This is a genomic window from Thermogemmatispora sp. (assembly GCF_042408735.1).
In the GTDB taxonomy this organism is placed as follows: Bacteria; Chloroflexota; Ktedonobacteria; order Ktedonobacterales; family Ktedonobacteraceae; genus Thermogemmatispora.
Window position 1 is genome coordinate 1 of record NZ_JBHOQV010000136.1, and the last position, 57671, is coordinate 57671.

At 60.9% G+C, this 57671-nt stretch carries 43 protein-coding genes and 2 tRNA genes (1 of these 45 running past the window's edge); 14 read left to right on the top strand and 31 right to left on the bottom strand.

The genetic code is table 11. The features are described from left to right. The first annotated feature begins 424 nt into the window (after window positions 1-424). Entirely contained in the window at window positions 425-1003 is a 579-nt protein-coding gene (locus tag ACFMO7_RS14090; RefSeq protein ID WP_376796125.1) for a nitroreductase, read from the top strand. Window positions 1004-1185: 182 nt separating this feature from the next. Here the strand turns inward: ACFMO7_RS14090 and ACFMO7_RS14095 are convergent, their stop codons facing one another. After that, complete coding sequence (locus tag ACFMO7_RS14095) at window positions 1186-2019, bottom strand: hypothetical protein (protein WP_376796126.1); 834 nt, start codon at window positions 2017-2019, stop codon at window positions 1186-1188. A gap of 209 nt (window positions 2020-2228) precedes the next feature. Further along, a complete protein-coding gene (locus ACFMO7_RS14100; RefSeq protein WP_376796127.1) occupies window positions 2229-2933 on the bottom strand; it encodes a hypothetical protein in 705 nt (234 codons plus the stop codon). A 1108-nt stretch (window positions 2934-4041) separates the two neighbouring features. Between ACFMO7_RS14100 and ACFMO7_RS14105 the strand changes: the two genes are divergently transcribed. Next, the gene (locus ACFMO7_RS14105) at window positions 4042-4761 is read left to right on the top strand and encodes a universal stress protein (protein WP_376796128.1); all 720 of its coding nucleotides are present in this window, start codon (window positions 4042-4044) and stop codon (window positions 4759-4761) included. A gap of 253 nt (window positions 4762-5014) precedes the next feature. On the opposite strand, the gene ACFMO7_RS14110 is transcribed toward ACFMO7_RS14105, so the two are convergent. After that, the gene (locus tag ACFMO7_RS14110) at window positions 5015-7174 is read right to left on the bottom strand and encodes a thioredoxin domain-containing protein (protein WP_376796129.1); all 2160 of its coding nucleotides are present in this window, start codon (window positions 7172-7174) and stop codon (window positions 5015-5017) included. A 656-nt stretch (window positions 7175-7830) separates the two neighbouring features. Here ACFMO7_RS14110 and ACFMO7_RS14115 point away from each other — a divergent pair. The 9 genes from ACFMO7_RS14115 to ACFMO7_RS14155 all read left to right on the top strand — a co-directional run bounded on the left by ACFMO7_RS14115 (window position 7831) and on the right by ACFMO7_RS14155 (window position 17489). Next, complete coding sequence (locus ACFMO7_RS14115) at window positions 7831-8682, top strand: TetR/AcrR family transcriptional regulator (protein ID WP_376796130.1); 852 nt, start codon at window positions 7831-7833, stop codon at window positions 8680-8682. After that, window positions 8606-9520: an ATP-binding cassette domain-containing protein gene (locus ACFMO7_RS14120; protein ID WP_376796131.1), complete on the top strand. Its 915-nt coding sequence runs from the start codon at window positions 8606-8608 to the stop codon at window positions 9518-9520. Before ACFMO7_RS14115 ends, ACFMO7_RS14120 begins: the two co-directional genes overlap by 77 nt. 54 nt (window positions 9521-9574) lie before the next feature. Further along, on the top strand, window positions 9575-11221 hold the full coding sequence (locus tag ACFMO7_RS14125; RefSeq protein WP_376796132.1) for an ABC transporter permease subunit: 1647 nt from the start codon (window positions 9575-9577) through the stop codon (window positions 11219-11221). Window positions 11222-11502: 281 nt separating this feature from the next. Beyond that, on the top strand, window positions 11503-12177 hold the full coding sequence (locus tag ACFMO7_RS14130; protein ID WP_376796133.1) for a DNA-3-methyladenine glycosylase family protein: 675 nt from the start codon (window positions 11503-11505) through the stop codon (window positions 12175-12177). A 38-nt stretch (window positions 12178-12215) separates the two neighbouring features. Further along, window positions 12216-13649 (top strand): DnaJ domain-containing protein, encoded by a 1434-nt coding sequence (locus tag ACFMO7_RS14135; RefSeq protein ID WP_376796134.1) that lies wholly within the window; start codon window positions 12216-12218, stop codon window positions 13647-13649. Between the two features lie 151 nt (window positions 13650-13800). Next, window positions 13801-14565: a glycosyltransferase family 2 protein gene (locus ACFMO7_RS14140; protein ID WP_376796135.1), complete on the top strand. Its 765-nt coding sequence runs from the start codon at window positions 13801-13803 to the stop codon at window positions 14563-14565. Between the two features lie 164 nt (window positions 14566-14729). Then, the gene (locus ACFMO7_RS14145; protein WP_376796136.1) at window positions 14730-15725 is read left to right on the top strand and encodes a 2-hydroxyacid dehydrogenase; all 996 of its coding nucleotides are present in this window, start codon (window positions 14730-14732) and stop codon (window positions 15723-15725) included. A gap of 227 nt (window positions 15726-15952) precedes the next feature. Beyond that, the gene (locus ACFMO7_RS14150; protein ID WP_376796137.1) at window positions 15953-16201 is read left to right on the top strand and encodes a hypothetical protein; all 249 of its coding nucleotides are present in this window, start codon (window positions 15953-15955) and stop codon (window positions 16199-16201) included. A gap of 352 nt (window positions 16202-16553) precedes the next feature. Beyond that, window positions 16554-17489, top strand: a complete 936-nt coding sequence (locus ACFMO7_RS14155; RefSeq protein WP_376796138.1) for a hypothetical protein — start codon at window positions 16554-16556, stop codon at window positions 17487-17489. A gap of 173 nt (window positions 17490-17662) precedes the next feature. Here ACFMO7_RS14155 and groL read toward each other — a convergent pair whose 3' ends face one another. From groL to ACFMO7_RS14170, 3 genes are all read right to left on the bottom strand, one after another. Then, window positions 17663-19288, bottom strand: coding sequence for a chaperonin GroEL (gene groL / locus ACFMO7_RS14160; protein ID WP_376796139.1), 1626 nt, complete (start codon window positions 19286-19288; stop codon window positions 17663-17665). A gap of 114 nt (window positions 19289-19402) precedes the next feature. After that, window positions 19403-19693, bottom strand: coding sequence for a co-chaperone GroES (groES, locus tag ACFMO7_RS14165; RefSeq protein WP_376796140.1), 291 nt, complete (start codon window positions 19691-19693; stop codon window positions 19403-19405). 350 nt (window positions 19694-20043) lie between these two features. Then, entirely contained in the window at window positions 20044-20325 is a 282-nt protein-coding gene (locus tag ACFMO7_RS14170) for a hypothetical protein (protein ID WP_376796141.1), read from the bottom strand. Window positions 20326-21178: 853 nt separating this feature from the next. Between ACFMO7_RS14170 and murI the strand changes: the two genes are divergently transcribed. Continuing rightward, window positions 21179-22132, top strand: a complete 954-nt coding sequence (gene murI / locus ACFMO7_RS14175) for a glutamate racemase (RefSeq protein ID WP_376796142.1) — start codon at window positions 21179-21181, stop codon at window positions 22130-22132. 5 nt (window positions 22133-22137) lie between these two features. Then, window positions 22138-22806 (top strand): hypothetical protein, encoded by a 669-nt coding sequence (locus ACFMO7_RS14180; protein ID WP_376796143.1) that lies wholly within the window; start codon window positions 22138-22140, stop codon window positions 22804-22806. Between the two features lie 383 nt (window positions 22807-23189). Here ACFMO7_RS14180 and ACFMO7_RS14185 read toward each other — a convergent pair whose 3' ends face one another. The 14 genes from ACFMO7_RS14185 to ACFMO7_RS14250 form a co-directional block, all read right to left on the bottom strand. After that, the gene (locus ACFMO7_RS14185; RefSeq protein ID WP_376796144.1) at window positions 23190-24587 is read right to left on the bottom strand and encodes an NADH-quinone oxidoreductase subunit H; all 1398 of its coding nucleotides are present in this window, start codon (window positions 24585-24587) and stop codon (window positions 23190-23192) included. Between the two features lie 235 nt (window positions 24588-24822). Beyond that, window positions 24823-25974, bottom strand: coding sequence for an NADH-quinone oxidoreductase subunit D (locus tag ACFMO7_RS14190; protein WP_376796145.1), 1152 nt, complete (start codon window positions 25972-25974; stop codon window positions 24823-24825). Between the two features lie 572 nt (window positions 25975-26546). Continuing rightward, window positions 26547-27269 carry an NADH-quinone oxidoreductase subunit C gene (locus tag ACFMO7_RS14195; protein WP_376796146.1) on the bottom strand — a complete coding sequence of 241 codons (723 nt, stop codon included), beginning with the start codon at window positions 27267-27269 and terminating at the stop codon, window positions 26547-26549. Further along, a complete protein-coding gene (locus ACFMO7_RS14200) occupies window positions 27260-27628 on the bottom strand; it encodes an NADH-quinone oxidoreductase subunit A (RefSeq protein WP_376796147.1) in 369 nt (122 codons plus the stop codon). Before ACFMO7_RS14200 ends, ACFMO7_RS14195 begins: the two co-directional genes overlap by 10 nt. 207 nt (window positions 27629-27835) lie before the next feature. Next, complete coding sequence (locus ACFMO7_RS14205) at window positions 27836-30538, bottom strand: PP2C family protein-serine/threonine phosphatase (protein ID WP_376796148.1); 2703 nt, start codon at window positions 30536-30538, stop codon at window positions 27836-27838. A gap of 59 nt (window positions 30539-30597) precedes the next feature. Continuing rightward, window positions 30598-32265, bottom strand: coding sequence for a protein kinase (locus tag ACFMO7_RS14210; protein ID WP_376796149.1), 1668 nt, complete (start codon window positions 32263-32265; stop codon window positions 30598-30600). A 499-nt stretch (window positions 32266-32764) separates the two neighbouring features. Then, on the bottom strand, window positions 32765-34096 hold the full coding sequence (gene hisD, locus ACFMO7_RS14215; protein ID WP_376796150.1) for a histidinol dehydrogenase: 1332 nt from the start codon (window positions 34094-34096) through the stop codon (window positions 32765-32767). A gap of 80 nt (window positions 34097-34176) precedes the next feature. After that, window positions 34177-35937 (bottom strand): MFS transporter, encoded by a 1761-nt coding sequence (locus ACFMO7_RS14220; RefSeq protein WP_376796151.1) that lies wholly within the window; start codon window positions 35935-35937, stop codon window positions 34177-34179. 75 nt (window positions 35938-36012) lie between these two features. Continuing rightward, window positions 36013-36861, bottom strand: a complete 849-nt coding sequence (recO, locus tag ACFMO7_RS14225) for a DNA repair protein RecO (protein ID WP_376796152.1) — start codon at window positions 36859-36861, stop codon at window positions 36013-36015. Window positions 36862-36932: 71 nt separating this feature from the next. Beyond that, window positions 36933-37003: transfer RNA gene (locus ACFMO7_RS14230), tRNA-Cys, on the bottom strand. A 6-nt stretch (window positions 37004-37009) separates the two neighbouring features. Further along, window positions 37010-37084, bottom strand: a tRNA-Gly gene (locus tag ACFMO7_RS14235). A gap of 222 nt (window positions 37085-37306) precedes the next feature. Continuing rightward, complete coding sequence (locus ACFMO7_RS14240) at window positions 37307-38131, bottom strand: 16S rRNA (uracil(1498)-N(3))-methyltransferase (RefSeq protein ID WP_376796153.1); 825 nt, start codon at window positions 38129-38131, stop codon at window positions 37307-37309. 9 nt (window positions 38132-38140) lie between these two features. Further along, window positions 38141-39061 carry a 50S ribosomal protein L11 methyltransferase gene (gene prmA / locus ACFMO7_RS14245; protein WP_376796154.1) on the bottom strand — a complete coding sequence of 307 codons (921 nt, stop codon included), beginning with the start codon at window positions 39059-39061 and terminating at the stop codon, window positions 38141-38143. A 299-nt stretch (window positions 39062-39360) separates the two neighbouring features. Then, window positions 39361-41094 carry a methylmalonyl-CoA mutase gene (locus ACFMO7_RS14250; RefSeq protein WP_376796155.1) on the bottom strand — a complete coding sequence of 578 codons (1734 nt, stop codon included), beginning with the start codon at window positions 41092-41094 and terminating at the stop codon, window positions 39361-39363. A 219-nt stretch (window positions 41095-41313) separates the two neighbouring features. Between ACFMO7_RS14250 and ACFMO7_RS14255 the strand changes: the two genes are divergently transcribed. Continuing rightward, a complete protein-coding gene (locus ACFMO7_RS14255; RefSeq protein ID WP_376796156.1) occupies window positions 41314-42672 on the top strand; it encodes an MFS transporter in 1359 nt (452 codons plus the stop codon). Between the two features lie 47 nt (window positions 42673-42719). On the opposite strand, the gene ACFMO7_RS14260 is transcribed toward ACFMO7_RS14255, so the two are convergent. The 11 genes from ACFMO7_RS14260 to ACFMO7_RS14310 all read right to left on the bottom strand — a co-directional run. After that, window positions 42720-44078 carry a hypothetical protein gene (locus ACFMO7_RS14260; RefSeq protein ID WP_376796157.1) on the bottom strand — a complete coding sequence of 453 codons (1359 nt, stop codon included), beginning with the start codon at window positions 44076-44078 and terminating at the stop codon, window positions 42720-42722. 22 nt (window positions 44079-44100) lie between these two features. After that, window positions 44101-47280, bottom strand: coding sequence for a glycosyltransferase family 39 protein (locus tag ACFMO7_RS14265; RefSeq protein ID WP_376796158.1), 3180 nt, complete (start codon window positions 47278-47280; stop codon window positions 44101-44103). Window positions 47281-47467: 187 nt separating this feature from the next. Next, window positions 47468-48886 carry a tol-pal system YbgF family protein gene (locus tag ACFMO7_RS14270; RefSeq protein WP_376796159.1) on the bottom strand — a complete coding sequence of 473 codons (1419 nt, stop codon included), beginning with the start codon at window positions 48884-48886 and terminating at the stop codon, window positions 47468-47470. Window positions 48887-48960: 74 nt separating this feature from the next. Next, on the bottom strand, window positions 48961-50298 hold the full coding sequence (locus tag ACFMO7_RS14275) for an efflux RND transporter periplasmic adaptor subunit (protein ID WP_376796160.1): 1338 nt from the start codon (window positions 50296-50298) through the stop codon (window positions 48961-48963). A 3-nt stretch (window positions 50299-50301) separates the two neighbouring features. Continuing rightward, on the bottom strand, window positions 50302-51411 hold the full coding sequence (locus ACFMO7_RS14280; RefSeq protein WP_376796161.1) for a lysylphosphatidylglycerol synthase transmembrane domain-containing protein: 1110 nt from the start codon (window positions 51409-51411) through the stop codon (window positions 50302-50304). Window positions 51412-51551: 140 nt separating this feature from the next. Beyond that, window positions 51552-52574 carry an NAD-dependent epimerase/dehydratase family protein gene (locus tag ACFMO7_RS14285; RefSeq protein WP_376796162.1) on the bottom strand — a complete coding sequence of 341 codons (1023 nt, stop codon included), beginning with the start codon at window positions 52572-52574 and terminating at the stop codon, window positions 51552-51554. 158 nt (window positions 52575-52732) lie between these two features. Continuing rightward, window positions 52733-53527 carry a class I SAM-dependent methyltransferase gene (locus ACFMO7_RS14290; RefSeq protein WP_376796163.1) on the bottom strand — a complete coding sequence of 265 codons (795 nt, stop codon included), beginning with the start codon at window positions 53525-53527 and terminating at the stop codon, window positions 52733-52735. Continuing rightward, window positions 53524-54831 carry a glycosyltransferase gene (locus tag ACFMO7_RS14295; RefSeq protein WP_376796164.1) on the bottom strand — a complete coding sequence of 436 codons (1308 nt, stop codon included), beginning with the start codon at window positions 54829-54831 and terminating at the stop codon, window positions 53524-53526. Before ACFMO7_RS14295 ends, ACFMO7_RS14290 begins: the two co-directional genes overlap by 4 nt. Before the next feature lie 81 nt (window positions 54832-54912). After that, window positions 54913-55899, bottom strand: coding sequence for a glycosyltransferase family 2 protein (locus tag ACFMO7_RS14300; protein WP_376796165.1), 987 nt, complete (start codon window positions 55897-55899; stop codon window positions 54913-54915). Between the two features lie 397 nt (window positions 55900-56296). After that, entirely contained in the window at window positions 56297-57484 is a 1188-nt protein-coding gene (locus ACFMO7_RS14305; RefSeq protein ID WP_376796166.1) for an acetyl-CoA C-acetyltransferase, read from the bottom strand. A gap of 151 nt (window positions 57485-57635) precedes the next feature. Continuing rightward, on the bottom strand, window positions 57636-57671 hold the final stretch of the coding sequence (locus ACFMO7_RS14310) for a hypothetical protein (protein WP_376796167.1). It continues 1008 nt past the right edge of the window; the window shows 36 of its 1044 coding nt (coding positions 1009-1044); the start codon falls outside the window, past its right edge; its stop codon occupies window positions 57636-57638.

Below are 57671 nucleotides of genomic sequence, written 5' to 3' on the forward strand. Positions count from 1 at the left end.
CAGGCCAACCGCCCGTCCTGGCAGTGGCCCTTTGCAAGCTCCAGGCCGCCTCAGGGCAGGGACCAGGTGGCGCTGGCGGGGTCGCTGGCCATCGAGGTGGCTCCCAATGCTCCTGCGAAGCGGTGCCCCTGCGCGGCTCCCTGGCGGATGCCAGCCGCTCACGCAGGGGGTGGCTCTTGGCCTGCCAGCACCCGAGCTGTGGACACCTGCTGTCTGCGGAGCGACCTGGCGCCAGAAAGCGTCCCCAGGAGCACGCTCCTGCTGCGAAGGGATGGGAGCACGACGGCGTCCCTGTCATCTGTCTCTGATGCAGCCGACAGCGCCGCCCAGGCGGCAGGTCTGCAGTGGTGTGCCGAGGTGCGGTGGAGTCCAGCGCAAGCCCCCGGTCGGAGACCGGAACTCATTGACAAGGGTGAAGATCGACATGCAGGTGTTTGAAACTATCCGCCGACGGCGCAGCATCAGCAAGATGAGCGAGCGCCGTCCGACGCGCGCCCAGATTGAGCGTCTTCTGGAAGCGGCCACCCACGCCCCCAATCACCATAGAGTGGAGCCTTGGAAATTCATCGTCTTTAGCGGAGCTGCGCGCCAGGAGCTGGGAGAAGTCATGGCTCAGGCCCTGGCTCTCCGCCTGGACCAGGAGCGAGATGAGAAGACGCGAACCCTGATCGAGAAAGAGCGCCAGAAGCCCTTACGCGCCCCCGTGGTCATCGTAGTGGCCGCCGAGGCTCCCCAGCGCCCCGAGGTGCGCGCCATAGAAAACGTCGAAGCAGTGGCCGCCGCCGTCCAAAATATGCTGCTGACCGCCCAGGAGCAGGGCCTGGCTACCATGTGGCGCACTGGGGAAGCAGCGTATGACCCGCAGATCAAAGCCTGGCTGGGCCTGGCCCCCGAGGATGAGATTGTGGCCTTTCTCTACGTCGGCTACCCAGCGCTCTCGCCACCGGAGCGTATTCCAACTGACTACCGGAACAAGACACGTTGGCTGGGCGATCTGGAGTAGGATCAGGAACATGCACGACACCAGCCGCCCAGCATCGATAAGGCAGAGGCCAGACAGGATAAGGCCAGGCAAGCTGGCACAGCCTCCCTTCGCTCTTGCGTGAGAAGGGACAGCACGGGCACGAAGGCGCCACTCTGGACATGGCGACAAGAGCGAGACCGCCCACAGCCAGCGATCTCCGGCTAGTCCGGGTCCGGCGCCTTTGTCTCTGGTCCCCTTCTGTCAACCTCTCCTTCCTCTACCTTCTCAGGCCACCGGGCAGATCCCATGTCGATCTGCAGCTCCTCAACGACCAGATCGCGCCCGGGCAAATGAACGAGCAAGGTATAGCGTCCAGAAGCCACCGCGGGGAAGGTCAGCTTCCCCTGCCTGTCAACTTCAGAGGTCAGCCGCAGGAGAGCCACCCCGGCAGCGGCACATCCCCCCGTCGACCTTCCCAAGGGCAGCAGCTCGGCCTGTACACCGCCCAGGATCAGGGCCTCCCTGGCGGAATGGCCACCGCTAAGCAGGCCATCCAGCATGTAGTATCCAGGCTCGGAGCGCGAGAGGTGCAGCGCAAGCTCAAACTCTTCATGCTGGTACTGGCGAGGCCAGGTCGCTGGCATGTGCCCATTATGCAGCGCGAGCCGCACCTTGCGCCTGGCCTGAGCCGCTGCCAGGTGGAGGGGGGGGGCTGAGTTGGTGGGCAGCAAAGGATCAGCCATGAAGCGCTTGGTGAGAGCCACTTCTTCGGCACAGAGGGGACACTCTCGCACGTGGGCGGCGATTCGCCGTTGCTCCTCTCGTTCAAGCAGACCAGCGCAGTAGAAGCTAAGGCATAGACCGTCAGGGCACTGACTCCGGTAAAGCCGCGCCAGTAAGTGGCGATAGAGCTTCTGAAACTGCCTCAGGCGCCGTTGACAAATCATGCATGCGCGTAAGTGCTGCACCACCTCGGGCGCCAGGCCCTCTTCGCCGAAGGCCAGCATGGCCAGCTCCTCAGTTCCAGGGGCAAATTGGTTTTGGCAATCCATCATCTGTTTCCTTCACCTGGCAGCATGGCATGCAACGATGCCTAAAACGCAGGCAGGTTCTTCCTCCTTTGAGGATACTCCTTTCGCTAAAGAAACGTTTCAGGCGCGGCTTTTTATACACAGCGTTCTTGTACCTTGTTTCGGCTCTTCCCCGTTACCCAGCCCCCGGAGCTGCGAGTCATGCCCAGTCGGGCGCTCTCAGAGAAAAAGACCTAATATACTCTCAGTCTCCAACGAAGCTGATCAGCATTACGCGCCAGGCGTTCAACGATATTGCGTCTTAAGCGATAGACTTCCTGGACATTGCGAAATTCCTGCGAGCAATAGCGGACGACCTCGCGTGGCTTGAGGCCGCAATGGAAGAGCAGGTAGGCCAGATACTGCTCTCGCCGCTGAGGCAGCAGGCTCTTGAGAATCTCCCAAAGCTCGCCCCCGTCGTCCCTGTCCTCGCTGACTGGCGCGCCTTCGTAGCCCGGCGTCGAGAGGTAAGCCTCGCGCGGACGGGCGTACATACGCAAGGTGTCCATGATGGCCCCGTTGAGGCTCGCCCGCAGGTAGCTCAAGGCCGCCGCCAGCGAGGTAAACTGCAGGTCCGACTTGAAGGCCGTCGCCTGCCAAAACCGCTCAAAAGCCTGAGCGATGTAGTTCTCCTCGCTGTCAAGGCGCAGAGCAATCTCACGCTTCGGGTGGCGGCGCATCCAGGCACGCACAAGATCGGAGAACTGGTTTTGCAGCAACGCCCAGGCCTGTTGGTCCCCCTCCAGTGTCGCGCGTCGAAAGATTTCCAGACCATAGCACTCTTCCTCACTCCTCTGCCCGGTTTCTCCCTCGTTCTTCGCTTCGGCTCCCCTGGCGTCAACCTCACTCGGCAGGGCCAGCTCCAGGACATTCGAGAGTTGTTCTGTCTGCATGCCCATCGCTCTCAACCTGCTTTCTTCCTTCAATGCCTTCGCTTATACAGAGATGGTCTTGGCCTTCCGCTTACTCGCAGGACCGTAACACATCCATATTCAGATAGACGCTGCTTGCTAATCGATCTCCAATTTTTTATTCGTATGAGACAGGATTATATGTTTATAACGACAGATCTCCCCCACCCACCTGGCTCGGTGGGTGCAGGGGACAGAGAACAGTGGAATTGGATCCTGGCCGACCAGGCTTCCCCCTTGCCCAGTCTCTTGCTCTTGCTCATGGCAGAGATCGCTCCCCGACGGGACTCAGGTGCCGGAAGGACCTGAACTCTGCTGTAGAAGCGGCTTGAAGCTCTTGTGACTCCTTTAAAAAACAGCTATACTATCGTATAGAGAGTGTACGGCCCTTTCTCGGGACAGGCTATGTCATAGCTAACCAGCTCGATGTGAACTACTCCACACTTTCAATGGCGGGGTGAGAGCAGAGGCAAACGGATAGGGCCGAGGCGGAAGGAACCGCAGGTGCGCTGTTCGCTTGTCTGGCCGTGCGCCCATTCTCCCTATTATCTGTTCATCCATCCGGGACAGGCGTGGCGCCCTGAGCGTCCAGGCGCCACTGTGCGCGGTTAGACAGGCAGGTAAGGTTGGCGCAATGGCCGCTGAGCCTCTCCTGCTTCGGTCGCCCGTTATCCATAGGAACCTGTATAGGGAAGGGAGCAAGGTAAGAAAGGACTGCCATTCGAACCCAGCCAGGGAGCTGGTCGTTAGAAGGAGCCAGGGACGGAAAGTCAGCCCCAGCGTGAGGAAGAGGTCTGAGGCAGACGCCAGGCCAGCCAGGGCGCAGCCGAAAGCAGGCAGGCAGGCAGACAGGCAGGCAGACAGACAGACAGAAAGGCAATGGACAGAGCGGCCGGGCCTCATCGCTGGTGAGCAGCGAGCACGGGAGAAGAAGCTCTCCACCCCATGTCCCCGGCTACCGAATTTCTCTGGTCGGACTGGCAAGACCAGCCCTGCCCGGCACTGGGCGTCTGGGTCTTTGATCCCCGCTGAGTGAGAAACCGAACCCAGAAGATGGGGTGGTCATCTTCGGGTGAGCTTCGGGAGTACGGTAGCCATGAACAGGCACATCTTGCTTGGTATCGATCCCGCGATCTCTCCGGCCACCAGGTATGCGATCACGAAGGTCAGCGAGCTGGTTGAGCAGGCCCCCGCTTTCCACGTGATTCTCCTGACGGTCATTCCTATCCCCTATACCGCTTCACCCTCCCTCGGCATGTACGTCGGCCAAATCCAGCCCCTCCCTATCACCTCGGAACAGCGCAGCGAAGCCGAGGAGGTCCTCAAACGCGCCCGCCTTGAATTGCAAAAATACGCCATCTCCTCGGAGCGCATCGAGATGATGATCCGTGTCGGCGAACCGGCTGGGGAGATCGTCAGGGCGGCGCGCGAACTGGGGGTCGACCTGATCGTTGTCGGCAGCCGTGGGGAGAGCCTGCGCCACAAGCTGCGCCGCTTGCTGGTTGGCAGCATCTCCCGTCGCGTGTTGGCGCTCGCTCCCTGTCCGGTGATGATCGTGATGGCTCCGCCGATCGCCCATCCCAGCGACCTGGTCGCCTGGTATCGCAAGGCCCTGACCGCTTATCTGGAGGAACATACCGGGGCCTTGGCGGTCTTCACCCCCCAGGAGGTGGCTACGATGTTCTTGCCGGCCAGCAAAAAGAAGGCTGGCAGAAAGGAGATCGCCGCCGCTACCCTCGCCCTTGAACATCTCGTCAATAGCGGTAGGCTCTGCCGCCATGAGGTACAGGGTCAACTACGCTATGTCAACGATTAACCCCGGCGGCCCGCGCTCCCCTCTCACCTCGCCGTTGCTCCCCTCACCTCGTAGCGGGAGCGGAGAGTCCCTTCCTCTCGTATGGTCGGGCGCGTAGGATCGGGCGAACAGGCGCTCCAGCGGCCCAAAGAGGGGCGCCGCGGATAAGCAAAAGGGGGTGGAGCTGATCCGCGGCGCCGCAGCAGCCAGGCCCTGCCAGTCCTGCCCACGCCAGTCTTCCGCAGTCCGGACGGTGGCAGGCTAAGCGGGCCGACTAGCGCTCCAGATCGCCAAGCTGCTCCTGGAGAGCCTCGGGGGTAGTCACAGGTGCCTGGCAGGAGAAATGCTGACAGACGTAGGCGGTAGCCCGTCCTCCCTGCTGAGGCCGATCTGCCAGCAGCGGGATGAGGGCCGCTGCTCTCTCTTGCTCGGCTCCCGGGGCGACACAGGCCAGAACGCTGTTCGGTCGATAGCGACGATTGACGACCGCCAAGAGCGCCGCTGTCTCCTGCTCTTGTGGATCGCCGATAATGGCGATCTCACGCCCTGGCGAGAGGGCAAAGTCAAGGGCCCCCAGAACATGCCCAAAGGCATGTGGGTGCTGCGTGATGATATCGGCCAGGGCCTGCAGATAGCTCTCGGCCACCTGGCGATAGCGCTCCTCGCCCGTGAAGGCCGCCAGGCGCAGGAGAACCTCGGCAGCAACGCTGTTGCCCGCCGGCGTGGCATTGTCCATGATCTCTTTAGGCCGGCTGACCAGGGCCTCCTGATCGCTTCCGGTATCGAAGAAGCCACCATTGTCGTGGTCGATGAAGAGACGCAGAGTCTCCTCGATCAGATCACGCGCCTCGCTGAACCAGCGCAGATGAAAACTGGCCTCGTAGAGGGCCAGCAGGCCATCGGCCAGAAAGACGTAGTCCTCCAGGTAGCCGGCCAGATGGGCTCGCCCGTCTTTCCAGGTGCGCTGCAGACGCCCGTCTTTGCGCAGCGCGGTCAGCAGGAAAGCGGCGCTGCGCTCGGCGACGCGCAGGTAGTCGTCCCGCCCAAGATAGCGGGCGGCTTCGGCAAAGCTGCGCAGCATCAGCCCGTTCCAGGCCGTCAGGATCTTCTCGTCGCGTCCGGGCTTCACGCGCTGTTCGCGCGCCGCCAGGAGGAGAGCGCGCCCCTTCTGTAGAGCCTGCTCCAGGCGTTCGCGACTGACTCCCAACTGCTCAGCCACTTTCTGGGTATCAGGCTCAGGGACATGGAGAATATTCTTACCTTCAAAGTTGCCGCGCGGGGTCACACCATACCAGGCCATCAAGAGATTTCCATCTTCGCCAGGTAGCAGACGGGCGATCTCATCGGCCTGCCAGAGATAGAACTTGCCTTCCTCGCCCTCGCTATCGGCGTCCTGGGTTGAATAGAAGCCGCCTTCTGGAGAGGTCATCTCGCGCACGACATAGTCGAGAGTTTCCTCGGCGATGCGCCGGTAGAAGGAGTTGCCGGTGACCAGATAGGCATGCAAGTAGAGCCGGCTGAGCAGGGCGTTGTCGTAGAGCATCTTTTCGAAGTGTGGCACCAACCAGCGAGCGTCGACCGAGTAGCGATGGAAGCCGCCACCCAGCTGATCATAGATGCCGCCGCAGGCCATACGTTGGAGCGTCTGCTCAATGATCTCCAACTCCGAGCGCTCCCCCCTCTCGCTCGACGGCAGCTCGCCAGCAAGACGGTGCAGATGGACACGCAGCAGGAACTCCAGCGCCATGCTGTTGGGAAACTTGGGAGCGCCTCCAAAACCGCCGTTGACGGGATCAAATTCTGCGGCTAGTTCGCGAGCGGCGCTGGCCAGTAGCTCAAGTTGGGGCAGGGACTGCCCTTGAGCGCGGCGCAAGAGCGGCGCACTGCTACGCTCGCGTAAGTATTCAGCCAGACGCTCGGCCTGTTCCTCAACTTCCTGGCGCCGATTCTGATAGGCGTCAGCCAGCGTCAAGAGGACCCGAGGAAAGCCCGCCATGACCTGTCCGCCGTAGCGGCGGTCCTCCGGCGGAAAGTAGGTACCGCCAAAGAAGGGCCTGCCGTCGGGTGTCAGAAAGACATTCAGGGGCCAGCCGCCCTGACCGGTCAGGGCCTGGACAGCCTGCATGTAGATGGCGTCCAGATCAGGCCGTTCCTCACGGTCAACTTTGATGGGTACAAAGTGACGGTTGATCAGGGCGGCAATCTCTTCGTTTTCGAAGGACTCGCGCTCCATGACATGACACCAGTGACAGGCGGAGTAGCCGATGCTGAGAAAAATGGGTTTGTCCTCTTGCCGGGCTTTGTTGAGGGCCTCTTCTCCCCAGGGATACCAGTCCACCGGGTTGTGAGCATGCTGGAGCAGGTACGGACTGGTTTCGTGAATGAGCCGATTGGTATGCTGAGCGCCCTGTGGCGCACCACTTGCTTCTGTCATGCTGCCTCCCGAGCCTATGCTCGCTTTTCTTTCTAAGGACAGTCTCTTTTCTCCTTTAGATGTTCATTGTACGACATCAGGGAGATGACCAGAAGTCCACCCGGCTTCCTTGCTTCTCGGCTAGCCTACCTACTCGCTAGACCCTTTCCCCTTTCCCTTCCGGCTATGGATGGCAGCGTTCGCCGGCAAGGAAGCCTCAAGACCCAACCCACTGCCCAGACAGCTAGGAAGACGGTTACGATGGTCTCACAAGAGTATGAATGACACGGAGAAAAACATGCTCGTTTGCTCTCTACCAGTTATTGCGCTATCGTCGTCTGGCTGCAGCCGCGCAGCTCTCTCGCGGCCGCCCAGGGACTGGTGCGCCTCTCAACCTGCCTCTGAGCATCGATCGTCATGAGCTTACTTCGCTAGCAAGCTCGTGCCCTGGTCGGCTAGACCAGCACGCTGCACAGCCTGAGTGAACTAGGGAGGAAGCTTCTGACAGACCTCGCTCCCCGTCTGGCCGGAGGGAGGCTATGGCTCTCTGCGTCTTTCCTCTCTCCCTGCTTCCCCCTTGACTTTCTTGCGTCGGCGGACTATACTCTCATCAGAATTTTTTGACCATTTCTATTTATTCAGTCATTAAGTCAAGAAAAGAAAGGAGATCCGAAGCAGTGGCGAGCCGGACAGAGCAGCCACAGAGGCGGCGCGGCAGGGCACCGCTCTCGTCACAGAAGCGACAGGCACGCGCCGAGCGCATTCTCGACGCTGCTGTCAGGCTGATCGAGCGCTGGGGCTACGACAAGACCACCATCGACGATATTGCGCGTGAAGCCGGCGTGGCTAAGGGGACCATCTATCAGCACTGGAGGACGCGCGAGGATCTCTTCATGAGTGTGATTATGCGCGAGGCCCTGACCGTCATCGAGGCCCTGCAGCAGCACCTCATCAGTACCGCCGATAGTTTCAGTTTTCACACGCTCTTTCCCTACGCCTTTGTCCTCTATCAGCAGCGTCCTCTGGTACGCGCCTTGCTCATGCACGATACCAGCCTGCTCGGGGCAATGGCGCAACACGACTATTTGCAGAGCAATTCGATCTCGCGCCGCAAGGTCCTCTTCTCACACGCCATTCTGGAGCACATGCAGGCGGAGGGCATGCTGCGCGCGGATCTGAGCATTGTCCGGCTGGAATACATGCTTGCTGCCCTCTTCATGGGTTATATGACGCTTGATCCGCTCTTTCCGGAGGACGAGCGCCTCCCCATCGAGCAGCAGGCCCAGGACCTGGGCGAGGCCATCCGCCTGGCGCTGGAAAGCCCCCAGCCGCTGCCCGCGGAGAGGCGACGACGGCTCGCTTACGCCTTAAACGAGCATATTGCCAGCTTTGTGACAGCCATTCGGGCCTATCTGGAACAATACATTCCAGGCATTTCAGGAGGAAATAATCATGACAAGCCTGATTCAAGCCAGCGGCCTGACGAAGTATTACGGTCGCAGCCGCGGCATCCTCGATCTGACCTTTGAGATCGAGGAGGGCGAGATCTTTGGCTTTCTCGGCCCCAACGGGGCCGGTAAAACCACGACCATCCGTACGCTGATGGGTTTTTTGCGCCCCTCGGCAGGTCGCGCCACCATCGCCGGCCTGGACTGCTGGTCCCAAGCTCCTGCAGTCAAGCGCCTGGTTGGCTACCTCCCCTCGGAGTTCGCCTTTGATCCTTCGCTGACGGGTGCCCAGATTCTTACCTACCTCGGCCACCTGCGCGGCGGCGTCGACCGTTCCTATGTGCAGCAGCTCTGCGAGCGGCTGGATTTCGATCCCGGCAGACGCTTCCGCGAGTATTCTCGCGGCAATCGCCAGAAGCTGGGCCTGATCCAGGCTTTCATGCATCGTCCCCGGCTGCTTATTCTGGATGAGCCTAGCAGCGGCCTCGATCCGCTGAATCAGCAGGAGTTTTATCGCATGCTCCGGGAAGTGCAGGCCGAAGGGCGAACGGTCTTCCTCTCCTCCCATATCCTGCCGGAGGTCGAGCAAACCTGCAGCCGCGTCGGCATCATCCGCGAGGGGCGCCTGGTCGAGGTGAATGAAGTGAGCCGTTTGAAGCACATGCGCCAGCAGACGGTGGTGATTAGCTTCGCGGGACCAGCCTCGCCGGAGTGGTTCCAGGGTCTGCCGGGTGTGGCTTCTGTCCAGCTTAATCGCGATGGCCGCGAGCTTCATCTCGATGTCCAGGGCGACCTTCAGGCGGTCATCAAGGCCGCCGCCGCCCACGATGCGGTCAGTCTGACAACCCAGGAGCCAAGCCTGGAGGAAATCTTCCTGCGTTTCTACCAGCTCGACCAGCCGGTCGCTGCCGGTCGCTAGGTATCCTCGGCAGCCGCCCGGCTCCCGGCTGTCAGTTACGGGGAGGAAACTGCTATGTTACGTACAATCTGGCTCAAGGGTCTGCGCGATTATCGCCTCGCCATTCTCTGCTGGGGCTTCGGCCTGGGCCTGCTGATCTACGCTATGTATGCGACGGCGCAGGACGCCCTCAGCGCTGGCGTCACTCAGATCTACCAGTCGTTCAGCTTCTACGGCGATCAAGTGGCCCTCGATACTATTCCCGGCTACGTCACTTTTCGCGTCTTCGGCACGACTCTGCCTGCTTTCCTGGCCATCTGGGCCATGCTGGCCGGCACCCGCCTGGTGCGCGGTGAGGAGGAACGCGGGACGCTCGATGTCTTGCTCTCGCAGCCCCTCGCACGCACGCGGCTCTTGCTGGAAAAACTGCTTGCTCTGGCGCTGGCCATCCTGGTGATGATGCTCATCATCAGCCTCTTCATTGTCCTTGGTCAGCTCAGCGCCCACGAGACAGCCGATTATCCTCGGGCCTTGCTGACAGCACTCAATGTCGGCCTCTTCGAGCTGATCTTCGCCTCTATCGCCCTGCTGATCTCGCAGTTCGTACGCTGGCGCGGGGCCGCCGCCGGCTGGGCAGGCGCCATTCTGGTGCTGATGTTTCTCTTCGATAGCATCGGACGTGTCCAGCACAATTTCGACTGGCTGCGCCATCTCTCGGTCTTTTACTACTACAATGCCAATAAGCCTCTCATTCCTTCGGTTGCCCCCGACTGGGGAGCGCTGACGCTGCTCCTGGCCCTCGCCATAGTTTTGATCGCTCTCAGCACCTTGATCTTTGCCCACCGCGATCTGGGGGATGTGGCCCTCCAGTTGGCCCTCAATGGACGGAGGCCGCCGGCCACCATCGAGCGCGCCCGCGCTCTGGCGCGCGCCGCCGGCGATCCGTTCTTGCGTTCCCTGGGCCTGCGTACCCTGCGCTCGCAATTCACAAGCCTCTTCTGGTGGACCGCGATCTCGCTCTTCTTCGTTGTTTTTATAACCGCCCTTATTCCCAGCCTCCTGGATGTCTTCAGGAAGACGGTCCAGGGCAACGCTGTGATGAGTCAGCTCTTCAGCGGCTACAATGTCGCCACGAACCAGGGTTTCCTGGGGGCCACCGTTTTCGCCTTTGTCCCTGTGGCTCTGACCATCTTTGCCTTGACGCTGGCCCAGACCTGGAGCCGCGATCTCGACAACAAGCGCCTGGAGATCGTCCTGAGCACTCCTCATTCCCGCCTGCGCCTGCTGGGAGAGCATGCCTCGGCTGTAGTGCTGGCCTCGCTGGTTCCTCCGCTGGGGATCTGGCTCAGTCTCCTGTTGACCACCAACGCCATCAACCTGCGCATCGACCCCGGCGACACGGCTGCCGCCTGCTTAGGCATGCTGCCGCTGGAGTGGCTGACCGCCGCCCTGGTCTACTTGCTCGCAACCCGCCTCTCCTCCAGCCTGACCACTGGTCTGGTGAGCTTTTTCCTGGCCCTCTCCTTCTTGATGGAGTTTCTCCAGCCCATGCTGAAGCTGCCCGACTGGCTGGTCAATCTCTCGATTTTCCACCTCTACGGCAGTCCGATTACCGATGGCTTGCGCTGGGGGCCGACGCTAACGCTTCTCGGCCTGGTGGTGGCAGCCACGCTGGCGGCCTTCCTCCACTTCAGAGAGAGCAGCCTCGTGGCCCGAGCCTGAGTCGTCCGGCCTGGCTGGCGGAGGTGGAGCAATCGCCTCTTCTGCCTCCGCCAGCCAGGCCACTGTCTGCGCTCACCGGATCAGGCCGGCCAGCGGTGGCAAGGCGGTATGTGCTACAATATCAGCGGAGAGCTGAGCCGGCGTGCCTCGTTGCGCTCCCCGTCCGGCATCAGGTCCGCAGGCGCCTGATTCCTCGCCCTGGCGCTCTGCCGCCCGGGCAGACAGGCAGAGAGCAATTTCGCGCCGGTTTCCGAGCGTTGAGCAAGCAGAAAGACAGCGGAATGACGACCACCCAGCAACAGCAACCCTGGAAGGATGTTATCGCGGCAGCTACCCTGGCGTTAAAAGCATGCGATCCTGTCCTGGCCCACGCTATCGAGCGCGTAGGACCCTGTACGCTGGTACCGGACCCCAACCTTTTCGAGGCCCTGGTGGACGCCATTATTTCACAGCAGATCTCTGTACGGGCCGCCGACGCCATCATGGCTCGTCTGCGCCTGCTCCTTCCTCCTGGCCCCCTCCAGGCTCAGGCCCTGGCAGCCCTTGATGAGCAACAACTGCAGGCGGCAGGTCTCTCGTCGCAGAAGATCCGCTATCTGCGCGATCTCTCTGCGCGCGTCCTGAGCGGCGAGCTTGATCTGCAGCAGCTTCCCGCCCTCGACGATGAGGCGGTGATCCGCACCCTGACAGCTGTCAAGGGCATTGGACGCTGGACCGCAGAGATGATCCTGATCTTTTCGCTGGGCCGCCCCGATGTCTGGCCCGTCGACGATCTGGGATTGGCCGAGGGAATACGCCTGCTCTACGGGTTGGAGCAGCGTCCAGGCCGAAAGGAGCTGCTGGCCCTCGGCGAGCGCTGGCGCCCCTACCGCAGTATCGCGACCTGGTATATTTGGGGCACACGGCGCTTACTGATGCAAGATCACCGCACACGCACACGCATCGTATCACTCTAGCACGACTCGTCTGCTTGCTGCAGGCAACAGAGCTGGCTATGGAGAGGGACGAACAGGAAAACTACTACGCCATCCTCGGTGTACCGGCGGACGCCGATCAGGAGACGATTAAGCGCGCCTATCGCCAGTTGGCGCGGCGCTACCATCCCGATCTGGCCGGTCCCGAGGGCGCAACCCAGATGAAGCGTATCAACCGAGCCTATGCGGTCTTGGGCGATCCCCAGAAGCGGCAGCAGTACGATGTGGCGCTGAGGGGCGTCCTGGATGTGCGCAGCGGTCTGCTGCGACCACGCCGGCGTCCGCAGCGCGTCGACCCCCAGGAAGAGCTAGAGTTTGCCAGCTTGAGCATCTTCAGTACCCGTGGTCCCCTGCGGGCTGGCGCACGCTTCCAGACCGCCCTGGGAGTCATCTCGGCCCTGGGCAGCGTCCTGAGCGCCAACGGCGATCTGTACATTGCGGCCGGCTCCCTCGATGGCCAGGGAGCCATCTGGAGCCTGGCCAGCCAGGCCCAGCTCTCCCAATTCCGCACCGATCCCGCCCTGACCGTCGAGTCGCTGCGCGAACTGCGCTTCTCCCCCCACGGCGAACTGCTGGCCGGCTGGGGACGCCTCGGCCTGCACGTCTGGGAGACGCAGAGCGGCTCGCTGGTCTGGAGCTACCCCCTGCAGCAGCGCACCGTCTTTGACCACTACACGCTCGACCTGGCCTTTGTTGCCGATGGCGGCTCGCCACAGCTAGCGGCGCCAGAGCCGGCGGTAACTTTCCCAGCTCCGCTGGGCCTGCGCCTCGCCCTCCCCTATCAGGCCGAAGATCCGCGTACGCCCCGTAAGGTGGGAGTGCGTGCCACCGACGTCCTGCTCTACCAGCCGAGCCAGAGCACCACTCCCCAGGAGAACCTCGTCTGCATCGAGGAAGAAATTGAGAAGCGCCAGTTTTGGGCTATTCGTCTGCGGGCCCTCTCCCGCGATACGCGCTCCCTGCTGACGCTCTCCTGTGGACATGCTCCAGGCAGCCAGGAAGAGGTGATCGTTGTCCGGCGCTGGGACCTGACCGCCCGCACGCGCTTCGGGAACCGCCCGCGTCCACGTATTGTCTCCTCCGTGCTCGCCGGCGCCTGTCGCGATTGCGCCCCGCCCTACGCCGTTACTCCCGATCTGCAAATGGTGGCCTTTGCAGCCAGGCAGGAACGCAACCGCGTGCGCGTCCAGGATCTGCGCGCGGCTACCTACTACGACCTGGCCGTCGGCCCCCTGGGAGGCACCTCACGCCTGGCGCTTTCCGACGATGCTTCCTGGCTGGCTGTGGCCCGTGAAGAGAGCGAGATCGACGAGGGCGTCGTCGAACTTTGGTCGCTGACCAGCGGCCAGCTCGTGCAGAAGCTCTACCACCCCTGGCAGATCAGCGCCCTCCATTTTGCCGATCGCCGCCTGCTCGTTGCTCTGACCGATGGCACAGTTCAGTTGTGGGAATGAATAAGCCCCGAGGCGGGCCACCTCCGGCAGCGACTGCCAGCGCTCTTGAGGGCCGAGAGGGTCATGAGTGTTGAGAAGCGTCGTGGGCCAGGCACGATCCGCCTCCCATGCTCCTGGTTCGTCCGCATCGAGAAGTGAGGTTAGTGCAAGCATGCGCGTTTCGGTGGTTGTGCCGGTCTATAACGAGGAAGCCACGGTGGCCCAGCTATTGGAGGCGCTGGCTCGCGTGCCCCTTGATCTGGAGGTAGTTGTCGTCGACGATGCCTCCAGCGACCGCACCTGGGAGATCTTGCAGGCGCTCCGTCAGCGTCCCCCCTTTGATGGCTACTGCTACGTGCGCCATCCTCACAACCAGGGCAAAGGCATGGCCCTGCGCACGGGCTTCAGCTATATCACCGGCGATCTGGTTCTGATTCAGGATGCCGATCTGGAGTACGATCCCCGGGACATCCCGCTGCTCGTCGAGCGCTGGATGACGGCAGGCCAGCCACTGACCGCAGTCTACGGCTGCCGCGATCTTTCCCAACAGCCCCGGCTGACGCGCTGGGGCAATCGCTTGTTGACGCTGATAACCAATCTCCTTTACGGCTGCCACCTTTCCGATATGGAGACCTGCTATAAGCTCATGCCTCGGACGGTGGTGCAGGCCCTGCCTCTCCGGGGACGCCGCTTCGAAATTGAGCCTGAGATCACTATCTACCTGGTCCAGGCCGGCCTTACTATCCTGGAGGTACCCATTCGCTACACCCCCCGGAAGGCGAAAAAGCTCTCGCCGTGGCGTGATGGATGGCCGGCCCTGAGCATGCTCCTGCGCCGCCGCCTGGCTAAACCTTTCTGCCTGCCCGCCACCCTGACCCACCAGCGGAACGGAGAGGAAGACGATCGGGCGCGAGGCTTGCCAGAAGTTATACAATAAAAGGAAAGCTCGCTCTCTCCGGAGAGGCAAGCGGCCTGGCCTCGTCTTAGCAGCAACCAGGGCACCGCTCAGCATAGGTCCCCGCTAAACCCATTCATTGCATTGGACAGGCCGTTACAGTAGTAGCAAGTCGGTAAGGCAAGCAAGATCGGTAGGAGAGTGCTATGGCAGAGCGTCCAAAAATCCTTGTGACCCAGCGCGTACCTGACGTTGCCTATCCGCCTCTGGAGGCCATCGGGGAGGTTGAGGCCAATATGGAGGAAGGCGTGATCTGGCCCTACGAAGAGCTGCTCCGGCGCGGCCCCGGCCACGACTATATTTTTTGTCTGCTTACCGATCAGATCGACGCCCGCTTTTTGGAGGCGTGTGCCTCGGCCACGCCACGCCTGAAGATGGTAGCCAATATGGCCGTGGGCTACAACAATATCGATGTCGAAGCAGCCACACGCCTCGGCATCGCTGTCAGCAACACCCCGGGAGTGCTTTCGGATACAACCGCCGACCTGGCCTTCGGCTTACTGATCGCCGTGGCCCGCCGTATTCCCGAGGCGGAGCGCTTCCTGCGCGCTGGCAAATTCAAAGGCTGGGGCCCCTTGCTCTTCTGCGGTGCTGATGTCCATCACGCTACCCTGGGCCTGATCGGGGCTGGACGCATCGGCAAAATCGTCGCCAGGCGCGCCAGCGGCTTCGAGATGCGCGTCCTCTACTACGACGTCTACCGCCTGCCGCCTGAGGAGGAGGCCACCTATCACTTGACCTACGCGCCACTCGATGAGCTGCTGCGCGAGTCGGACTTCGTCAGCATCCATACGCCGTACCTGCCCTCGACGCACCACCTGATCGGCGAACGGGAGCTGTCACTCATGAAGCCAACCGCCTACCTGATTAACACTTCTCGCGGCCCCGTCGTCGACGAGAAGGCCCTGGTACGCGCCCTGCAGGCGAAGCAGATTGCCGGCGCTGGCCTGGACGTCTATGAGCATGAACCGGCCATCGAGCCAGAGCTGTTGACCATGGAAAACGTAGTCTTGCTGCCACACATCGCCAGCGCCTCCTACGCGACGCGCAATCAGATGGCCCTGATGGCCAGCAACAATATCGTGGCCTATCACGAGGGACGCCGGCCACCTAACCTGGTCAATCCCGAGGTACTCGGTTAAGCTGGGGAGCCGCAGCCTCTGGGTCCGCTTGCCTCGGAGAGTCTGCCCCCGCTCAGGTCAGCCCAACCCAATCCAGGACCAGGTGCGGAATGTCATCCCGTTTGTCGCTGAACAGTTGACTTTTGCTGCAGACTCTTCTACTATGTCTTTAGCAGTCAGCTATCCTGTTCCAATCTGATAGGAGGGAAGGCAGTGAGAGGACTCCCGGAGAGGGGGACCAGCGTACAGTGAAGCGCACAGGAACGTTGCTGGCCAAGGAAGCTGGCTTACGTGCCTTTATCGCCGGTGAAGAACGTCCTTATGTGCGTTGCGTCATCGCCGACCCTGCTGATCCAACACGCCACTTTGAGTGCCGTGTCCTTGATGAGAGCGATCTGCCAGTCGCCGTCGGTGAGCCGATTACGCTGGAGATCATCAGGGCTATCACCGATCGCCGCAGCGGGCAGGTTCGTTTTGACTGCCACTGGGTTCGCTAGCGGTCCGGCTATGGACAGTGGGGATCTCTCGTTCCCGCTCGGCTGGCCAGGAGACGGCCCTGCCCTGATCAAGCCGACTGGACTGAAGCGAGTCGCACGGGGAGAGCAAAGACGCGCTCTACCTCGGGAAGAAGCCTGGTCCCAAGCCAGAAAAGCTCTCTCTTAACCAGCCAACCAGCCAATCAGCAGCCGGTCGAGCGTGAGAAAAGGCACCGCAGAACTGAGAGCCGCACCGCCGCACTCTCTCACGCCTCGCCGCGGTCGCTTGCCTTTATCACCCATCTATCCCTGGCGCTATGTTTAAATCCAGCAACAGGAACGTTGCTGGAACGAATATGAGAGAGGTGCAGCCATGACCTGCACGCAATGCAAGACAGAACTACCAGCCTATGCCGTGGTCTGTCCTCAGTGCGGCACGGCGGTCTCATCAGGAACATCAGCCTACTACTCCTATCTCCCCGCCGATGCCCCTGGCTGGCCACATGATCCAGGAGCAGTCGCCAGCCCCTGGCTTTCCACCAGCGGGGTGGCTCTACATAGCTCAGGCACTGCTGCCGCTTTACCTGCTCAGGCCCATCCTGCCAGGCGCTTCAATCGCTGGCTGACCGTAGTCGTCGTCCTGCTGCTGAGCTGCCTGCTGGGCGCCGGTTTTACCGTGGGCTTGCTGTGGACACATGGCTATTTTGCCCCCAAGGCGCCCGCGCGCAGTGTCCAGCTTCCCAGTCAGGGAGCGTCGGCGACCGCCACGCCCGCCGCACAGAATCCGGCCACAAACGTTTTGCCCACGCCATCCTCCTTTAAGCCACTGAGCAACCCCAACAGTAAGTCGCTGGGCCTGACCATGAACCTGCCCCAGGACTGGGTTGAGGGCCAGGTCAATACCTCCAGCAGCGGAGTCAAGACACTCACTCTGGATCCGCCTCAGAACCTCTCGCTTCCCTTGAGCTTGCTGATCGTTCAATTTCCCACTGAGGCCAATCAGGCTTTCTCTAACGCTCAGGACCTGGACCAGTTTCTGATCCAGAACTTCGCCCAGGCCGCCAGCCTGAGCAATCCGCAAATGCTTTCCAATACCCCGCAGATGCGTACCCTCGGAGGACAGTCCTGGAGCGAGGAGGACGTGAGCTTCCCTTTGAACAACAACCAGAGCCTACACCTCGTCACCTTGAGTGTCATGTATAAGCAGCATTATTACAGTATACAGTTTTACGCCAGCAGCGATATCTTTGAGGAAGCGATGCAGAAGTACTACGATCCGATGCTGGACTCGCTGCACTTTCTCTCGTGAGGTGAGGGCGGCTCGTCTCAGTCAGACTGCCTGCTCCACCTGTTGGCCGGCAAAGAGCCAGCGAGGCCCTCTCTTCCCCGCACTCCTCAGGTAGGAAGGGAGAGAAGAGGGCCTCGCTGCAGAACATCCCCGTTCCCGTCCCAGAGAACTGGGGTGAAGCGGTTCGCAGAGTGCTAGTACTCAGGCATAGAAGGAGCAGCAGCTTTTTCTTTCTCGGGCACGTCGGTAACGAGGGCCTCGGTCGTCAGGATCATGGCGGCGATGCTGGCTGCATTCTGCAGGGCCGAGCGGGTCACCTTGGCCGGATCCGTGATGCCGGCGGCAATCATATCCTCGTAGCGATCGAGCAAGACATTGTAGCCGTAGTTACGGTTGTTATGCTCGCGCTGGGCGCGCAGAATACCCTCGACCACCACTGAGCCATCCTTGCCGCCGTTGATAGCAAGCTGACGTACTGGCTCCTCCAGGGCGCGGCGCAGGATCTTCACCCCGGTGGCCGCATCACCGGTCAGCTCCAGCTTGTCCAGGGCCTCGATGGCGTTGAGCAGGGCCACGCCGCCGCCGGGAACGATCCCTTCCTCGACCGCCGCTCGGGCCGCCGACAGGGCATCCTCGACGCGCGTCTGGCGATACTTCTGTTCGACCTCGGAGCCGGCCCCTACCTTGATCAGGGCCACGCCGCCGGCCAGCTTGGCCAGGCGCTCCTGCAGCTTCTCGCGGTCGTAGTCGCTGGTGGTCTCCTCGATCTGGGCCTTGATCTGGCGGATGCGGGCCTGGATATCGGCGGGATTGCCGCGGCCCTCAACGATGGTTGTGGTATCGCGCGTAGCCACCACACGGCGAGCCTGGCCCAGGTCTGCCAGGGTCACCGAATCGAGGCGGCGGCCCATCTCCTCGCTGATCACCTGGCCACCGGTCAGTACGGCGATATCGCGCAGCATCTCCTTGCGGCGATCGCCGAAGCCGGGGGCCTTGACGGCCAGGACGTTCAGAACGCCTCGCACCTTATTGACCACCAGGGTGGCCAGCGCATCGCCATCGACATCCTCGGCGATGATCACTAGCTCGCGGCGGCCCTGCTGCGTGATCTTCTCCAGCACCGGCAGAATGTCGGCCACAGCGCTGATCTTGCGATCGGTGATCAGGAGATAGGGATTCTCGACCGCCGCTTCCTGCTTCTCGTTGTTGGTCACAAAGTAAGCCGAGACGAAGCCCTTATCGAGCTGCATGCCCTCGACAAACTCCGTCTCAAAGCTGGTGCCGCGCGAAGCTTCAACGGTGATCACGCCATCCTTACCGACCTTGTCCATGACATCGGCGATCAGCCTGCCAATGGTCTCATCGGCGGCCGAGTTGGTGGCAATGTGAGCGATGTCTTCGCGCGTCTGCACCGGCACCGCTACAGAGCGGATGTAGTCGACTACAGCCTCGGTCGCGCGATCGATGCCATACTTGAGCTGCATCGGATTGGCGCCGGCAGCCAGGTTCTTCAAGCCTTCGGTCACGATGGCCTGAGCCAGGACGGTAGCCGTCGTCGTACCATCGCCGGCCACATCGTTGGTCTTGGTGGCCGCTTCCTTCAGGAGCTGGGCCCCCATGTTCTCAAAGGGGTCTTCCAGCTCGATCTCTTTAGCGACCGTTACGCCGTCGTGCGTAATGGAGGGGGCACCGAACTTCTTATCAAGGGCGACGTTCCTGCCTTTGGGACCGAGGGTCACTTTGACCGCCGCGGCGAGAATGTCAATCCCGCGCTTTAGAGAACGACGCGCCTCACTGTCAAATACTAGCTGTTTCGCCATCTATTGATTGTTCCTTCCTCTCTATCTTGGCTAATCGCTTGGCCGATAGCAGATCTCCCGCTCGCAACGAGCTGGGAGCGACCAACGGCTGGGAGGACACCACAGCGGATGGGATCAGCTCAGGACGGCGAGAATATCGCTCTCTTTCAGCACCAGGTATTCTTCACCATCGAGCTTGAACTCAGTGCCACTGTATTTGGCAAAGAGCACACGGTCGCCCTCATGCACCTCCAGCGCCGCCCGCTCACCATTGTCAAGCAGGCGCCCGCTCCCTACGGCGATCACGGTTCCTTCCTGGGGCTTCTCCTTGGCTGTGTCCGGAATGACGATACCACTCTTGGTGACCTCTTCTTTGGCCGCGGGCTTCACCACCACGCGGTCGCCAACAGGACGGATCTTCGCCACGAACGTCTTCTCCCTTTCTTCCGCTAGTTTTGGCCGTTTCGCTCTCTATGCAGGACCCATGATGGACAGCATCTACATACACAAGCGAACAAGAGGGGCTAGCAGGTAGACAGTCAGCAAGAAGTGCCGCCGCGCTCTTGCTTACCTGTCACCTTGTCTCAGACCAGGCCGCTTGTCTGGCTGGTATGGGCACGACGTCAGCTCGGGTCGGGCGGGCTACGGCCAACGCCCAATCAGTCCCAGTAGTTGCCCGTTCGATCGGCCAGCCAGGTATAGACAGGGCGGGGAGACAGCAGAACCGGGGGGACCACAGGAGCCAACGAGCTTCTCACGAGCACCCTTCCGGCAGCTCAGGATGGACTCGCCTCCATCCCATGAGGCTGAGCGGAATCCTGCTCCTCCTGCTCAGGCATGTAGTGAATCACACCAGAGATATTAACTGAGCGATACTGTGAGTAGTCACAGCTGCAGGGACCCCCAGCGGCGCAGCCGCTACAGCAATAGGCTTTGCCCTGCACGACCGTTGGAGACCAGCGAATCTCAATGTCGCAGTTCGCACAGCGCAACGGTTGCGGCCCCCGCTGAGCGCTCTGACCAGCGTTCCCTTGTGACCGATTGCTCGCTGCGTACATGGGTCCTCGCCTCTCCTTGCTGTCCAAAGCAACACCTGAGCCTGTTTTGAGTATGCCACAGCCCCCATTAGAGCTGCGTAGGAAAAGCATTAGAGAAGCATAGGAAGAGTGTTAGAGAAGCGTTAGAATCTCTCCGCCTGCTCGCTCGCTGCCGCCACCCCACCGTTCAGCCAGATGCAGAATCGCCCTTGTGCTCTGCCCTCGCCTCCCGCTGCCATGGGAGAGGTGTCAGGGATGTGGTTGATCCCCGGTCTGGATCGTTCTATATAGAGTACCTGACTGAGACAACTGGAGTTGGCGGCTTTGGGTTCGTCGAAGACAGGGAGCGAGTTGATAGCAGCTTGCCTGCCCCTGGCCGAGATCTTCTATTCCATAGTGCGTGCGATGAGCGAGACGCTCTCCAGGGGCCAATGCCATTCCCGTCGACGACAGCGAGAGGGTGGGTCGTGCCCGCCGGATGCTAAACTACTTAGTGATGATGGGCCAGCGGCAGATCAGCCCTCTATCAGGGGTGAGGTCATACCCCGATGGCCTGAGATGCTGTCTCGCCGTCAATCTTGCCGGAGGCCCCAGGCCCGAGCAGGCCGGCAGCATCGGATGCTCTCGCCCTTTGTTTGCCCTGACGCCTTCGTGCCAGGCCGGCCTGACTGGACTGAGCGGTCCGTCATCGTGCCTGTGTTCCGCTGGTTCTTGGCTGGCTCTCCGTACGCCAGCTCTGTGCTCGCCTCCGATAGCAGGCTGGGCCAGGCTACCAAGGCAAGGCAGGCACCTTTCCTTATTATCAATCAATCTGCTGTCAATCTGTAGTAGCGTTATGTATGAGAGTGACTCAAAACGAACAAATAAAGGTACGTTGAGCGACCAGCCCCGAGACGCCCATTGCCCGCAGGCGGTAGAAGCTCAGCCCTCCGCGCCGCTGACGCCGTCGGCTCTTGAGGTAGGCCTGGCTAGCGCTCCGATCGGGGTCTTCGATTCGGGCGCCGGCGGGCTGACTATTCTCAAGGCTCTCCGGCAGGAGTTGCCCGGCGAGGACTACATCTACGTTGGCGATACCGCCCATTGCCCTTACGGCCTGCGCAGCGAGGCTGAGATTACCCAACTGGTCCTGGAAATTGGCCGCTTCCTGGTCGAACGTGGGGTGAAGCTGATCGTCGTTGCCTGCAACGCCGCCTCGCAAGCGGCCCTCGCCGCCCTGCGAGCAACCTTCCCCGTGCCGTTCGTGGGAGTGGTTCCCGCCGTAAAACCAGCGGCACGCCTGACACGCAAGGGGTCCATCGGAATCATCGCCACAAATCAGGCAGCTCGTTCACCTTATCTGCAACAGCTCATTGCCGACTTTGCTGGCGAGATCGAGACCTATGCTCACGGCTGCTCCGAGCTGGTGACGCTCGTCGAACGCGGAGAGCTGGATACACCGACAGCGGAGGAGACTGTGCGCCAGGCTCTGAGGCCAGTGCTCAGCAAGGATATCGATGTGCTGGTCCTGGGCTGCACGCACTTCCCCGCCCTGCGCCCTCTGATCGAGCGCGTGGTCGGCCCGGATGTCCAGGTCATCGACAGCGGTGCGGCTATCGCCCGCCGCACGCGCTCTGTGCTGGAAGCCTCTGGGCTACTGAAGCCGTCGACCCGGCAACAAGGCCAGGATCAGCCTGGCAGGCTCGGCACGTTGGAGGTCTGGTGCAGCGGTGACCCCGCTCCCTTCGGCCAGATCGCCTCCCGCATCCTCGGCTATCCCGTCTCGGTACGCCAGGCCAGCCAGCTCGCTCAGATAGCCAGTGCCGCCTCCCGTCAGGAAAGGGAAGGGTAATCGCGATGAATAGCCGCCGTCTGACTCAGGTGCTCAAAGAATACGCCGCCGGCTCTCAACCTGGTGAATTCAGGATGACTGATAGTGATTCTCTGCGCCTAAGGATCGCAAGACACGTTTCTACGGTTTTTGCTCCTTTTTCTATCTCTTTGCCGCTGGTAGCCCTGGTAGCGCTCTATCATAGCTCAGACCCGCGCCACGCCCTGACCTACGCCTTCATCACGCTTTTTTTCCTCAGCCTGGGCCCCCTGCTCTATATCGCCATCGGCGTCCAGACCGGTCGGCTCTCCGACCTGGATATCACGCGCCGCTCCGAGCGCACAGGCCCCTACCTGTTTTCTATCTCCTCGGCCACTGTCGGCCTCTTCGTCCTGCAGACGCTCCATGGTCCCTATAATTTGATGACGCTGCTGATCATTACGATCATAAGCGGCATCATAATGCTATTCATTACTCTCTGGTGGAAAATCAGCGTCCACGCCTCATCGATGGCCAGCGCCGCCACCCTGCTGACCGCCATGTACGGATCGGCGATGCTGCCGCTGTTCTTGCTGCTCGTCCTGGTGAGCTGGTCGCGCGTGGTCCTGCGCCGGCATACGGTGGCCCAGGTGACGATCGGCGCTCTCCTGAGCATCCTGCTCACGACGCTGATCCTCAGGCTGCGTGGACTCTAGGAGGACCCTGGCCCGGTCTGGAGAAAAAGGGCCAGGCCTGCGCTTCAGGGAGCGGTCGCTGTCCGTCCCCTCCGCTCTTCCTTCCCAGCCTGCCGTCGATAGGCGAGTGGCATCGAGGGAGAGAGACCGAGGCGCCAGGGCGGGGGGAGAAGAGAAGAAGTCATGCTCACTGTCGGGCAGAAGATCTGTCTGGCCGCACTCGGCTCGGACAGATCTTCTGCTCTGCGGCATCTCACAACATCAATCGAATTTCTGTCCGGATCACATTCCAGACCGCGGCCCTTCAAGCGAGAGAGAGGCCAGCCTGGCTCGGGGGCGGTGGCCTGCTGACCAGACTGGCAGACCGCTGCCGTCCAGGCCCCTGACCTCCCTCCCTCTTCGCTTTACCTGCCGCTGGTGGCTCCAGCGCTGGTCACGCTGGCTCGCTCTGGCTCGGGCAGGCGCGGAGCCGCGGGCGTGGCCGCCAGGGAGGCCAGACGCTGGCGAGCGCGAATGGCGGGAGCGACGGCGCGCCGCGTCGAGGCTGTTGTAGCCCGGCTCACAACCCAGAAGAAGCCGAAGAGCATCAGCCAGTTGACAACCCCCAGAACCACCAGGAAGACCAGATTCGAGGCTCCAAGGGCGTTCAGGACCAGGTAAAGAGCGCCGGTGAGAACGATGTTGACCAGGGTTGTGGGGATCAGGATCAGCCAGGCGAACTGCATCAGCTGATCAGCGCGCAGGCGCGGCAGGGTAGTTCGCACCCAGATGAAGACTCCACAGAGCAGGTAGATCTTGAGAATAAAGTAGAAGAGCGCCAGCAGATTGCCCAGGACCTGCCAGCCAATGGCCATGCCAGGCGCTGTCAGGAAGGCCACTCCTGGACCCGACCAGCCTCCGAGGAAAAGCATGGCCGTGATCGCCGAGACGATCGTCATGTTGCCATACTCGCCCAGGAAGAAGAGCGCCCAGCGCATCCCACTGTACTCGGTCAGATAGCCCGCCACCAGCTCCGACTCGGCCTCGGGCAGATCAAACGGCGAGCGATTCGTCTCCGCCAGGCCGCAGGTGTAGTAGATGAGCACCAGCAGGGGCTGCACCAGAATGAACCAGGCCCAGGGGGTAAAGCCCTCGAAGATGAAGTCCCAGACAGGGTTGCCCTTGCCTGGCCAATTCTGGGCCATCTGGAAATTCATGATGTCTTTAATAGCGATGGAGCCAATGCCGCCGTCGCGCAGGATGCTAGTCAGCATTACCACGCTGACCAGAGAGAGTACCAGCGGCAGCTCATAGGAGATCATTTGGGCCGCCGAGCGCAGGCCACCGATGAGGGCGTACTTGTTGTTCGAGCCCCAGCCCGCCATGATGACGCCCACCACGTCCAGCGAACTCATAGCGATCAGGTAAACAATGCCTGTCGCTAAAGGCACTCCTGGCAGACTAATATAAGGCGAGAACGGCAGCACGGCAAATGAGGCAATCACCGGGGCGAGGAAAACTGAAGGGGCCAGGATAAAGACAGCTTTATCGACTTTGCCAGCATGAATATCTTCTTTGAGCAGCAATTTGCCCACATCGGCCACAGTCTGCAACAGGCCCCACGGTCCCGTATGCAGCGGGCCATAGCGGTCCTGCATCCAGGCCATGACCTTGCGCTCGGCCAGGATGAGAATCACCGCGCTTGTCATGACGAAGCCAAAGATGGAAGCAAACGCCACCACGAACTGGAGAAACTCCCAAGAAAGGATGCCGTGGAGGAGCTGCTCCCACCAGACTTCGGCTATTACAACTCCACCGGACATAGGATACACTCCACTCTCTTACCTTGCATCAGAGCGCTCACGGGCAAGTTGTGCGCGCCCGCCTCTTTCCTACCTGTTTTTTTATTTGTCTTCGCCCATCACGAGCAGCCGGCCAGGTCGCTGGCTGGCGAGCAGCGAGAGCGACCCGGGCGAGCAGAGGTTCTGCCGGCCTTCCCAGAGGGGAGGTCCCTCCAGGGAAAGAGGGATAGGGCGGCCTTTCCCTTGCCCGCGTGCCTTAACGATCGACCTCTCCCAACACGATATCCAGGCTTCCCAGAATGGCCACGACATCGCTCATCTTATGGCCGCGCAGCAATTCCGGCAGGATCTGGAGATTGACAAAGGAAGGACCGCGGATCTTGGCCCGCCACGGATATTCACTTCCATCGCTGATAAAGTAGATCCCCAACTCCCCCTTGCTGCTTTCAATCGCAAAGTAGGTCTCACCGCGCGGCGGGCGGAGGGCGATCGGCGTCCGCGTAGAGATTGGCCCACCGGGGAGCTGATCGATCGCTACCCGTACCAGGCGCAGGCTCTCGGCCATCTCCTGCATGCGCACTCGATAACGGGCATAGCAGTCGCCTTCCTGGCGCACCTGGGGATTGACCTTGACCTCGCGATAGGCCATATAAGGGCGATTGACCCGCAGGTCCCAATTCACGCCACTCGCCCGCAGCATTGGGCCAGTCAGCCCATAGGCGATGGCTTGCTGAGCATCGACATAGCCAACGCCCTGAGTACGCGCCTCAAAGATCTCGTTTCCCGTGATGAGGGTTTCTAGCTCCTGCAGATTCTTTTCAAACTGATTGCACCAGGCTTCGCACTGCTGGAGCCAGCCCTTGGGGAAATCATGCAGGACACCGCCCACGCGCATATAGTTGACGTTAAAGCGGCTTCCCCCGAGGGCTTCGAAGAGCGAGAGAATGCCCTCGCGATCGCGGAAGGTCCACAGGATCGGCGTAAAGGCGCCCAGGTCCAGCAGATAGGTTCCAATGGCCACCAGATGGCTGGCGATACGCTGCAGCTCATTGGTGATCAGGCGAATATACTGCGCGCGGCGTGGCGGCTCGATTCCCATCAGCTGCTCGACCGCCCCAACGTAGGCGGTCTCGTTGAGCATGGGAGAGAGATAGTCGGCATTGTCCATATAGCGAATGCCGGCCATCACCGTGCGGTTCTCAAGGATCTTCTCAATGCCGCGATGGAGGTAGCCGATAACCGGCGTACAATCTACGACCGTCTCACCCTCTAAGGTGAGGACGAGACGCAGAACGCCGTGGGTGCTTGGGTGCTGCGGCCCCATGTTGAGAATCATCTCTTCGGAGCGCAGCTCACCGGGCGCTACCCCCTCGAGGGGTGGTCTATTTACACCTTGGTTGGTCGCCATAGCTTCCTCGCAGCTCTTTGGTCTCACTCAGCAGGTAGTAGAGATGGTCACCCTATGCTCCGCAACAGACAAGCAGGCTGCTACTGCCTCACCGCTTGTGGACCTGCCTTCCCCCATTCCCTTCCTCCTCCCCTCTCAGCCCAACAAGAGAACCACCCCAAGCCCCTGCCTCCATGGCACGAGCAGGCAGGATAGCGGACGAAGCTTGCCTTGCGGCAGACAGGCAGTCACCGCTGTGTCTCAACGGCGCCGCCTCCTGAAGAGGCGCAAACTAAAGTTGGCACTCCAGAGCAACGCCAGGAGCGCCGCCATTGCAGCGTAGAGAACACGGTTCGGATCGCTCTGCAAGCTTACATAAAAGACGATCGCCAGGCACCAGAAGGCGAGAGCGAGAAAGAGAGACCAAACCAGGCTCTGTAGCTCGGGCGCAGAACGACCCGCGAGCAAGCCGCCACCCTGTTCGGGCTGGCGTCCCGCACCCCGCGCAGGCTCAGGGCGCTCAAGGCTTCTGCCGGTCTCTGCTGAAGTTCTGGTTCCTCTGGCTCTCTTGCTGCGCCCTCTGCTGCTGGCCATCAGTGACTCTGGCCCTCCGTCGAACCCGAACGCGCCTCTCCCTCTTCTTCGTGTTCGTGAGCGTGGGAAGCATGGCCAAAGGTCGGCGTTCCTGGATGCAGGCGCTCTAGCTTGCCCTGACCAAACTTCTTCTGCACCACATGCTCAACTCCACGCTGCTGATACTGGCCAGCGACCGCCATGTTGGGATCGACCTGGGTCGTCGCCGGTGGCTTCACCGTCAGAGGCACCTGATGGAAGCTTTTGAGCAACGGGTACCCCTCAAAGTCATCGTCGAGCAGCATGCGCCGCAGGTCAGGGTGGCCGGTAAAGCGGATACCAAACAGATCGTAGGTCTCGCGTTCCAGCCAGTTGGCCGTCGGCCAGACCGAGACTACACTGTCGACCTCCGGCTTCTCGGCGTCCAGACGAACCTTGATCTGCAGGAGCGAGCCACGGGTGGTTGAACGCAGGTGATAGACCGTCTCCAGGTGGTCGAGCATGTCGACGCCAGAGATACAGCTGAGCAGGTCAAATCCCAGCTGATCACGGAGAAAACGACAGACGGCTACCAGATGTGCGCGATCGACTTCGATGCCCAGATAATTGCCTTTCATCACCCGCGGCACCACCGGCTGACCGGTAATCTGCGCTAGCGGCGCCAGATCACGCGCAAGCTCGGATAGCTCGTCGCTGTAGTCGGCGGCGCTCGGCATCTGCGAAACTCGCGGTACTATATCCATCGGATCACTCCCTTGCGCCAGGCATAGACCAGACCGAGCGCGAGCACAACAATGAAGAAGAGTATCTCAAAGAAGCCAAAGATACTCAAGCTCTTGAAGAGGACAGCCCAGGTGATGATAAAGACAATATCAACATCGAAAGCGACGAAGAGCAAGGCAAAAATGTAGAAGCCCAGCGGATACTGGACCCAGGCTGAGCCGATCGGAACCTCGCCCGACTCATAGGTCTGCAGCTTCTCCTGGGTCCTGCGTCTGGGAGCCAGCAGATTCGCGGCCGTCATGGTGACCAAAACAAAGGTGAAGCCGGCGGCCAGCAGAATCGCCGCATACAGATAACCTGTACTGGTAGTTATTGACACACGCCCTCCTCCAGCTGTCGGACCCTTATTTATGAAGGAAAAGAGGGTCAGAAGATGCTGCAAAGATTATAGCACAGGGTTGAACAGGCGACAAACTGACCGACTGGTCTCACCCTCTCTGAGCTAGCCAACCAGGCTGCCACCCAAAAGCAAAGGCCAGGAGAAGGGGTGCTTCTCCTGGCAGATCTGCGCTGCTGTGCTGCGATTTCAGCCCTGCGGTAAGGTCGGCAGAACAAACCGATCGGGCTGAGCCAGTACCTGTAAACGCGTCAGGCTTCTCGTCCGCGCTCCTGACACAAATTGCACCACGATGACAGAAATGTTGTCTTCCCCTCCGCCATCGAGCGCGAGCTGTACCAGGTCATCAACAAGCTGCTGAGGATCGGCGGGTTTGCGCAGGACGGCCTCGATATGGGGATCACGGGTCATATCCCAGAGGCCATCGGAGCAGAGCAGGAGTTTATCGCCAGGCCGCAGCTCTTCCTGGAAAGGATCCACTTCGACCACCGGCTTTTCCCCTAAACTGCGGTAGATCTGGTTGCGCTTCGGGTGGGTATAGATATCCTCGGGCTTGATGATGCCCGCTTCCACAAGGCTGGCTACGACCGAGTGGTCCTGCGTGACCTTCTTCAGACCCCTGCCCTCGCGATAGAGGTAGGTGCGACTGTCGCCGACGTTAGCCACGTAGGCCACGGAGCCGACGATCAGGGCCGTAGTCATCGTGGTGCCCATATCGGCATGCTCGCGCTGGTTCTGCTCATGGAGGGCCTGATTGGCCGACTGTACGCCCTCAACGAGTAGGCGCTGATAGTCGTTGCTGCTCAGCTCTCGCTCGCGTACGAGGGCCGGCAGCACGTAGTCGACAATAGTTTGAATGGCTAGACGGCTGGCGTCCTGCCCATTGGCATGGCCTCCCATGCCGTCGGCCACGACGAAGAAGCCCCAGGGCTGTACCTGGCCATCGAGACGCCTTCCACCGAGAATGGCCAGCAGGCTATCCTCGTTCGGCTTGTGGCGCCGTTTGATCCCCGGATCGGTGCGGTGGCCAACCAGCAGCTGGAAGCCGCTCGGGCGCTGTTTTCCTCTCATGACCTGGGCCTTGCCCTCGGCCGCCGCGGCGGCGGGAGCAACGATGGCCTGGGTCGGCTGCTCGCTGAGCGGGGGCAGAACGAACGTGGGCTGATCGCTGAGGGCGGGAGAAGGCGGAGGCGGCCCTGGGGGTTGGGGCGCAGCGGGGGCAGTAGTTGGGGTCTCGCTCGCCGAGGCCTCCCTCACGGCCATGGATGGTGCCGGGGGAGCCGCGATCTCCGGGGGCACCAGGGCCCGCAGGCGCAGCCCTGAGGTTGAGGGGGAGAGCAAGATGCCACACGAGGGACAATATTCGACCCCTCGGTTGACTGGTTGTCTGCAGTGTGGACACTGCAGCATGGTAACGCCTTCAGCTCCCAGCGTCGACGGCACTCCTCTTTCGTCCCTCTCTGTCAGACTCTGCTGGGGAGTGCTTGAGCCTGGAAGGACCAGTGGTTGCTGGGAGGCCGCCTGGGACTTCCTGGCCCTGGCTTGGCGCCGCTGGCGCTCGGCATCCAGGTCAGCCTGGCGCTTGGCCTCCTCCTCCTCCTTTCGAAAACGCTCCAACTCCTTGCGCCTCTTGACGCGCCCAACAGTGAGAGTGATGAGCAGAAGAATCAGTACGAGCAGCAATACGCCGCCCAGTCCGGCCCAGACAAGGAGGGGCAGGCCGAGGAAGTTGGCCGCGCTGTTGGTTCCCTGGGGCTGAGCCTGGCCGGCGGCTGGCGACGTCAGGCGCTGATCGATCAGTTGCAGGAATTGCTGGGCCCCCTGGAGCCGGTTCTGGCTCAGCGTGAGGACCTGCTGGAACTCGCCTTTAGCTTGCCCATATTGCTGGCCATAATAGTCCTGGATACCGGCCTTCCAGTGAACGAGAAGAGTATTGGGAGGCGCTACCAGCAGGTTGAACCTTCGCAGGAGGGCACTGACCTGACCGGCATCGCTGGTTTGGCCGCTAAGGATCTGTAAGCCAACGACCTGACCTCTCTGGTTGATGACAGGCATGCCCGCCTCCTGTCCTCCAACCGGTATCGCAACGGCAGTGCTCACGGGTCGCTCCTGCCCATCAATGAGCCTGGGAGTCAGGAAGGTCGGCGCCTGGCTGGCTTGAGCGGGCAAGCTTCCGCTGGCATCAGTAAGCTCCAGGCCAAAAGTCGTCATCTGCCCCGCCGAGGAGAGCGATGCCAGGTCGGCGTAAGGCAGAGTGTAGGGGCTATGGAAAGGTACCAGCACCAGGTCATGGGCACAGTTCAGTTCTGGCGGACAACTGCTGCCGCCGCTGGGAAGCAATGGGCTGCGATTGGAACAGGTCAATGGGGAACCTGCGCAGGTAATGTGCGTCAAGCGCATCCCCAGCCCGGTCGTACTGCTATAGATATCGATCGAGGCTAATTGATTCGGAAAGTTGCCGCCCGTACTGCCGCTGCTGGCACAAAGGGGTTGCCTGCTTACCAGATCACCATCGGTTAAAACCCAGGCGTTCAGATCGTCTGCTTCCCGCGGTTGCCAGCTTCTGACAAGCACCCCAAGGCCCGTACACTGAACACCAGGCAGGGCCTGGGCAGTCAACTCACCGCTCTCCACGGTCCCCATGAGGGGCTGCTGACCGCCGCTCGCCTGGCTGGGCAGGTAGGTCACGAGCAAACGTACGACCGCCGCTCCCACGAGATCGAGTGCCTGATTCTTCCCAACATCGACACTTCCACTCTCAGAAGCCGCGAAGGCAGCCACAGGCCACAGGAGCTGTAAGGCGATGAGAAGCGCGCCAAGCATGGGACCAAGCATAGGTAACAGCAGGCCGATGCCTTTCCTTTCCGCGGAACAGACGTGATACGTACTCATCGGCACTTTCTCCCTTACATCCAAAGCTGACGAAATGCGCCGAAGGAGCAATTGGTTCCTCATCGTCCTAACCTGGCTTGCAGGCGTTGTAACATGGCCTGAGCCGCTTGATTGGTTGGCATGGCGCCAACAACATAGCGGCACTCGCGCAGCGCATCGCCGAGCTTGTTCTCCCGCTCATAGACCTGGCTCAGGAGGAAGCGCGTCTGATGATCGGCAGGGTTAATGATGAGAACCTGCACAAAGCTCCGCTCCGCCAGGGGCAACTGATTCAGGCGCCAGGCTAGCTGACCGATCTCATAATGTAAGGCGGCGAGCAGGGCCGGGACCTTGGGGGCTAGCCGGAGAGCCTCCTGGAACTCCCGCAAGGCTGGTTCCAGCTGATTCAGGCGCTCATAGCACTGCGCAAGGCGCTGATGGGCCTCAAAGTCGTTGGGATTCAGGCGCAGCGACTGAGTATAAGCCGTGATAGCATCCCCAGGGCGCATGAGGATAAAATGATAGACGTCGCCAACCAGTTTATGCGTCTCAGCATCATTCGGATTGAGCTGGACCGAGCGATTGTAAGCCTGGATGGCCCGCTGGGGATCGGGGGGCTGTCGACGCGCAAAGACCTGTCCAAAGATCTTATGGACCAGGGCATTATTGGGTTCGAGCGCGTAAGCTTGTTGGACAGCCCCATAGGCCGCCTCGATCCGGCCTGCCTGCAATTGGGCTTGAGCCGAGAGGATGAGCTGCCCGGCAGGGCCTGTGGTCCCCCCTCCAACCGGCAGGGCCACCTGCCGCGGTGTCGACGGCGAGGCGGCTACCGTTGGCGGCACGCTGCTGGCCACTGGGGGCACTACCTTGACCGGCGGCAGGCTCAAAATGGCCCGCTCCATCTCCGCCGCACTCGACCAGCGCTGCTCAACATTCGGCGAAAGCGCCTTCATGATGACTTGCTCGAACTCGGGTGAGACATCAGGGCGCAGGCTTCTCACCGGTGGGAACGAGAAGATCGTCGGCCTGTTGTTAGCCGCATCGTGATGCGTCAGAAGACGATGGAGCGTCGCGCCCAAGGCATAAAGGTCGCTGCGCGGCTCCGGCATCCCATGCAGTTGCTCCGGCGGCGCATAGCCGATGGTCATGATAATGGTGGCCTGCCGCTGCGATTGAAACGTCCGTGCAATTCCAAAGTCAATCAGCTTGATTTCGTCGCGATCCGTGACCATGATGTTCGACGGCTTGAGGTCACGGAAGATAATCGGTGGATTCTGACGGTGCAGGTAGCTCAGAACGTTACAGATCTGCTGCGCCCAACTCCTGGCCCGCGCCTCGGGCACTCCGCGTGCCCCATTGACCCCCGCCACGTTCCCCTCCTCCTCCAGAACTTTGGCCAGCGTGCGCCCTTCGATAAAGTCCATCACCAAATAGTGGCGCCCCTCTTCCACAAAGAAGTCGCGTACGCGCGGGATACAGGGATGATTCAAATCTAGCAGCAAGGTGGCCTCTCGCTTGAACCACTCCACTGCCTGGCTCCGCTCGCTCTCGCTCTGAAAATCGTCCAGCATTTCCTTCACTGCACAGGGACGCTCAAAGCGCAGATCGATCGCGCGATACACAGCACCCATACCACCCGCTGCCACCAGGTGCTCAATTCTATAGCGTCCGTTCGATAGCAAGACCCCGGGGCTTAGGCGCATGACACCGGTCGCGGGCGCCTGAGCCGAGGCGTTCGCTGGCGTCACGCTCCCAGCTCCAGCCGCCGCTGCCGCCTCCGGAGGTGGGGGCAGCCGAGGACCGCTCTCGCCTTGCCCGCTTGAGGGTGTCGCTGCATTCCCGGCAGACACGACTTCTCTGGGATCAGAGTGATTGCTAGCCATCATTCCTTACACCGCTTCTTGATGCAGCCCTGAATTCGATCAAACAATAGAGATCGGCCCCCCTGCTCTTGCTCTTGCGCAGAGACATGCCTCACGTCTACAGTTTCCAGAGGTTCGCTAGCTGTGGGGTCAGCCCGTTCCCCACCTGGCTTGTAGCTTCCTGGCTCTCCAGGAAAAACGCTCCCTCGTTGCTCCTGGTGCTGGGCGCATTATAGCACATTTTCGCTGAACAGGAAGTAAGCTATTGTACTATCTCGATGTGAATTCGGCCCGGCTCCGTCTTCCGGTGAGGCACCCGCTCAAGAGGCAGCTCGCTCAGGCTCGGCCTCCCGTAGCGGGCGAGCTGCCCCCGCGTGGCGCCACCTCACTCCCCGGCTGCGGGCTGCGCTGGCAGCGGGCGGTCGGTGACGGCAGCCGCATGGGCAGGGAAACCCTCAAATTCGGCTAGCGTCCGTGTTGTCTCTTCTAACGCCTGATATCCGGTTGCCGTCACATAGGCTACGCCGGTGCGCTTCAAGAAATCGTGGACCGAGGTCGCTGAGAAGCTATGAGCGAAGCCGCCGGTCGGCAAAATGGCGTTGGTGCCCAGGCAATAGTTGCCGAGGCAGATAGGGGTAGAGGCTCCGATGAGAATCTCGCCCGCATTGCGCAGCCGCGTCAACAGGGCAAATGGCTCCCGGACCTGGACTTCGAGGTGCTCGGGAGCATACTCGTTGACGAAGGCCACGGCCTCGTCCAGGTCGCGCGTCAGAATAATCCCCCCTGTACCCCTCTCCTCCTCCAGGACGGCGCGGCAGAAAGCTCGCCGCCATTCGGGCAGGGCCTCTATCCTGGCCGGCAAGCGTTGCCGGACCGCTTCCGCCAGGGAGCGAGCGGGTGTGACCAGCAGGCTGGAGGAATCGGGACCATGCTCGGCCTCGATCAGGAGATCGCGCGCGACCAGCTCGGGGTCAGCACTCTCATCAGCCAGGAGAATGGCCTCGCTCGGTCCCGCCGGCAATCCCACGTCGACGACGCCATAGAGCAGCCGCTTGGCAGCCGCCACATAGCCACTGCCAGGCCCTGTAATCTTATGCACCCGCGGGATGGTCTCGGTTCCGTAAGCCAGGGCTGCAATGGCCTGAGCTCCGCCAACGCGATAGATCTCGTGCACACCGCAGAGGTCGGCAGCTACGAGCGAGGCGGCATCGATCTCGCCATCCGGCCCCGGAGGGGTACAGACCACGATCCGCGGGACGCCCGCAATGCTGGCAGGAGCGGCCAGCATGTACATGACCGATGGGAAGGCCCCTTTGCCACGCGGCACGTAGAGACCCACGCTGCTGATCGGTGTGACTAGCTCTCCGGCCATTACTCCCGGCATCACTTGCGTATACCACTGCTCTTGAGGCAGTTGCCGCTGATGAAAGACCTTGACATTGCGGATGGCCTGCTCAAGCGCCGCACGTACGCGGCTATCGAGTTGGCGATGCGCGCGCTCAATCTCCTCTGGGCTTACCCGCAGACGCTCCGCGCTCAGCGTGACGCCGTCAAAGCGCCTTGTATACTCCAGAACAGCCGCATCGCCACGCACACGCACGTCTTCTACGATCGGGCGCACGCGCTCGGTAATCTCTTCAATACGCAGCTCAGCTCGACGCAAGAGGCGCCGGCGCTGAGCTGGATCCATCGTCGCCAGCTCGTAAAAATGTACCATTACCTACCAGACTCCCCTGAAAAGATTACTTGCTTGATCTTGCTGCGCTGAGGAGAGCGCTTGCCAGGTTTCTCCCTCAGTCAGGCCATCGCAGCCCTTGAGCGTTGCGCCCGAGCGAGCGCGTCGGCCCGCTGCGCGGCAGCAACATCGCCTTTCATCCAGCGCGCCCCAAAGATACCGACCAGTCCGGCCAGGGCCAGCATCGGCACACAGGTCACCAGGAGGGCCAGGCGTAGATCCTGGCCAGCCACATCGTGCATGAAGTGGCCGCCATGGGTTGGGTCAAAACTCTGTGCCAGGACGCCAATCAGCGAGGGCGCAAAGGCATCGCCTAGCAGGTGGGCCAGCAGCAGGGCCAGGGCAACCGCCGAAGCGCGCAACGCAGAAGGCACCGTGTCTTGAATGGCCGCCGTGCATGGTCCATTATAAAGCAAGATGAGCATGGCTGTGATAAAGAAAAAGACCATGAAGGCGGTAGTACTATGAACCGTCACCGCCAGGGCAAAGCACGGCGCGCAGAGCAAAAAGCCGATGCCACAGACAAGGATGCGGGCCCCCGGATGGAAAGTGTTGAGGATATCCGCCAGGTAACCGCCAATGATCATACCAGCAATGCCAGCAATGACCACCACTACGCCCGAGAGGGTGGCCGACTGGGCCACTGTCAATCCCAGGGTGTCCTTCTGATGCAGGTAGATCGGTAAGAAGGTAACGCTGGCCCCCTGAGCGTAGAAGGCAAAGACCTGGATCAGCGTCAGAACCACAAGGCTGCGAATCCTCAACAGGGAAGTGAAGTCTCTCCAGAGCTGCCGTCCAGGAACAGAGAAAGATAGCCCTTCTTCGGCGGGGGCAGCGGAAGACGCCGCCTCCCTCCCCTCAAGAGATGCGGTCTCTGGCTCACCCGCTCCACTGACAGCCGCTCGCCCTTCCAGGCGACCACCCTGCCAGCGACGCACGAATAGGAGGCCCCCAATAGCCAGCAGGGCAATGACCACGACCAGCACCAGGCCGATCAAGATAAAGGTCAGGGCAACGCCCCAGTTCTTGAGCACCAGGCCGCTGACGATTCCGCCCACGATAAAGCCCCCCCACAGATAGATCAGGGCGTTCATGACAGATTTCAGGTGCACCTGCACCAGCGAGGTTTCGGCCTTCGCCTCCTCCGCCTCTCGCGGGCGGTCCAGCCGCTCTGCCTCCGCCTCTTCTTGCTCATCGGCCTCGTTGCGCCGCGGCTCGCGCAGGCGCCAGGCCAGAAAGGCCAGCAAGAGGCCCGGAACCCCAGAGATCAGAAATGCGAGCCGCCAGCTTCCTTTTCCCAGTCCGGCGATGAAGCCGCCAAGGACAAAGCCTACCATCAGGCCAATCAGCGACCCAACCCCCCAGCGACTCATGATCTGCGCTCGCTTCTTACGACTATAGTAGTCGCTCAGCAAAGCTGTACCCGCCGGATAGTAGCCGGCTTCCCCAATACCTAAAACCATGCGCGAGAGGAAGAGAGCGATAAAGTTGCTGGCCAGAGCAGTCAAAGCGGTGGCCAGACTCCAAATGGCCACACAGAGCGCCACCACGTTCTTGCGTCGCGTACGATCAGCCCAGATGCCAAAGGGCAGCGTTCCAAGGGTATAGACAATCAGAAAGGCCGAGGCGATGTAGCCTAGCTGGTCAAGACCAAGTCCCAGCTCCTGCCCAATTGTCGTAGAGGCCCCTGTGAAGACATAACGATCCATGTAGTTGAGGAAATTAATGGAGAACATGATTGCGAAGGCATAGGTCGCATAGCCCGAGGCACGGCGTTTGGAGGCCCCCAGGTCGGCACTGACGGAGGGAGCGAATGGTTCCATGTAAGACCTCCTCGCAGGGAGATAGGCAGAGCAGCCGAACGACAACCGTAAAGGGACTGACCTGAGCACACTCTATCACAGATTCTGGGCCGAGGGAAGGGTGGAACCATCAGGATTTCGCTCCAGGCGCAGCATTTCAAGAAAACTCCAGGTTTTTAAATCACGCTCTAGATGAAAGCGGAGGAGATCATGCATTACGCGCTCGATCTCTAGAAGCAAAGGGGCATTGAGGCGCCAACGAGGCACGGCCTGCCACTCGCTGCGCTGCAGCACGCGCAGCACGTGCAAGGCTTTGACGGAGAGCGGGCGGCTCCAGAGGCGGGAGCAGCGGGGACAGAGGGCACCGCCCAGGGAGGGGGAGAAACCGTTTTGCTCTGGACGCAGTTCGGCAGCACAGTGGGCGCAGGAGCGAAAGGCTGGCTCGTAGCCAACCTGGCTTAAAAGATGGATCTCAAAGTAGCGCAGGAGCAACTGAGAGAGGGGATGCAAGGAATCCTCCGCCGTTCTATCGGCCTGCTGCTTGTGGAGCAGAGCCGCATCGGCATCGAGGGCACGCAGCATTTCCAGCATGAGAAAGTAAACCCTGGTATGTTGCGTATGCTCCTCTAGAAAGCGGTCCACAAGCTCGGCCAGATAGAAACCGCAGGTCATGTGCCACTGACTTGTACGCAGGTCGAGGAAGCTTTCGCGGCCCTCTGCCTGGGTCACAATATCCAGATCACGCCCAAGAGCGAGCTGCAACTGACTGTGACAGAGGAGTTCCAGATGGCCGGCAAGCTTACTTGTCGGGCGCCGTACCCCTTTGGCCACCGCCTGCATTTTCCCCTGCGCGGGAGTGAGGAGGGTCACAATGCGATCTGCCTCGCCGAGGTTGATCCGCTTGAGGACAATCGCCCTGGTGGAGTAGCTACGCTGCTGTCGCATGCGCTGGAGTCCTTAGCAACAAAAAAGACGTGACTGCTTTACAGCACGCCTTCTATGAAGAGAAGAGGAGGAGGCGACGAGCGGATTCGAACCGCTGATCGGGCTTTTGCAGAGCCCTGCCTTACCACTTGGCCACGTCGCCACACCTTGGAGCGGGAGACGGGATTCGAACCCGCGACATCTTCCTTGGCAAGGAAGCGCTCTACCACTGAGCCACTCCCGCATGTCGGGTTAGAGAGGAGTTCTCTAACCTTGTGCCATTAAGATAGCACAACTCTGGTGATTTGTCAACAGGTTTTGGCCCAGATTCCAAAAATTTCTGGTCCTTCTGTCGCCAGAGCGAGCCGCCACCTGGGGCGAGCGGGGAGGGCAAGCCGTTCGTTGGAGGGAGGAGAGATGCGACCTGGAGCGAGCGAGCGGAAGGGGTGCAGGCGCCTTCCTGTCTTTAATCGCGGCGCTGGCTCTCCTGAGCGGGCTGCTCCTGGTCATCGTGGTCATCCTCGTACTCGTAGAGCAGATTGGCGGCAGCGACCAGAGCTGCCGTTTCGGCGCGGAGAATGCGGGGACCAAGCGAGACAATGAGCGCCCCATGCTGGCGAGCCAGCGCCACTTCTTCGGGGGTCAGCCCTCCCTCGGGTCCGATAAAGAGGGCCACTGTTACTGGGCCTCTCAGGAGGGCCTGTCGCACTTGCCGCCGACGAGAGTGCAGGGCCGAACGCATACTGAGCTTTCTCTCCTGCTCCCATGCCATCACCTTCAAGGCGTCGGCCGGAAGCCCGGCCAGAGCCTGGGGAAGGCTGCAGGCAGGTAGCAGGTCGGGGATACGCGCCCTGCCACATTGCTCGGCCGCTTCCTGCAGAATCCGTCGCCAGCGCTGGACCTTCGTCGGTCCGAGCGTCTCGAGGCCAGCCTGCGATCGCTGGCAGCGTAGCGGTACAAAGGCACTGACTCCCAGTTCTGTCCCTTTCTCCAGCACCCATTCGAAGCGGGCCGACTTGAGCATTCCCTGGTAGAGGATCAGCCGGAGACAGCTCTCGTCGCTGCCCCGACGCCGCTCGAGGATCTCTACTTCAACGCCGGTGCGCCCAGCGTGGACGATCCTTGCCTCGATCTCGTCGCCGCTGTTATCGAGCAGCACCACATGCTCAGCGGGGGTGAGCCGCAAGACATCGCGCACCTGATGAGCCACTGCCGCTGGCAACATGAGCCTGCGCAACGGCGACTGACTGGCCTGAGCCAATACATCGGGCGAGACAAAGAAACGGTGCATGATGGCCTGTCAGGCTGGCTTACGCATGACGAAGAGCAGCCAATCGTCGGTCTGGACAGTGGCCACTGGGACGAGTCCAGCCTCGTTGAGAGCCTGCTCGACCTTCTGACGATGTTCTTGCAGGACACCGCTGGCCAGCAGCAGCCCACCAGGCGCCAGCACGCTGGCCATCAACGAGGCCAATGAGCAGATCACACCCGCCAGAATGTTCACCACGAGCAGATGATAGCGGCCGGCTAAGGCCAGGCTCCGCTCTTGATCCAGGGTTCCATGAATGACTCGAATGCGCTCGCTAAGACGATTGCGCTCCACGTTCTCACGGGCACTGGCCACCGCTACATCGCTGATATCGTAGGCATCAACCTCAGCGGCACCCAGAAGGGCGGCAGCAAGCGCCAGAATACCCGAGCCGGTTCCCAGGTCGAGTACGCGCATTCCTGGCTGAACACGCTTCTCCAGCTCTTCGAGGCACATCCTGGTTGTCGGGTGCAAGCCTGTGCCAAAGGCCATGCCCGGATCAAGCGTCATGACGACCTCACCTTCGGCCGGCGTGTACTGGCGCCACGAAGGGCAGATGACTAGGCGTCGGCCAATATGGGTGACATGATAGGACTCCTTCCAGGCAGTAGCCCAGTCTTCTTCACGGATCAGACGGGTCTCTAGCTCTCCAACCAGCCCGGCCCCGATACTGGCAAGGTGCCATAGTCCCTCGGCAATGCGCTGCTGGGCTTCCTCCTCTTTGCCATCGACGGCCAGATAGGCATGAACTTTCACGGGATGGCCGGGGAGAATGCGATATTCCTGGCCGTCATCAAGCAGCTCAATTGGCTCTTCAATGGCCACTCCCCCATGCGTATAGCGCATGAGAAGTTCGCTGACGGACTCAACCGCCTCTGGGTGCGCCTGCACCGTTAATTCTATCCACTGCATCTCATCTCGATCCTCACCTTCATCGGGTAACGCCCTCTCGCCCTTATCCCAAGGGTTGCGCGATATTCTATTATGCCATCAGCACAGCGCGCGCGCAACGCGCAGCTCCTCGTCTGGGCGGATCGGGCGAAAGGCCGAAGACTGCCACTGGCCCGCTCGGCCCGACCCTCTGGTCCCCAGGGACTGGTCGGCGGCGGAGCAGTCGGCAGTCTCCGCCCCCTTTCGGCTCTTCTGCCGCGCTGGCCGGGCCAGGCTTCAAAGGCCGGTAGCTGTCTGGCCTTCGCTTTTGACCTATCTCGCTAAAAGACCGCCGGCTCGGTATACTCTCCAAAGACCGAGCGGAAGACATCCATGATCTCGCCCAAAGTGGCGTAGGCTTTCACCGCCTCAATGATGGCCGGCATCGTGTTCTCTGTCCCCTCGGCCGCGCGTCGCAGGTTGTCGAGAGCCTTTCTCACCGCCGCTTGATCTCTCTCTCGGCGTACACGGTTCAGGCGTTCCAGGTGCACACGCTCCCCCTCACGATCGATATAGAGGGTGGGCACTTTCATCTCTTCTTCCATTACATACTCATTGACGCCGACAATGATGCGCCTGCGCTGTTCGATCTCCTGCTGATAACGATAGGCCGATTCGGCGATCTCGCGCTGGAAGAAGCCGTTCTGAATGCAGGCCAGCACTCCTCCCAGCTCCTCGATACGCCTGATATATTCCCAGGCGGCCTGCTCGGTCTCATCGGTCAGCTTCTCGACGAAGTAGGAGCCTCCGAGAGGGTCAACCGTGTTGGCGACGCCGCTCTCATAGGCGATGATCTGTTGAGTGCGCAGGGCAATCAGGGCGGCCTTCTCTGTGGGCAGGGCCAGCGCTTCGTCGAGGGAGTTGGTGTGCAGCGATTGCGTGCCACCAAGCACGGCGGCCAGTGCCTGGATGGTTGTGCGCACGATGTTGTTCTCGGGCTGTTGAGCGGTAAGGGAGACTCCCGCCGTTTGCGCATGACAGCGCAGGAGCCAGGAGCGCGGATTTTTGGCTCCGTAGCGCTCTCGCATGAGCTTCGCCCAGATGCGACGCGCCGCGCGGAATTTGGCGATCTCTTCAAAGAAGTCATTATGGACATCGAAGAAGAAGGAGAGCCGCGGCGCGAATTCGTCGATCTTTAGACCACGCTGGAGCGCCGCTTCGACATAGGTCATGCCGTTGGCGATGGTGAAGGCCAGCTCCTGGACAGCGGTGGCACCGGCCTCACGGATATGGTAGCCGCTGATGCTGACCGTGTTCCAGCGCGGCATGTGGCGCGCCCCAAATTCGATGGTGTCGACCACGAGACGCAGCGACGGCTCGGGGGGGAAGAGAAATTCTTTCTGGGCAATGTATTCTTTCAGAATATCGTTCTGCAGGGTCCCTCCCAGTTTCTCACGCGGATAGCCCTGCTTCTCGGCGTTGACAATGTACATAGCCCAGATGACTGCCGCCGGGCTGTTGATGGTCATGGAGGTGGTAATGCGATCCAGCGGGAGATCTCTAAAGAGGATTTCCATGTCGGCCAGTGAGGAGACCGCCACGCCGCATTTGCCAAATTCTCCGGCGGCCATCGGGTGATCTGTGTCGTAGCCGTAGAGCGTGGGCATGTCAAAGGCCGTCGATAGTCCTGTCTGACCCTGCTGCAGCAGATATTTGAAGCGCGCGTTCGTATCTTCAGCCGTGCCGAAGCCGGCGAACATTCGCATGGTCCACGGTTTGGCCCGGTACATTGTCGGCTGGACGCCGCGGGTAAAGGGATATTCCCCGGGCAGACCAATATCGCGCATGTAATCCAGATGGGCCACATCCAGCGGGGTGTAGATGCGCTTGATAGGCACGCTGGAGGTGGTCATCAGGTGCTCCCGCTCCGGCATACGCTCAAGTGAGTGCCTGAGCGTGGTCTCTTCCCAGCGCCGTTGCTCGGCTGCCAGCCGTTCAAGTTCAGCCTTATCAAAGAGGGTTCCCTGTACAAGACGGGGTTCCTTACCAATATCCACGGATTCCTGGTCTAGCATGCCGCTCACTCCTCTTCATCGAGAACCCTGCGGGACGGCCTGGGCCGTTGACATCGCCGTCCCCCGGGACGATTTCCACAGTTGTATTGTACCATAGTTGTGGCCCTCCTAATGGCTCACTCCCCTTCGAGCGGCGCCTTGTTCTTCCTCTATTATTAGCTATCTTATTAGCTATCTCTCTCCCACCGGTTCATGCTACACTTAGTTTGGAGGGATGTTATGAAACAGGCCAGGCAGAAAGCGAACGATGGCTTGAGCCGTGCAGTTACCCTGTCAGAAGAGCAGGTCGTCGCCGTGCCAGCGGCAGGGCGCGATCTTTTCCTGGTCAGTACGGCTCATGCATTTATTCATGCTATTACAGTTTTGATGCCTCTCGTCTACCCCCTTATCCAGCAGGAGTACCATCTCAGCTACACTCAGATCGGTCTGGTGGTGGCGCTTCCCAACGCCCTCGGTGGCTTCTTCCAGGTGGCCTTCGGCCTGGTCAGCCGCTACGTTCTGCGCAAGGTGTTGCTCGGAGTCGGCGCTATCCTTGGTGGCCTGAGTACCCTGCTCACTGGTACGATCAACGGCTTCTGGCCCTTGATGACCTGGAGTACCGCCTTTCGTCTGGCCACGGCTCCTCAGCATCCAGTCGGTAGCTCTTATCTGACCGATCGCTACGGCCAGCGCCGGCACGGCTATGCTCTGGCCTGGCATATCGCCGGCGGCAATATCGGAACACTGGCGGTCCCCCTCATTGCCGGTCCTTTGCTCGGCCTCTGGGGCTGGCGCCCTTTGCTCTACGTGGCCGCTCTGCCAGGTATCCTGGTCGGCATCGCTATCCTGATTCTGCTTGAAGAGCGTGGCTCACTCGATCGGCGCAGCCGGACACGGAAAGGCAGGACAGAGACGGCTCAACGATCAAGCAGCAGCCTTCCTGCAGATGGACATCAGGGACGGCTCCAGGCCAGACAGGAACTGCTGCAGGCTGGTAAGAGTCTGCTGCTGCCGCTGCGCAATCGGACCCTTCTGATTATTATGGCGGTCTCGATTATCGCCGCCGGGGGGCGCGGCCTGGGCAATGTCACGACCTATGTTCCTCTCTATTTACAGAATGTGCGCCAGATCGATAGCCGCCTTCAGGGCTTCCTTTTGACCTTGTTGCTTCTCGGTAGCGTGATTGGTCCGCTGCTTGGCGGACGGCTCTCTGACCGCCTGGGGCGCCGCCCTATGCTCTACCTGTTCTATGGCGCTTCGGCTGCGACGACGTTCCTCTTTATCGAGGTCGCTCGTCCGGGAATGCCCTTCTGGCTTATCCCCCCGGCTTTGTTGCTGATGGGCCTGGCCGTCTACGCCGAGGCCCCTCTGCTTCAGGCTTATCTGGCCGATTCGGCCAGTCGCGATTTGCGCGATAATGCTTTCAGCCTGTATTTCGCGCTCGCCTTTGGCGTCGGCTCGGCCTGGGGCGGCATCATCGGCTGGCTTATCGATCGGTTCGGCTTCCAGCTTGCCTTTATAGTGATGGCCGCTTCCTACCTCCTGGCCGGCTGCCTGTTGACCCTGATCCGCCAGAAACCAACGGCCAGTCAGGTATGAGCGCCCCTTCCAGCCTTTGCTCGTCGGCCCTTGGGAGACTGGACCGCCTAGGCAGGCAAGAGGGCTGCCAGTAGGGCGTTTAGTGCGCATCCCATGGCCTCTGAAGTGAAATAGTCTTCTTTACCTATGCCAGCACCAGGTTTACTGACGTAAATCTGAAAATCGGCTCTGAGACGATAAAAGTAGCCGTGATGGCTATGCTCGTAAAATGGCCCTAGCAATAAGGCAAGCAGCGATCGCTCTTCCTGCAGGAAGGGCACCTCGGCCTGAGCATTATAAAGCTGCAGGCTGGTAAGCGTCAGACACTGAGCGCGTGTTTCCTTGTAGTCGCGAATAACTCTTCCATCTCGCAGGTGGAGAGCAAAGTAGAGGCCTCCCCGCTGCTGGTCCCAGAGGCCGCTGGTGACGAAGAGGCTCTGGAGCAAGGTGCCCGCGAGCGAGAGGTAGCGACGCTGGCCGGTGAGGCGATAGGCCAGCACCAGGGCAGAGACGGCCTCTCCTTGGGAGGCCGCCCTGACTTCATCGTTCTGCGGCAGGTCATGGCCTGCCGGCCCGACCACCAGGCGCTCATAGAGCAGGCGCTTATGAGGATCAAAAGCCTGGCTGACGACGTGTCGCAGGGTTCGCTCGCCGGCCTCGCGCCAGGCCGCTACCTGCCAGCGCCTTCCAGCATCGATGAGGGCGACAGAAGACTCCAGCGCATGCGCCGTGCTGTAGTCGGGTGGTCGATGAAGCCGATCATAGACTGCTCCCACACGAGGATCGTACCAGAAACGATAGAGCCGTCCAGCCAGAGAGCGCGCTTCCTCGACCAGGGAAGGATCGGGCAAGGCCAGCCCTGCCGCGAGCAGAGAGAAGTAGATCCAGCCTTTGGGAAGGTTATAATCCAGAAAATCGAGCTTGACTACTGTCAGTGTTCGCTGAAGGTCAGGCTGATAGCTCATTCTCTTGGAGGAGAGGCGCCGGTAGGTGCTCAGAGCGTTGAGATAGAGCAGGTCAACCTGGGGATCATGCTTCTCCAGGGTCTTTGCAGAGGGACCGGGACCGAGGGCATTGACGCGCTGGGGATCGCTCATATTCCAGTTGATGAAGAGGCCTCCAGTGCGCCGGCCGTGGGTCATAGCCCGCTCGTTCCAGGCATGCTCGTGCATGTTCTCTAGTACTTGCTCGACCACTGCCTGGACGCTCTCTCGCCAGCCGGGCCATAAAGCCAGCGTGGCGGTTGCCGCCATGAGATTCTGCCCCGGACGGGGAGTGAGACCGCTGCCAACAAGCAAGGGCGGATGAGGAAGCTGCTCCCAGAGCGGGGCACAGCTCACGATGTAACCAGCCGCAGTCATGATTACCCAGAGCACAATCACAGCCCACACGATAATTCGCACTAACCTGTATAGTTTCTTCCTCATAGAAATAGACCCTCCGAAATAGCTAACCGCCGCGCAGATAGAGAGCCGATGCATACCCTTCAAAGACGAGGTGTAGATCGGGCGGAAAGATAAAGCGCTTTTTGACAGCGGCCTCATATGGCCCGCCGTCTGAGACAATCCAGACTCGCGCATGCTCAGCTAGCACAGCTGTGAGATCAGCTTGATCAAGGAGCGCCTCCGCTCCGGAGGCGGTTTCGATGATGTGCCCATGCTGCTCCATGAGATAGAGGGCGCGGTCAATGGAGAAAAAGTAATCGATCTGCCCCACATAATAGCGTACGCAGTTGGCCGGCGCTACCGCAATTACCACGTCCCCCCGGCGTAGATGCTGCCGCAGATAGGCCCCAACAAGGTCGTAGTCGGCATAGTGACGGTGGTCGGGTAGACCCAACAGCCGGCTCAGGAAGGGACTGCTGGTGTTTATGGCTATCAACGGCGCAATCAAGAGGAGGGCACAGAGCAGACCCGAGCTTCCTATTAGAAATAGGCGCTGGACCGCCGCCACATGCTCCCAGCTCCGGCCAGAGGATGGCACACAGCCATCTGCTACGGCCATCGTTAGCCTCCCTATAGCCCTCACCAGCCCGCTCGCTCCATAGGCACTCAGCAGGTAGTAGCACGGTAGCAGGGGATAGAGATAGCGGTCCGCCTGCAGGCTGAAACCGTAGGTCAGCATCAACCAGGCCGCAATCAGGAACAAGGCACAGTAACAGGCACGCGGCTCTTTCTCCCGTATGGCCCTTCCACAGCCAAGGACCAAACAAAGGGAATCGAGGAAGAGCCAGGGCGCTCGCTCGCCAACAACAGGCGAAAACAGCATTTCTGTATAGAATACAAAATTATTTAATGTAAAATGGATCAAGGGACGCTGCGAGGCATCGGTTCCCAGGACAGGCGGATGGCTAAAGTGGGCCAACAGGAGCTGGGCAGTGATGCCCGCCCCGCAGAGCAGGCCGGCCCGTTGCCAGGCGGGAGAGCGACACAGGGCTGCCAGGCTAAGCTGTCTTCGGTCTCGGCAGCAGAGAGCACAGAGCAGCAGGGACGGGAGCACGATGAAGGTCTCTTCGTGGCTCAGATAGGCTACCAGTACGCTAAGCGCCACGCCATAGATGAGGCGAGAGTGCGCTGGGCGCTGCAGGCAGCGATGAAAGAGAAGCAACGTTAAGAGGGTGAACAGTTGCGCTTGCTGGTACATTCGCATCTGGCGTGACCAGGTTAAGGCGAGCGGCGAGCAGGCTAGCATGGCCGTGGCCAGCCAGGCTATGCGTCGGGAGAAGAAGTAGCAGCCGGCAAGGTAGAGCAGCGGCAGGCTGAGCAGGTACTCTCCTACACTGATGGCGCGCGTCATCTGCGGCTGCTCGCCAAAGATCAGGCTCCAGATGGCCAGCAGATAGGAATAGAGTTCGGCTTTTGTGTAGAGAAAGCCTGAAGGGAAGAGCGGCCAGCCGGTGGTCACAATCCCGCGCGCGGCATAGTAGCTAGAAAGCTCATCTTGCCAGTAAGGCTCATAGGCGAGCTGGTAGCCTGAGAGGAGTATGGCGACGACAAGGATGGGCACAAGAGCGACCCAGCCTCGCCAGGACAAGGGCGCTTGCGCTGCCAAAGCCAACAAGGGTCGGAGCCAGCCTTGCAGGCTCTTCCACCTTTTGCGCGAGCTTGCTCTGGCGCTGGTTTTTGTCGCAGCCCGCTCAACGTTGCCAGCTATCTCTGTTACCACAGGCAACCTGGGCTGACCTCTGGTGCTGTCCCACCAGAGCGTCCAGGCCAGCAGCGCGTAGTCCAGTAGCAGGAGTGTTCCCAAGAACCAGAGCCAGCAGCCACTATATGGGAAGGGACATGAGAGGGCTGGTTCGCGTGCCAGGACGATCAGCAGTCCTTCGAGAGCCAACGGTGGCACAACTGCCAGGCTCAGCCGTCGCCATATCGCCCGAGGAGCGGCAGCGCAGCTTACTGCAAGCAACAAGCCTAAACCTGACCAGGGCACCCAGACAAGGCCTACCGTCCCCATGATTACCAACCAGCCTTTGGCAGGTACGGAGAGGAGAGAAGGAGAGAGCGGGGAGGGAGTTGTCAGGTAGGGCAAGAGCGGCGAAGCCGATGGGATGCCCGGAGCAACCGTCAGCCAGCTTTTCGAGGTCTCTTCGGCCTTCAAGAGTCCACAAGGGGAATCCTTTGCCAGGCGCCAGGCCGGAGATGGCTCCAGCCAGAGATTTTGACCCTGGCTGCCTTCAATGAGGATATCGGTCAGCAGCGCTATCTCTCTAGACGACAGCTCTATCTGCCCATCAGCGAACGGCACTTGAGCCACCGCATAGATGGCCAGTGTATTGCGTCCTGTATGCAGCCAGGGGGAGATATCGTAGAGCGCGATCGGCAGCCCTGCCCGATAGCCTGGCGCGGGAGAGATCGGCCTGAAGGGTAGAGACTGCAGGCTCCCACCAAGGGTTGCCAGCAGCGTTCCATTGAGATAGACACTTGTCCGGGCAGGGCTGCCCAGGCGTAGCCAGATCCTGATCGCCCCTGCTGGCACATCAAAGAGTCTGACAAAGCAAGCCTGTGGGCTGTTGGCTCGCAGCCAGAGGGGTGGCAAGGGCTGCCGATAAGGCTGGGGATCAACTGCAAGCAGAGGGCCAGCGCCTTGCTCTTCCGGCAGCACTTGGGCTGGCCGCCAATCAGTCGCATCGAAGCTGGGCAGGCTCCAGGCATTGGCCACAAGCCCATCAAGGCGATGAGCCAGGCTGCTCTGAGCAGTCGCTCGCCAGGTGCTGCCCGAGCTAAAACGATAAGTCCCTGTCCTGCTCCTTATTTCGAGCAAAGCCCTCAGGGCCGGTCTCTGCAAGTCACCATTGGCAACGCGGATCGCGATGACGTTCGTGCCGATCCGCAAGGCGCGGCGTATATCGTAGAGAAAAGCCCGGGGGGCAAACTGGCCCTTATTATTGCCCAATGAGAGGCCATTGACCGCCAGGGCGAAGGTCTGCTGCGCCGCTACCGTCAGCACCGCCGCCTCTGGCCAGGTCCTGAGCTGCAGGGCGTAGCGAAAGTAAGCTACCGGCGCACTACCGTCTACCGCAGCGATCCAGCGCGCGTCTTGCCAGCCGGGATCGAAGTGGCCTGGCTGGGGAACCATGATCACCTGCCAGGCAAACCAGAGGGCCCCTATCGCTGCCAGGAGTAACAAGCAGAGACTATCACCACCAGGCAGCGACCGCCAGAGCGCGCGCCCCGCAAAGGCACCGGCTTTTTGCCTGGCCAGCAGGCCAGCAGACAAGTCTGCCTTCCGCCTGGCTAGTCCACGACCCAAGAACCAGCTTTGCAACATTATACCCTCCAAACATCCCTTTACATTTTTCATATGAGAATACATCTTAGTGCAGCCCGGAGAGGGCTTCGCGCGCTGTGTTATTGTGGTAATCTGGATCAAGCGCAACGGCCATCAGCAAAGTTTCCCGTCCCTGGACAGTCCGGCCCAGGGCAATTTCGGAGAGGCCAAGATAGGTATAAGCAGACGAGCGGAGATCATTATCTGAGGAGAGGGTCAGCACGCTTCCCATCTCGGCCAGGCAGCCCTGGTAGTTGTGAAGATCGTAGTACGCTCTAGCCAGCAAGTAATGGGCATAGAGACTGCGGGGATTGATCTGCGCGAGCAGCATCAGCCAGTGTTGGGCTACGCTCAGGCGCTGGCTCCGCGCCCCGCTATCGCCTGAGAGGAGGCTAGCCGGCCAGGCGGCCTCTATCAAGCCTTCCAAAGCTTCGCTCAGAGCAACGGTCAGGCGCGTCTCAAATGGGTCGTTCTGGCGCAGCCGATGTGCCAGCCAGTCGGGGAAAAGTAGCTGATAGGCATGCAGATAGGCCCGCTGGCGCAGAAAAGAGCGAGCCAGAGCAAAATTGACAGTCTCCGCTTGCCAGGGAGACTCTCCCGCGAAGAGGGCCTCACCAAGCTCTTCCTCGTAGGTCACAGAGTTAGCCATACCAGGAGCAAGCCAGCGCGCCGTCTCTATCCAGCCCAGGGCCTGGCGATAGTCGCCCACAGCCAGGGCCTGCCTGGCCTGCTCTGTAGAGAACCATGAGCAGAGGGGGACGATGATCATCAGGAGCAGGCACCCACTAGAGAGCGCTGTCAGGCCAAGCTTGCGTAGGGCAAGGGGAGCAGTGCGGCATCCGGTTCCTACTCTGCGGCCCGCTGGCTGGAACCAGAGGCTCAGGCCCACCAAGGGAAGGACAGCCCCCGGACGAAGCTGGTCCACCAGCAACACCAGGCGCCAATCGAGGGTCGTCGTATCCAGCGCGAAGGGAGCCGTAATCGGAAGCCAGTCGCGGGGAAGATTGTAGCCCAGGTGACGCAGAATAAGCTGAGCTTCCAGCTTATGGTAGGCCAATAGATCGCTTTGCTCACTGTCAACAACCACGAAGTGGAGGGCGAACAGGCAGAGCGGCAGTAAACAGCAGCCTGCCGCTAAACGCCAGCGCCAGAGGCCCCTCTCAAGAGATGGGGCAGGTCCTAGGGCGCAGCCCAGACAGACCAGAGCCACCACGAAAGAGCCTGCCCCCACACTAGTCATGATGGCGCCAGCCGTACCCGGCGCCGCCCAGAACCAGCCCGGCATCAGGGGCGTCTCCCAAGGGGAAAGGCAGCCATGCAAGGGATCGGCTAACCAGGGCAGGCTACTCGCCCCTAGCATCAAGACACAGGCCAGGAGGAGCCTGGAGCGGCCAGCCTCAAGCAACCATCTCGGCCAGGACCACAGTCCCGCCCACACTACCACCCCTCGAATCGCCTTTGCCATCGCTGTCTCCATGCCTTCTTCCTTCCTTTCTTTCCACTTCTCCGCTTCGGAGCATACTGGCCTCTAGTCGGAACTCAACCTCTCTCAATGCTAAGGACTCGCACCTGCTGTCCCTCCTGAAGGTCAGCCAGCCCTATCAGAACTACCAGCTCCCCGCTGCTCAGGCCAACGTCGACAAAGGCTCTGGCTGGTGAGCGAGCGGCCACATGTACTGAGCGCAAATGAGCCTGCTGCCGCTTAACGACAAAGACAGCGGGAGCCAGGTCCAGGTCAAGGACTGCCAGGCGCGGCAAGCTCAGAGCCTTACCTTTCACGACAATACGCACAAAGACACTCATGCCCGGCAAGAGGGCATTATGGCGATTATCTAGTGCCACCCAGACTTCGAAGGTCTCCGTCTGAGGGTCAGCTCGGGGCACAATGGTCAGCACCGTACCGCTCAGGGCCGGTCCCTGCCCAAGGCCGGTCACGATCTCTGCGGCCTGCCCTACATGAATTAATCCCAGGTCTCTCAAGGGCAGCCGGACATGAACGATGACCCTGGACTGATCGCTGATCGTCAGCAGCGGGATATTCGCCGAGAAGGACTGGCCAGCCACAACACTGATGGCGGTCACAACCCCACTTAGCGGAGCCAGCAGGCAGTTCTCAGCCAGCAGGGAGGAGGAACGGGCCTGAAGAGCCTCATACCGGCTTTTGGCTAACGCATAGCGCTGACGCGCTTGAGCCACGGCGGTTGGATTGTTGCCAGCCTCCATCACCTCCTGCAAGTAGCTCTCAGCCGCCGCCAGTTCGTCCCTGGCCAGCTTCAGCTGTAGAGACAACTCAAGGGGATCAAGCCGCAAGATGGGCTGGCCAACCCTAACGAAGTCACCTACTTTGACCAGCAGGGCCTCCACTCTCCCAGCAAAAGGCAGGGAGAGCGCAAGCTGGCTTTGGGGATAGACCAGGCCCTCTCCTCCCACGATCTGATCGTAATCCTGAGTTTGGACCTGATAGAGCACTACCGCCGGCGTAGACGAGCGCAGGAAGATGGCCAGCAGGCCAAGCAGGAGCAAGGCAAGCAGACCGCCACTCGCGAAGAGCAGCAGCGTGCGCCGACCCTCCCGACGCCGTCGCCAGACCCCAGGGAGAACCCGTAACTGCAGGGTCGTAATCTGCCAGATTGGTCGCTCTAGCGACTCCTCAGGATCAGGGATCGGCAAAGGCTGAGGAATAAAAGCCGGTCGCAGCTTCTCTTCAGCATTTGACTGTCCTCCAGCAGAACAAGCAGCCTGCTCCTTCTCCGTTGATCTCACAAGGGGAGGCAGAGCAAGAGGAGAACGCTCCTCCTCGAAGGAAAAGTGCACCTGAGACGGAGGCACGCCAACCCCCGGCTTGAACTGGCGACGCCTGATTGGCTCTTGAGCCATCGTTTACCTCCCCTCCCTTCTTTGCAAGACATAGAGCAGCCAGCCGCCTAATGCCAGCAGGACCCCCTGCCCATCTATACAGAGAGCCAACAGCAGAGCCTTGCCCGCCGGGACGTGATAGAGAGCCAGAATAGAGACCAGAGCACCTTCACGTATGCCCAAGCCGTTGCAGAAAGCGAGTGGGAAGGAAGCAGCGAGGGCCACCAGCGGAATGGCGACAACGTAACACGGTAGCGGCAGATGGATATCGAGGGCCAGACCATAGCTATAGTAATTCAGCGCGGCCATCATCCAGAAACAGAGGCTGAAGCCCAGAGAGGGAAGGAAGGAGAGCGGTCTGGCCGCTACCGTTGCCAGAGCAGCGCCCATCGCGCCCAGCATCCTGCCAAAAACGAGAGGAGAGACGCGGCTTTCTCCTTCAGCCAAGCAGGTCGACCGCTCTTCTCTTCTGATCAGCCTGACGACTCCCAACAGGCTCGTCAGAGCGAGCACAATCAAGAGGCTGACCGTCGCGGTCACAGCACCCAAGGGGGCAGGCAAAAGCTGACCCCAGAGACAGAGCGCGCCCCCAAGCAGGAGGCCCAGCGCCAGCAGACTCAGCAAGCGCGCCAGGGCCAGCGTCCCCGCCGCCAGTCGATAGGAGCCAAGCGCCCGACCAGAGTAGAGGGTCTTGATGGCATCGCCCCCCAGGCCCAGTGGCAGACAGTGACTGAAGGCCAGGCCGACCAAATAGAGCCTGATCAGCTCAGCCAGGTCCACATGTCTCCCCTGAGCGAGCAGCAAGGCGCGCCACTGGTAGGCACTGATCACCACGCAAAGCAGTCCTCCCGACCCGCCCAACAGCAGACAGGCATAGCTCACATGACCTCGCTCAAGGTCCTGCCACCCAGGAAGAGCGACGAGCACCCGCCCCACGAGCAAAGCCGCGGCCACCAGCGCAATGACAGCCGCCGCCAGGCGCCAGAGAGGTTTGCCTCCTGTTTCCCTCTCAGCAGGGCCTCTCTCCTCCGTAACAGGCTCACCGACACCAGGATGACTGCCCGGCAGAGCAGGACCGGTGGTGTGACCCGCAGCGCCCGTCACCTCAGTAGGGCGACAGGCTGCTGACACCATCCCTACCTCTCCCAAGGGGCGCAGCCTGACAGGCGCCAATCTTCTGGCAGGAGAGGAACAGGACGGCAGAGGGGGCCTGGTCCTCCCCTCCCTGTGAGAGACGCAACGAGTAGCCCACGGAACGGGATGGGGTTCCTGGCTCATTGTTTCTCCTCCCCCGCTCCCGGTCGGAAGCCATAATCCAGCGGCCAGTCAGGATAGAAACGGGGAGTCAGGCTATAGGCATAGGAAACCACATATTCTAACTCTCGCCGCAGTCCCTCGCGCAGCCCTACTCGTGGAGAGTAGCCCAGGATATGGCCGGCCCGCGAGATATCCGCAAAGGTGTCGTGCGCTTCCCCCCGCTGCTCATCGAGAAACTTCACCGCCAGACGGGAACCGCTGATTTCCTCCAGCAGGTCGAGCACCTCGCGAATACTGACCTGGACGCCCCCGGCGATGTTCAAGACCGTGCCTACCGCCGCCGGCACAGACGCCGCCAGCAGATTGGCCTCTACCACATCCTCCACATAGGTCACATCGCGTGTCTGGAGGCCATCCCCATAGACCAGAGCCGGCTGCTGGTTGATCAGCGCACAGCAGAAGCGGTAGAAGGCCATGTCAGGTCGCTGGCGAGGACCATAGACCGTAAAGTAGCGCAGTATGACTATTGGTAGCCCATAGGTACGATGGTAGAGCATACACAACTGCTCAGTGGCAACCTTGGTTACTCCATAGGGCGAAACAGGCCGCAGCGGCGTCAGCTCATCGACAGGCAAACGAGCCGCCTCGCCGTAGACCGCCGAAGAAGAGGCACAGATGAAACGCCGTACATTCCCTGCGCGAACAGCCGCCTCTAGCAAGCGTTGAGTGGCCAGCACATTGGCATCGACATAACGCACAAATTCATTGCCCCACCCCCGACGCACACCGGCCTGAGCCGCCAGATGAAAGACCCAATCCACCCCATCGAGCAGGGAGACCAACGGGAGCCGTAGCAGATCGCCTTCGATAAAGTCAAAGCGGCTAAAGGCCGAGAGGGCCTCAATATTGCGCTCCTTGATCTGACGCGGATAGCAATCGGTAAAAGCATCGATCCCACAGACCTCATGTCCCTCCATCAACAGCCGCTCGACCAGGTGAGACCCAATAAAGCCAGCGGCGCCAGTTACCAGACAACGCATATGTCGTCCTCCTCCACACGATGTTTCTGTAGAGAAAAAGTCTATGAAGCGATTTTTAGAAATCTGATCAGCATCAAAAGATGGGAGAGTCAGGTGACAATCTTCTTCTATCGAGCTAGAGCAGAGACCTTTCCACATTGCACATACTCCTCTGACTATCAGCACCTTACAGCCAGAAAAGCCAACTCGCTTCCCGTCCGCCGAATGCAGCGCGAGGAGAAGCGAATCAGCGGAAGAAAAAGCGGGCCTAAGATGGCGAAGCAGGGGCCGCGAAGGCGGCAGTCAGCCAACACCCCTGCTAGCAGCCAGGCAGAGAGGGACCAGTAGTAGATGAGATTTAGAGGGTCCCGCGAGTCGGTGCGGACCACGCGGAAACCGCTTGTCTCGAGCAAGGCATAGACTTCCGGCACAGCGTAGCCAGGGCGGACGTGACCATCTTCCCGTTCGGCAGCCGCCAGTACCTTGCGGCGGGCCGAGGGGACCTGCAGCACCAGCAGCCCCCCAGGGCGCAGCACGGCAGCAATCTGTCGAAGCAAGGCGAGATCGTCGGCAATGTGCTCCAGGACCGCCAGGCAGCAAACACCGTCGAACGACCCGAGCTTCAGCTCCGTGAGGCGGCAGACATCAGCCGCCAGGAAGCGTGCGTTGCGCAATCCAGCACGTGCCGCCACAGCCTCCGCTCGGGCCACACGCCCCACATCGCGCTCAACTCCAACCGCCTTGGCCCCGCAGGCGGCCAGCCGCAACGTCAGATCGCCGATGCCACACCCCAGATCCAGCCAGCGCTCGCCTCGTACGCTGTAGCCACGCAGCACCGCGCGCAGCAGATCAAGACGAATCGCCTTTCCAAGAGGAGGCTCCCCCCACCTCAGGTAGAGATGAACCAGCCAGCGAGGCAGCCGAAGTTCCTCCGCCGCCGCCTCCGCGAAAAGCTCGCGCAAATAGCGCTTCATCGGGAGAACCTACCCTTCTCAGGAGAGGCCATTTCGGCATAGAGGCGCCGCTGCTGAGCCACAAAGGCCGACCAGCTCCAGCGTCTGGCCGCGAAGCGCTGCGCCGCTGAAGCCAGAGCACGTGCATAGGTCGGGTTTTCCAGGAGCAGAAGCGCGCCGGCAGCCAGATCATGTGGCGTTGGCGGAACCAGGAGGGCCACCTCGGGACTGAGCACCTGTGTATGGGCAACGATCGAGGTCGCCAGCAACGGTTTGCCAGACTGCAAATAGCTCGCCAGCTTGAGGGGCACGTTTGTTCCTGCACAGCGGGGACTGACCAGGATCGTCGCCCGTTTCAGAGAGGCCGCTATCTCAGAAGGCGGACGCTGACCGAGTAGCTCTACAGACTCCTCGATCCCCAAGCGTTGACAGAGGCCCCGCAAGGCCAGTACCTGATCCTGACGCCCGCCAATGATCCGGTAGCGGACGGAGGGGTAGCGCCGTTGTACCAGGACGGCGCTCTCTAGCAGCAGCTCGATTCCTTGATAGCGCTCCAGGGTTCCTGTGTAGAGCACCAGCGGCCCTGTCTCGTCGGATGACAGCAGCCAGTCACGGCCATCGGGCGGAATTGTGGCCCCCTCTGGCCCGAGAGCCGCTCTCGCGAGCCGCGGCGGCACCGCTGTCGCCGCCGTCACCTGGCGCTGGTGGTCCTTTTCCTGGATATCTCCCGCCCCCAAGATCGTATTCCCTGGCAGCAACTCCTCCGGCAAGGCCACATTCTCTATCACATAGGTCTTGCCACGTGCCCCCATCTGCCGGGCCTCGCCTTCGAGGGCCGGACAGATCGCTACCACCGCGCTGGCATGGCGCAGAATCCAGCTCTGGCAACAACGCAGGATACGCAGCAGCCAGCGTTTCTGGCCGTGTCCCAGGCAAGCCGCCTGCTGCGCGAGATCGGAGTGCATATAATAGACATGCCGACAACGGAAGAGCGTCGCGAGCACAACGCCCAGAACCCCAGCCTCTTCGTGCGTGCAAAGGCAATCGTAGCGCCGAGAGCAGAGGAGCCAGCAGGCCCAGAGAAAAAGCAAGAGATCGAAGAGCACTTTTGCAGGAGAGGGACCAACGGGCACTTCGCGCACGCGCGCCAGGCCCGGCACACGCCAGACGCGCACCCCGGGAAGCGCTATCGGCTCCCCCAATGGGTAGGTCAGCAGGTCTGTACGGTGGCCAAGCTCACTCAGGGCGCGCAACTGAGCATAGACGCTGAAAGGAACCCCGCGAGGTACAAAAAAGGGTTGAGGAGCAATAACCAGGATCTTCATTTGATTCTACCTGCCTCTTCTTCCAAGCAACTTGACCCAATGCCATATTTGGCGATATTTGAAACAATATATGTTTACTCCCTACCAACACTCGCTTCGCTCTGTTCCCGCAACAAGGCAGCGCACAACATAAGGTCGCTTCTTCTGAGACTCATGGTAGGTGCGCATCAGCATTTCTGCCAGCACGGCGAGCTGGAGGGAGAGGAGGCCCCACCCGCAGCAGCCACCAGCGCCCAACAACCCGATGTCGATCCAACGGCCCCGCTGCCGGCCCCCACCCAGCAAGGCGAGTAGCAAGGCTAGCGGCAGGAAGATGAGGCCGAGAGCAAGTGCCAGCAGTCCGGGCAAGCCCAGCAACTGCTGCGGACGAGTGGCAAAGCCAGCGTAGAACTTCACGAGCAAAAGATCGAGAAGCACTCGCAGGGTCCGGTCCAGCCCATAGTGCGAGCGCCCAGCATGCCGCGGATGGTGCCCCACCTCAACCTCAGCGATTCGCGCGCCGGCCAGGGCCGCATAAGCGACAATAAAGCGATGCATCTCGCCATAGAGAGGGAGATGGGCAAAGACCGCGCGGCGATAGACCTTCAGGGTACAGCCCAGATCGTGCACTTTGATCCCGGTCAGGCGGGCGGCCAGAGCGTTAGCCAGACGGGAGAGCAGACAACGCGGCCAGGCCTCTCCTCGCCGCTTTCGCCGCCAGCCACTGACCAGATCGTAGCCCTCCTCTAGCTTCGCCAGCAAACGTGGGATATCCGCCGGATCGTTCTGCAGATCGGCGTCGAGCAGGGCCAGCACCTCACCCCGGCTGTAAGCCACCCCCGCCGCCAGCGCCGCCGTCTGTCCAAAATTGCGGCTCAGTTCCACAACCCTCACATGGGGATCGGTCGCCGCTATCTCCTCTAATACGGCCAAACTGCCATCGGTGCTGCCATCATCAACATAGACCACCTCGTATTCCAAAGACATGTTACACATGACGTCGCTAATCTTCCCATGCAAAAGAGCTACGTTTCCAGCCTCATTGTGCACAGGAACAACTACAGATAAAGAGTTAGCTTGTTTAGACACCTCTGCTCATTCAACCTTTCAGTATTATTTTTTGCCATACGTCTTTTTTAACGATCCACTTTGGCAGAGGTAACTTCTTCTCTGCGATTTATTTGATATTGATTATTTTAAATGAAAGGTAGACATAATCCTATAGAGGACGCTTGGTAGAAGAGGAAGGGGTCTGGAAAGGGGGGAAGTGGGGGAAGGCTGACAGGTAAAAAAGGAGCAGTGGATGGCGAGCGGCCTTAGCAGGGAAGGTCTAGGCAGAGTTCAGGGGGAGAGCAGGCAGGGCGGGAAGAGAGCTGGAGGCCCACCCGACTACCGCTCCTCGCCGGTTCCGGTGCCCCAGCCAGGTAGACAAACAGAGCTGACGAGGAGCGGAGGGCCAGGTGCTGAAGGTCAAGGCGGTTTTTGTTTACGAGACCTCAACAGCCAGGGCCACGGCGCCGCCGCCACCCAAGCACAGGGTTGCCAGGCCACGGCCTCCCCCCCGGCGGCGCAGCTCATAGATGAGCGTAATCAAGATGCGCGAACCACTGGAGCCGATGGGGTGGCCGAGGGCGATCGCCCCCCCGTTGACGTTCACGCGGTCCCAGTCCCAGCCAAGTTCTTTCCCATTGGCCAGAGTTTGCGCGGCAAAAGCCTCATTGACCTCGATCAAATCAAAATCGCTCAGTTGGAGACCGGTTCGCTCCAGGAGGCGCCTGACGGCGCGCGTGGGGGCAGCGAAGATATAGCGCGGAGTAATGGCGGCCGAGGCGTAGCCAAGGATGCGAGCCAGCACCGGCAAGCCCTGCTCATGAGCCAGCGACTGCTCCACCACCACCGTCGCCGAGGCCCCATCGCTGAGTCCTGGGGCATTGCCTGCCGTGACCGTGCCCTGCTCCTGGAAGGCCGGCTTGAGCCTGGCCAGAGCCTCCAGCGAAGTATCCGGGCGAATCGGTTCATCGCGCTCAACCACCACGCTGGTCCCTTTCTGCCTGACTTCGATCGGGACAATCTCGTCCTTGAAGCGACCTGCAGCGGTCGCGGCTGCCGCCTTCTGATGGCTACCGAGAGCGAAACGATCCTGCTCCTCGCGGGAGATGCCAAAGGTTTCAGCGATGATCTCGGCCTCGTTCCCCATATGCACCTGTTCAAAGGCACACCACAGGCCATCGTGAATGACTCCATCGACCAGCTCAGCGTGACCCATCCGGTAGCCAGTACGCGCTCTGGGCAAAAGATAGGGGGCATTCGACATGCTCTCCATGCCACCGGCGACAAAGGCACGTCCATCGCCAGCCCGAATGGCCTGGGCCGCCAGCATGACCGCCTTGAGGCCGGAGCCGCAAACCTTGTTCACGGTGAAGGCCGGTATTTCGACAGGCAAGCCCGCCCCGATCGCGGCCTGGCGCGCGGGAGCCTGTCCCAAGCCTGCCGAGACTACATTGCCCATAATAACTTCATCGATCGTTTCGACCGCGATCCCTGCACGGCGCACGGCTTCCTTGATAGCGATGGCTCCCAACTGCGGGGCCGTGAAGCTTGCCAGCGCTCCTAAGAATTTTCCCGTCGGGGTGCGTGCGGCGCCAACAATCACAGGCACAGGTTCTGTTGCCATGATGGATGCTCCTGCTGCCAGTGCAGCCTCTCGATTTGCTTCAGCGTCGGAGCAGCCGCCCGCTGTCAGGCCCGGCCACTCCTCTCCTTCGCCTTCCCATTGTAGTCCGCGCTTGCGCTACGATGCAAGCAAACCGGAGGCGACTCCACCCCTAAGGCTCGGCAGGCAGCCGACCTGGCAGGAAGTC

Bases quoted from the DNA above. Each gene is read 5' to 3' on its own strand.
- ACFMO7_RS14090 (WP_376796125.1), top strand. From the start codon at position 425: ATGCAGGTGTTTGAAACTATCCGCCGACGGCGCAGCATCAGCAAGATG.
- ACFMO7_RS14095 (WP_376796126.1), bottom strand. From the start codon at position 2,019: ATGATGGATTGCCAAAACCAATTTGCCCCTGGAACTGAGGAGCTGGCC.
- ACFMO7_RS14100 (WP_376796127.1), bottom strand. From the start codon at position 2,933: ATGGGCATGCAGACAGAACAACTCTCGAATGTCCTGGAGCTGGCCCTG.
- ACFMO7_RS14105 (WP_376796128.1), top strand. From the start codon at position 4,042: ATGAACAGGCACATCTTGCTTGGTATCGATCCCGCGATCTCTCCGGCC.
- ACFMO7_RS14110 (WP_376796129.1), bottom strand. From the start codon at position 7,174: ATGACAGAAGCAAGTGGTGCGCCACAGGGCGCTCAGCATACCAATCGG.
- ACFMO7_RS14120 (WP_376796131.1), top strand. From the start codon at position 8,606: ATGACAAGCCTGATTCAAGCCAGCGGCCTGACGAAGTATTACGGTCGC.
- ACFMO7_RS14125 (WP_376796132.1), top strand. From the start codon at position 9,575: ATGTTACGTACAATCTGGCTCAAGGGTCTGCGCGATTATCGCCTCGCC.
- ACFMO7_RS14130 (WP_376796133.1), top strand. From the start codon at position 11,503: ATGACGACCACCCAGCAACAGCAACCCTGGAAGGATGTTATCGCGGCA.
- ACFMO7_RS14135 (WP_376796134.1), top strand. From the start codon at position 12,216: ATGGAGAGGGACGAACAGGAAAACTACTACGCCATCCTCGGTGTACCG.
- ACFMO7_RS14140 (WP_376796135.1), top strand. From the start codon at position 13,801: ATGCGCGTTTCGGTGGTTGTGCCGGTCTATAACGAGGAAGCCACGGTG.
- ACFMO7_RS14145 (WP_376796136.1), top strand. From the start codon at position 14,730: ATGGCAGAGCGTCCAAAAATCCTTGTGACCCAGCGCGTACCTGACGTT.
- ACFMO7_RS14155 (WP_376796138.1), top strand. From the start codon at position 16,554: ATGACCTGCACGCAATGCAAGACAGAACTACCAGCCTATGCCGTGGTC.
- groL (WP_376796139.1), bottom strand. From the start codon at position 19,288: ATGGCGAAACAGCTAGTATTTGACAGTGAGGCGCGTCGTTCTCTAAAG.
- ACFMO7_RS14170 (WP_376796141.1), bottom strand. From the start codon at position 20,325: ATGTACGCAGCGAGCAATCGGTCACAAGGGAACGCTGGTCAGAGCGCT.
- ACFMO7_RS14180 (WP_376796143.1), top strand. From the start codon at position 22,138: ATGAATAGCCGCCGTCTGACTCAGGTGCTCAAAGAATACGCCGCCGGC.
- ACFMO7_RS14185 (WP_376796144.1), bottom strand. From the start codon at position 24,587: ATGTCCGGTGGAGTTGTAATAGCCGAAGTCTGGTGGGAGCAGCTCCTC.
- ACFMO7_RS14190 (WP_376796145.1), bottom strand. From the start codon at position 25,974: ATGGCGACCAACCAAGGTGTAAATAGACCACCCCTCGAGGGGGTAGCG.
- ACFMO7_RS14195 (WP_376796146.1), bottom strand. From the start codon at position 27,269: ATGGATATAGTACCGCGAGTTTCGCAGATGCCGAGCGCCGCCGACTAC.
- ACFMO7_RS14205 (WP_376796148.1), bottom strand. From the start codon at position 30,538: ATGAGTACGTATCACGTCTGTTCCGCGGAAAGGAAAGGCATCGGCCTG.
- hisD (WP_376796150.1), bottom strand. From the start codon at position 34,096: ATGGTACATTTTTACGAGCTGGCGACGATGGATCCAGCTCAGCGCCGG.
- ACFMO7_RS14220 (WP_376796151.1), bottom strand. From the start codon at position 35,937: ATGGAACCATTCGCTCCCTCCGTCAGTGCCGACCTGGGGGCCTCCAAA.
- recO (WP_376796152.1), bottom strand. From the start codon at position 36,861: ATGCGACAGCAGCGTAGCTACTCCACCAGGGCGATTGTCCTCAAGCGG.
- ACFMO7_RS14240 (WP_376796153.1), bottom strand. From the start codon at position 38,131: ATGCACCGTTTCTTTGTCTCGCCCGATGTATTGGCTCAGGCCAGTCAG.
- prmA (WP_376796154.1), bottom strand. From the start codon at position 39,061: ATGCAGTGGATAGAATTAACGGTGCAGGCGCACCCAGAGGCGGTTGAG.
- ACFMO7_RS14250 (WP_376796155.1), bottom strand. From the start codon at position 41,094: ATGCTAGACCAGGAATCCGTGGATATTGGTAAGGAACCCCGTCTTGTA.
- ACFMO7_RS14255 (WP_376796156.1), top strand. From the start codon at position 41,314: ATGAAACAGGCCAGGCAGAAAGCGAACGATGGCTTGAGCCGTGCAGTT.
- ACFMO7_RS14260 (WP_376796157.1), bottom strand. From the start codon at position 44,078: ATGAGGAAGAAACTATACAGGTTAGTGCGAATTATCGTGTGGGCTGTG.
- ACFMO7_RS14270 (WP_376796159.1), bottom strand. From the start codon at position 48,886: ATGGCAAAGGCGATTCGAGGGGTGGTAGTGTGGGCGGGACTGTGGTCC.
- ACFMO7_RS14275 (WP_376796160.1), bottom strand. From the start codon at position 50,298: ATGGCTCAAGAGCCAATCAGGCGTCGCCAGTTCAAGCCGGGGGTTGGC.
- ACFMO7_RS14280 (WP_376796161.1), bottom strand. From the start codon at position 51,411: ATGGTGTCAGCAGCCTGTCGCCCTACTGAGGTGACGGGCGCTGCGGGT.
- ACFMO7_RS14285 (WP_376796162.1), bottom strand. From the start codon at position 52,574: ATGCGTTGTCTGGTAACTGGCGCCGCTGGCTTTATTGGGTCTCACCTG.
- ACFMO7_RS14290 (WP_376796163.1), bottom strand. From the start codon at position 53,527: ATGAAGCGCTATTTGCGCGAGCTTTTCGCGGAGGCGGCGGCGGAGGAA.
- ACFMO7_RS14295 (WP_376796164.1), bottom strand. From the start codon at position 54,831: ATGAAGATCCTGGTTATTGCTCCTCAACCCTTTTTTGTACCTCGCGGG.
- ACFMO7_RS14305 (WP_376796166.1), bottom strand. From the start codon at position 57,484: ATGGCAACAGAACCTGTGCCTGTGATTGTTGGCGCCGCACGCACCCCG.